The sequence below is a fragment of the Streptococcus sp. X13SY08 genome, from assembly GCF_001182825.2.
Lineage (GTDB): Bacteria > Bacillota > Bacilli > Lactobacillales > Streptococcaceae > Streptococcus.
Genome location: NZ_LFYO02000002.1, coordinates 288358 through 346028, shown reverse-complemented (window position 1 = coordinate 346028; position 57671 = coordinate 288358). Strand labels below are relative to the sequence as shown.

At 40.9% G+C, this 57671-nt stretch carries 48 protein-coding genes, 1 tRNA gene, 1 other RNA gene and 15 pseudogenes (1 of these 65 running past the window's edge); 14 read left to right on the top strand and 51 right to left on the bottom strand.

Translation table 11 applies throughout. The features are described 5' to 3' along the window. The 6 genes and pseudogenes from rexB to AEX56_RS02295 all read right to left on the bottom strand — a co-directional run. Nucleotides 1–1391, bottom strand: a pseudogene (gene rexB, locus AEX56_RS02325) (ATP-dependent nuclease subunit B); it reaches 1780 nt to the left of the window's first position. A 25-nt stretch (nt 1392–1416) separates the two neighbouring features. Further along, nucleotides 1417–1809: a DUF1722 domain-containing protein gene (locus AEX56_RS09340; RefSeq protein ID WP_049618232.1), complete on the bottom strand. Its 393-nt coding sequence runs from the start codon at nt 1807–1809 to the stop codon at nt 1417–1419. 394 nt (nt 1810–2203) lie between these two features. Then, nucleotides 2204–4428, bottom strand: a pseudogene (gene pcrA, locus AEX56_RS02310) (DNA helicase PcrA). A 131-nt stretch (nt 4429–4559) separates the two neighbouring features. Then, nucleotides 4560–6065 (bottom strand): pyruvate kinase, encoded by a 1506-nt coding sequence (pyk, locus tag AEX56_RS02305; RefSeq protein ID WP_049617743.1) that lies wholly within the window; start codon nt 6063–6065, stop codon nt 4560–4562. Between the two features lie 29 nt (nt 6066–6094). After that, complete coding sequence (pfkA, locus tag AEX56_RS02300; RefSeq protein ID WP_049617742.1) at nt 6095–7108, bottom strand: 6-phosphofructokinase; 1014 nt, start codon at nt 7106–7108, stop codon at nt 6095–6097. An 84-nt stretch (nt 7109–7192) separates the two neighbouring features. Continuing rightward, nucleotides 7193–10248, bottom strand: a pseudogene (locus AEX56_RS02295) (DNA polymerase III subunit alpha). A gap of 127 nt (nt 10249–10375) precedes the next feature. On the opposite strand from AEX56_RS02295, the gene AEX56_RS02290 reads away from it, so the two are divergent. The 4 genes and pseudogenes from AEX56_RS02290 to AEX56_RS02275 all read left to right on the top strand — a co-directional run bounded on the left by AEX56_RS02290 (nt 10376) and on the right by AEX56_RS02275 (nt 12266). After that, on the top strand, nt 10376–10741 hold the full coding sequence (locus tag AEX56_RS02290; RefSeq protein WP_049617741.1) for a GntR family transcriptional regulator: 366 nt from the start codon (nt 10376–10378) through the stop codon (nt 10739–10741). Nucleotide 10742: 1 nt separating this feature from the next. After that, a pseudogene (locus tag AEX56_RS02285) lies at nt 10743–11442 on the top strand (ABC transporter ATP-binding protein). A 14-nt stretch (nt 11443–11456) separates the two neighbouring features. Next, nucleotides 11457–11636: a hypothetical protein gene (locus AEX56_RS02280; protein WP_049617740.1), complete on the top strand. Its 180-nt coding sequence runs from the start codon at nt 11457–11459 to the stop codon at nt 11634–11636. Nucleotides 11637–11642: 6 nt separating this feature from the next. Then, nucleotides 11643–12266 carry a hypothetical protein gene (locus AEX56_RS02275; protein WP_049617739.1) on the top strand — a complete coding sequence of 208 codons (624 nt, stop codon included), beginning with the start codon at nt 11643–11645 and terminating at the stop codon, nt 12264–12266. A gap of 79 nt (nt 12267–12345) precedes the next feature. Here the strand turns inward: AEX56_RS02275 and AEX56_RS02270 are convergent. Beyond that, nucleotides 12346–12433: transfer RNA gene (locus tag AEX56_RS02270), tRNA-Ser, on the bottom strand. A gap of 1 nt (nt 12434) precedes the next feature. Continuing rightward, nucleotides 12435–12784, bottom strand: a transfer-messenger RNA (tmRNA) gene (ssrA, locus tag AEX56_RS08155). Nucleotides 12785–12893: 109 nt separating this feature from the next. Here ssrA and AEX56_RS02265 point away from each other — a divergent pair. The 5 genes and pseudogenes from AEX56_RS02265 to AEX56_RS08375 all read left to right on the top strand — a co-directional run bounded on the left by AEX56_RS02265 (nt 12894) and on the right by AEX56_RS08375 (nt 16269). Beyond that, nucleotides 12894–13490: a TVP38/TMEM64 family protein gene (locus tag AEX56_RS02265; RefSeq protein WP_049617738.1), complete on the top strand. Its 597-nt coding sequence runs from the start codon at nt 12894–12896 to the stop codon at nt 13488–13490. A 129-nt stretch (nt 13491–13619) separates the two neighbouring features. Further along, nucleotides 13620–13760 carry a hypothetical protein gene (locus AEX56_RS08535; RefSeq protein WP_160315163.1) on the top strand — a complete coding sequence of 47 codons (141 nt, stop codon included), beginning with the start codon at nt 13620–13622 and terminating at the stop codon, nt 13758–13760. Between the two features lie 38 nt (nt 13761–13798). Beyond that, nucleotides 13799–13964, top strand: a pseudogene (locus tag AEX56_RS09480) (pneumococcal-type histidine triad protein); the annotation flags it as partial. Between the two features lie 68 nt (nt 13965–14032). Further along, nucleotides 14033–14521: pseudogene (locus tag AEX56_RS09475) on the top strand (pneumococcal-type histidine triad protein); the annotation flags it as partial. A gap of 209 nt (nt 14522–14730) precedes the next feature. After that, nucleotides 14731–16269 (top strand): hypothetical protein, encoded by a 1539-nt coding sequence (locus AEX56_RS08375; protein WP_053093898.1) that lies wholly within the window; start codon nt 14731–14733, stop codon nt 16267–16269. 35 nt (nt 16270–16304) lie between these two features. Here AEX56_RS08375 and AEX56_RS02250 read toward each other — a convergent pair whose 3' ends face one another. The 3 genes and pseudogenes from AEX56_RS02250 to dnaG form a co-directional block, all read right to left on the bottom strand. Then, complete coding sequence (locus AEX56_RS02250) at nt 16305–16625, bottom strand: metal-sulfur cluster assembly factor (protein WP_049617736.1); 321 nt, start codon at nt 16623–16625, stop codon at nt 16305–16307. 117 nt (nt 16626–16742) lie between these two features. Further along, nucleotides 16743–17800 (bottom strand): annotated as a pseudogene (locus tag AEX56_RS02245) (sigma-70 family RNA polymerase sigma factor). Between the two features lie 2 nt (nt 17801–17802). Then, nucleotides 17803–19590, bottom strand: coding sequence for a DNA primase (gene dnaG / locus AEX56_RS02240; protein WP_049617735.1), 1788 nt, complete (start codon nt 19588–19590; stop codon nt 17803–17805). A gap of 102 nt (nt 19591–19692) precedes the next feature. On the opposite strand from dnaG, the gene mscL reads away from it, so the two are divergent. Continuing rightward, nucleotides 19693–20061 (top strand): large conductance mechanosensitive channel protein MscL, encoded by a 369-nt coding sequence (gene mscL / locus AEX56_RS02235; protein WP_049617734.1) that lies wholly within the window; start codon nt 19693–19695, stop codon nt 20059–20061. A 72-nt stretch (nt 20062–20133) separates the two neighbouring features. Here the strand turns inward: mscL and galE are convergent. The 7 genes and pseudogenes from galE to hemW all read right to left on the bottom strand — a co-directional run. Then, nucleotides 20134–21086, bottom strand: a pseudogene (gene galE / locus AEX56_RS02230) (UDP-glucose 4-epimerase GalE). A gap of 66 nt (nt 21087–21152) precedes the next feature. Continuing rightward, nucleotides 21153–21308, bottom strand: a complete 156-nt coding sequence (rpsU, locus tag AEX56_RS08145; protein ID WP_082326149.1) for a 30S ribosomal protein S21 — start codon at nt 21306–21308, stop codon at nt 21153–21155. Nucleotides 21309–21331: 23 nt separating this feature from the next. Beyond that, nucleotides 21332–21958 (bottom strand): TIGR01906 family membrane protein, encoded by a 627-nt coding sequence (locus AEX56_RS02225; protein WP_049617733.1) that lies wholly within the window; start codon nt 21956–21958, stop codon nt 21332–21334. Further along, nucleotides 21948–22721 (bottom strand): TIGR01457 family HAD-type hydrolase, encoded by a 774-nt coding sequence (locus AEX56_RS02220; protein WP_049617732.1) that lies wholly within the window; start codon nt 22719–22721, stop codon nt 21948–21950. Before AEX56_RS02220 ends, AEX56_RS02225 begins: the two co-directional genes overlap by 11 nt. A gap of 17 nt (nt 22722–22738) precedes the next feature. Continuing rightward, nucleotides 22739–23362, bottom strand: a complete 624-nt coding sequence (locus tag AEX56_RS02215; protein ID WP_049617731.1) for an NUDIX hydrolase N-terminal domain-containing protein — start codon at nt 23360–23362, stop codon at nt 22739–22741. Beyond that, nucleotides 23346–23600, bottom strand: coding sequence for a hypothetical protein (locus AEX56_RS09470; protein WP_443031013.1), 255 nt, complete (start codon nt 23598–23600; stop codon nt 23346–23348). The genes AEX56_RS02215 and AEX56_RS09470 overlap by 17 nt, the downstream gene beginning before the upstream one ends. A gap of 111 nt (nt 23601–23711) precedes the next feature. Beyond that, nucleotides 23712–25190, bottom strand: a pseudogene (gene hemW, locus AEX56_RS08840) (radical SAM family heme chaperone HemW); the annotation flags it as partial. 224 nt (nt 25191–25414) lie between these two features. Between hemW and AEX56_RS02205 the strand changes: the two are divergent. Next, nucleotides 25415–26854: pseudogene (locus AEX56_RS02205) on the top strand (FAD/NAD(P)-binding protein). 298 nt (nt 26855–27152) lie between these two features. Here the strand turns inward: AEX56_RS02205 and AEX56_RS02200 are convergent. The 7 genes from AEX56_RS02200 to rpiA form a co-directional block, all read right to left on the bottom strand. After that, nucleotides 27153–27920, bottom strand: a complete 768-nt coding sequence (locus AEX56_RS02200) for a hypothetical protein (RefSeq protein WP_049617730.1) — start codon at nt 27918–27920, stop codon at nt 27153–27155. After that, nucleotides 27920–28630 carry a purine-nucleoside phosphorylase gene (gene deoD / locus AEX56_RS02195; protein WP_049617729.1) on the bottom strand — a complete coding sequence of 237 codons (711 nt, stop codon included), beginning with the start codon at nt 28628–28630 and terminating at the stop codon, nt 27920–27922. Before deoD ends, AEX56_RS02200 begins: the two co-directional genes overlap by 1 nt. A gap of 371 nt (nt 28631–29001) precedes the next feature. Beyond that, nucleotides 29002–29160, bottom strand: coding sequence for a hypothetical protein (locus AEX56_RS08530; protein WP_160315162.1), 159 nt, complete (start codon nt 29158–29160; stop codon nt 29002–29004). Nucleotide 29161: 1 nt separating this feature from the next. Continuing rightward, nucleotides 29162–29971 carry a purine-nucleoside phosphorylase gene (locus AEX56_RS02190; RefSeq protein ID WP_049617728.1) on the bottom strand — a complete coding sequence of 270 codons (810 nt, stop codon included), beginning with the start codon at nt 29969–29971 and terminating at the stop codon, nt 29162–29164. Nucleotides 29972–30000: 29 nt separating this feature from the next. After that, nucleotides 30001–30354, bottom strand: a complete 354-nt coding sequence (locus AEX56_RS02185; protein WP_049618228.1) for an ArsC/Spx/MgsR family protein — start codon at nt 30352–30354, stop codon at nt 30001–30003. 14 nt (nt 30355–30368) lie between these two features. After that, entirely contained in the window at nt 30369–31580 is a 1212-nt protein-coding gene (locus AEX56_RS02180; RefSeq protein WP_049617727.1) for a phosphopentomutase, read from the bottom strand. Nucleotides 31581–31669: 89 nt separating this feature from the next. Beyond that, complete coding sequence (rpiA, locus tag AEX56_RS02175) at nt 31670–32344, bottom strand: ribose-5-phosphate isomerase RpiA (protein ID WP_049617726.1); 675 nt, start codon at nt 32342–32344, stop codon at nt 31670–31672. A gap of 175 nt (nt 32345–32519) precedes the next feature. On the opposite strand from rpiA, the gene mnmE reads away from it, so the two are divergent. Beyond that, nucleotides 32520–33893, top strand: a complete 1374-nt coding sequence (gene mnmE / locus AEX56_RS02170) for a tRNA uridine-5-carboxymethylaminomethyl(34) synthesis GTPase MnmE (protein WP_049617725.1) — start codon at nt 32520–32522, stop codon at nt 33891–33893. 69 nt (nt 33894–33962) lie between these two features. Here mnmE and AEX56_RS02165 read toward each other — a convergent pair. The 11 genes and pseudogenes from AEX56_RS02165 to cdaA all read right to left on the bottom strand — a co-directional run bounded on the left by AEX56_RS02165 (nt 33963) and on the right by cdaA (nt 45606). Then, nucleotides 33963–34724 (bottom strand): annotated as a pseudogene (locus tag AEX56_RS02165) (class I SAM-dependent methyltransferase). Between the two features lie 26 nt (nt 34725–34750). Further along, nucleotides 34751–35314, bottom strand: a complete 564-nt coding sequence (locus AEX56_RS02160) for a GNAT family N-acetyltransferase (RefSeq protein WP_049618227.1) — start codon at nt 35312–35314, stop codon at nt 34751–34753. A 142-nt stretch (nt 35315–35456) separates the two neighbouring features. Beyond that, the gene (locus AEX56_RS02155; protein WP_049617724.1) at nt 35457–36041 is read right to left on the bottom strand and encodes a LemA family protein; all 585 of its coding nucleotides are present in this window, start codon (nt 36039–36041) and stop codon (nt 35457–35459) included. Nucleotides 36042–36088: 47 nt separating this feature from the next. After that, on the bottom strand, nt 36089–36877 hold the full coding sequence (locus AEX56_RS02150) for a TPM domain-containing protein (RefSeq protein ID WP_053093897.1): 789 nt from the start codon (nt 36875–36877) through the stop codon (nt 36089–36091). Between the two features lie 527 nt (nt 36878–37404). After that, nucleotides 37405–37968: pseudogene (locus AEX56_RS02145) on the bottom strand (uracil-DNA glycosylase family protein). A gap of 48 nt (nt 37969–38016) precedes the next feature. After that, nucleotides 38017–39423: a dipeptidase PepV gene (gene pepV, locus AEX56_RS02140; RefSeq protein WP_049617723.1), complete on the bottom strand. Its 1407-nt coding sequence runs from the start codon at nt 39421–39423 to the stop codon at nt 38017–38019. Between the two features lie 145 nt (nt 39424–39568). After that, nucleotides 39569–40780 carry a serine/threonine transporter SstT gene (gene sstT / locus AEX56_RS02135; protein WP_082326147.1) on the bottom strand — a complete coding sequence of 404 codons (1212 nt, stop codon included), beginning with the start codon at nt 40778–40780 and terminating at the stop codon, nt 39569–39571. 420 nt (nt 40781–41200) lie between these two features. Next, nucleotides 41201–42745: an ABC-F family ATP-binding cassette domain-containing protein gene (locus AEX56_RS02125; protein ID WP_049617721.1), complete on the bottom strand. Its 1545-nt coding sequence runs from the start codon at nt 42743–42745 to the stop codon at nt 41201–41203. Nucleotides 42746–42801: 56 nt separating this feature from the next. Then, nucleotides 42802–44098: pseudogene (gene glmM, locus AEX56_RS02120) on the bottom strand (phosphoglucosamine mutase). 1 nt (nt 44099) lies between these two features. After that, entirely contained in the window at nt 44100–44762 is a 663-nt protein-coding gene (locus AEX56_RS02115; RefSeq protein ID WP_049617720.1) for a CdaR family protein, read from the bottom strand. Then, the gene (gene cdaA / locus AEX56_RS02110; RefSeq protein WP_082326146.1) at nt 44752–45606 is read right to left on the bottom strand and encodes a diadenylate cyclase CdaA; all 855 of its coding nucleotides are present in this window, start codon (nt 45604–45606) and stop codon (nt 44752–44754) included. Before cdaA ends, AEX56_RS02115 begins: the two co-directional genes overlap by 11 nt. 116 nt (nt 45607–45722) lie before the next feature. Here cdaA and murT point away from each other — a divergent pair, with 116 nt between their 5' ends. After that, nucleotides 45723–47066, top strand: a complete 1344-nt coding sequence (gene murT, locus AEX56_RS02105; RefSeq protein ID WP_049617719.1) for a lipid II isoglutaminyl synthase subunit MurT — start codon at nt 45723–45725, stop codon at nt 47064–47066. After that, nucleotides 47066–47848 carry a lipid II isoglutaminyl synthase subunit GatD gene (gatD, locus tag AEX56_RS02100; protein WP_049617718.1) on the top strand — a complete coding sequence of 261 codons (783 nt, stop codon included), beginning with the start codon at nt 47066–47068 and terminating at the stop codon, nt 47846–47848. Before murT ends, gatD begins: the two co-directional genes overlap by 1 nt. A gap of 40 nt (nt 47849–47888) precedes the next feature. On the opposite strand, the gene AEX56_RS02095 is transcribed toward gatD, so the two are convergent. The 15 genes and pseudogenes from AEX56_RS02095 to AEX56_RS02055 form a co-directional block, all read right to left on the bottom strand. Continuing rightward, nucleotides 47889–48176 (bottom strand): hypothetical protein, encoded by a 288-nt coding sequence (locus AEX56_RS02095; protein ID WP_049617717.1) that lies wholly within the window; start codon nt 48174–48176, stop codon nt 47889–47891. Continuing rightward, nucleotides 48177–48368 carry a hypothetical protein gene (locus tag AEX56_RS08370; protein WP_131542088.1) on the bottom strand — a complete coding sequence of 64 codons (192 nt, stop codon included), beginning with the start codon at nt 48366–48368 and terminating at the stop codon, nt 48177–48179. Between the two features lie 21 nt (nt 48369–48389). Next, nucleotides 48390–48644 carry a hypothetical protein gene (locus AEX56_RS02090; RefSeq protein WP_049617716.1) on the bottom strand — a complete coding sequence of 85 codons (255 nt, stop codon included), beginning with the start codon at nt 48642–48644 and terminating at the stop codon, nt 48390–48392. Nucleotides 48645–48902: 258 nt separating this feature from the next. After that, a complete protein-coding gene (locus tag AEX56_RS09465) occupies nt 48903–49226 on the bottom strand; it encodes a VOC family protein (RefSeq protein ID WP_240788827.1) in 324 nt (107 codons plus the stop codon). Continuing rightward, on the bottom strand, nt 49219–49494 hold the full coding sequence (locus tag AEX56_RS09460; RefSeq protein WP_443031006.1) for a hypothetical protein: 276 nt from the start codon (nt 49492–49494) through the stop codon (nt 49219–49221). The genes AEX56_RS09465 and AEX56_RS09460 overlap by 8 nt, the downstream gene beginning before the upstream one ends. 26 nt (nt 49495–49520) lie before the next feature. Beyond that, a complete protein-coding gene (locus tag AEX56_RS09455) occupies nt 49521–49679 on the bottom strand; it encodes a hypothetical protein (RefSeq protein ID WP_443031005.1) in 159 nt (52 codons plus the stop codon). 53 nt (nt 49680–49732) lie between these two features. After that, entirely contained in the window at nt 49733–50266 is a 534-nt protein-coding gene (locus AEX56_RS09335) for a hypothetical protein (RefSeq protein ID WP_330218245.1), read from the bottom strand. Nucleotides 50267–50346: 80 nt separating this feature from the next. After that, nucleotides 50347–50928: an MFS transporter gene (locus AEX56_RS09330; protein WP_330218244.1), complete on the bottom strand. Its 582-nt coding sequence runs from the start codon at nt 50926–50928 to the stop codon at nt 50347–50349. Between the two features lie 122 nt (nt 50929–51050). Then, a complete protein-coding gene (locus AEX56_RS08835; protein WP_053093896.1) occupies nt 51051–51770 on the bottom strand; it encodes a CPBP family intramembrane glutamic endopeptidase in 720 nt (239 codons plus the stop codon). A 39-nt stretch (nt 51771–51809) separates the two neighbouring features. Next, a complete protein-coding gene (locus AEX56_RS08525; RefSeq protein WP_160315161.1) occupies nt 51810–51980 on the bottom strand; it encodes a hypothetical protein in 171 nt (56 codons plus the stop codon). A gap of 219 nt (nt 51981–52199) precedes the next feature. After that, entirely contained in the window at nt 52200–52649 is a 450-nt protein-coding gene (locus AEX56_RS08830) for an Rgg family transcriptional regulator (protein ID WP_236682947.1), read from the bottom strand. 131 nt (nt 52650–52780) lie between these two features. Next, nucleotides 52781–53062: a helix-turn-helix domain-containing protein gene (locus AEX56_RS08825; RefSeq protein ID WP_236682946.1), complete on the bottom strand. Its 282-nt coding sequence runs from the start codon at nt 53060–53062 to the stop codon at nt 52781–52783. Nucleotides 53063–53108: 46 nt separating this feature from the next. Further along, nucleotides 53109–54958: pseudogene (locus AEX56_RS02065) on the bottom strand (ABC-F family ATP-binding cassette domain-containing protein). Nucleotides 54959–55036: 78 nt separating this feature from the next. Continuing rightward, nucleotides 55037–55819 (bottom strand): alpha/beta hydrolase, encoded by a 783-nt coding sequence (locus AEX56_RS02060; RefSeq protein ID WP_049617715.1) that lies wholly within the window; start codon nt 55817–55819, stop codon nt 55037–55039. 50 nt (nt 55820–55869) lie between these two features. Beyond that, a pseudogene (locus AEX56_RS02055) lies at nt 55870–57467 on the bottom strand (ribonuclease J). Nucleotides 57468–57671 lie beyond the last annotated feature (204 nt).

Here is a 57671-nt window from a genome sequence, read left to right as displayed (position 1 = left end):
TCTAAAAAGCGCATAAGCTTTTGCAACAAAGATCGACCTGATTGTGGTTGCGCCTTAAAAAGCTCTTGGATAGGCTCCATTATGTCGTGACGCATGCTGTTTAGAGCCGCTAAGTCATACTTAGCTCTGCTATTGACTTGAAAATCCTTGGCAAATTTAGCCTGTCCTTTGATGTCTGCAAAGAGGATATACTGCTCAAACTTATCCAGTTGCAACTGTGAAAAATGTCTGAAAAGGCCAGACTTGAGCAGATTGAGCATATCCTTAGTTCTGAAATGATAGCGCTTGAGTCGCTCCAAAGACTCCACAAAGTGTACCAAAGGATGGTGACTCATGGCTTCTGCCTTGCCCAAATAATAAGGAATCTCATACTTATCAAATATCTTGGATAGCTGCAATTGATAGCCTTCTACATCACCTAAAAGTACCAAAATATCCTTATAACGTTTGCCTTTGGCCAAATCATGCCGAATAGCACGTGCTAGGGCTTCCACTTCCTCTTTTTGATTGGTCGCTTGCCAAATGGAAATCGTTTGCAAATCCTCTTGCGTCAACTCTGTCTTTTCTTCTGAAAAATCATAATGACTTTCCAACCATTTGGTCATTTTTCCTGATGCCAAAGCTTTTTCTTCAGTCTCAATATAGAGAGGTTTAGTGGCAAATAGCTGCGCCAAATGGCGTAAAAATTCGACACCAGCCTGATAGAGATTACCAGCAATATAGTTGGCTGCATAGGCTTTTCGGCTAGCATAGGTTCCAATGACAATATCTGATACGCGACCATTGAGCGCTTGAAGAAGACCTTCTTCTTCCGCAGAAAATCGCGTATAACCATCTACAATAACGACAACCTGACTCAGCCCCGCATCGAGCTGTCCTGTTTCCATTAACCGCGTAAATTGAGCGATTTTAGTTTCTGAACTGTAGCCTTCTAACTGGATTAATTGGGCAAATTGTGAAAATATCAATCGTAAATCTGCAGCTTTTTCCTCTGAATGAAGTGCATCTAAGTCATCTAAACTAATTCGCGCTACTTGCATTTCTTTATAGAGGGCAACGAGTTGCTCGATGAAATTCATGTCTTGCTTAAGTTTGCCATAGACTTGTAAGTCTTGATCCTCCATTTGTGACAGGACTCGGAAAAAGAGCATGGATATCCCCCTATCATCCATGGCTTGCATTTGCAATGGCTCATTGAGAATAAAATAGCGCGCCAGCTGACCAAAACGCGTCACCATCACATCAAACGAGGCCTGCCCTTCCAGACGCTCTAAAACGCTCCGCTCTTTTTCAAAAGAAAGGGAGTTAGGAGCAATGTAAAAAACTCGGTGACCAAGCTTGGCGTACTCAGCTGCTAAATCAGCTAGGTGTGCCGGCAAATTCTCTTCAATATCTGTATCGCCTAGGCAAGCAGTTTTATAATAACCTTTTAAGCTCCATCAAGTGACAACCAAGCAAATAAGACGGCTGATACTTGGCGGTCATATCCCGTAGAAAATCGTGCATTTCTTGGCCTTTTGCCTCTAATGAGGCTTCCAAATCTTTGTATGTCTCTAATTCCTCAGTTGTCGCCACCTTCTTGAAATAGCCCCAGACATGCTGATAAGCAGTCCGAATCGTCTTTGTCGTCGGAGAAATAGCTAGCGCTTTTTGAACAAGTCTGTGAAATTCGCTTTCTTTCTCAGGAATCCAGATATTCCCTTTGAAGAGTTGACGAAGAGCATTGTAGTGCTGTTGAGAATGAGCCATGACCAAGTATTTTTCATAGGCCCACTTCTTCTGGTAGGCTTTTAAGCGCTCATTTACCATGGAGTGGAGCGTCCCAAAGGTCATATCATAGGTCAAATCTGTCCGTAACATTTTTTTGAGACGGCATTGTTGATTCACATAATCTAGCACTGCAACCTTTTCCTCTGCGGATAATCCTTCTTCCAAATCAATTCCCACAGCGAAACAATTTTCAGTTTGATTGTAAGTGGAATGGACTTCAATGGGCATCTGCAAAATACCATACTGTCGCTTGAAATAACCTTGTACGCACATGGTCACGCAGCCTGCTAAAGCTATATTGAGCAGGCTCATAGGAGTCTCCCCGTTTTCCATCGCACCAAAAAGCTCAACGGATGCCCCATAACCCTCTGATTGTGCATGGTAGAGCTTATCGCCCATCACTTTACTTTCATAGTTTGCCATAGCCTCTCCTCTAGTCTTTCTTGGTAATCGGCGCCACACTAGCTAGCAATTTCTTAAGTCCCATCCTAGGAAAATTAATTTTGAGCTCCAGATTTGCCCCTGATCCAGACACTTCCAGAACAGTGCCCTCTCCCCATTTTTTATGAAGGGCGGTATCTCCGACGGACCAACTTGTGGTACTCGTACTACTTGTACTTTTGCCAAATGGCAGAGCTCCGCCAATAGTTGTCTGTCTAGGTTGGGCAGCAGCCTTACGTGTTTGAAGGGCTTGAGACAAACTCATTCTCTGGCCAAATTGACTCGTTTTCCCATTGACATAAGAAGCCTTATAGCTTGTATTTGCTGGACGAGCTAATCCTTGGTAATCCAAGAGATCGCTGGAAATCTCACGAATAAATCGACAAAGAGTGTTTTTTCAGCACGTGTAATCCCTACATAGGCTAAGCGACGTTCTTCTTCTAATTCTGACTCGTCCTCTGCCGCACGACCGAGGGGGAAGACATTTTCTTCCATCCCGATGAGGAAAACAACGGGGAATTCCAATCCCTTGGCCGCGTGCAGCGTCATCAAGGTTACTTCTGCTGTTTCCAAATCCCCATCATCAGTATCCGCAATCAGCGCCAAATCATTGAGGAAACGGCTGAGAGTATCTAGACCAGATTCTTCCACCTCAATGTCCTTCTCATCAAAGTTTTTGGTGACAGATAGAAATTCCTGAATATTTTCAATCCGAGCGTTGGCTTCCAGTGTCCCTTGCACCACTAAACTGTTCATATATCCAGTCTGATCTAATACTCGCTCGACCAATTCTGTAATTGTTAACTCATCTAGCTGATCGCGGAGTTGGTAAAGTGTATTGGACAAATCCCAAACAGCCTGCGCTGCTTTCGCTTTAATTTCAGAAAGCATAATCTGCTGGCAAGCCTCCAAGAGCGACAAATGATGCAAATTGGCGAAATCGCGAATTTTATCAACCGTACCTGGACCAACGCCTCTCTTTGGCTCATTGACAATCCGCTCAAAAGAAATATTATCCGCAGGGTTTGCAATGACATTTAAATAGGAAATGACATCCCGAATTTCCTTACGGCTATAGAACTTTGTCCCACCCACCATAGTGTAAGGAATATTAGATTTGAGAAGCGCCTCTTCAATTGTACGTGATTGAGCATTGGTGCGGTAGAGAACCGCAAAGTCTTTATAATTTTTCCCTTCACGATTGAGCTGTGCAATGCGCTGAGCGATAAAGACTGATTCTTCTTGCTCATCCGTTGCACGATAATAAATGATGTTTTCCCCGTCAACATTTTGTGTCCACAATTTCTTAGGACGACGATTTTTATTTCGTTCGATGACATCATTAGCCGCCTGCAAGATAGCCTTGGTAGAGCGGTAATTTTCCTCTAACAGAACGACCTTAGCAGTTGGATAATCCTTTTCAAAGTCTAGGATATTCTGCATGTCCGCACCACGCCAACCATAAATAGACTGGTCCGCATCCCCAACAACACAGATATTTTTAAAGCGTAAAGCCAAGAGTTTAATCAATTGGTATTGGGCATGGTTGGTATCTTGGTACTCATCTACATGGATATATTGATAGTATTGCTGATAATAAGTCAAAACATCAGGTTTTTTATCAAAAAGACGCAAAGTCAACATGATCAAATCATCAAAATCTACCGCTTCTGACTGGCGCAACTCTTTTTGATAAGCCGTGTAGCATTTAGCAACAATTTGCGTATATAGATCCCCTGCCTGACCTTCATAAGCCACCTCATCAATCAGATCATTTTTTGCATTTGAAATGGCCCCTAAGATAGAGCGCTCACTCCATTTTTTAGGATCTAAATTGAGATTTTTCAAAATCCGTTTCATGAGTGTCCGCTGTTCACCAGGATCTACAATGGTAAAATTGCGATTGTAGCCAATATGATCCGCATCCCGACGCAAAATCCGCACACACATAGAGTGAAAAGTTGCAATCAAACTATCCTGAGTGGCAGGATTAAGAGCAAAAGCACGCTCTTTCATTTCCCGCGCTGCTTTATTGGTAAAAGTGATAGCCAAGATATTCCATGGATTGACCATCTTTTCATCAATTAAATAAGCAATACGATGGGTCAAGACGCGCGTTTTTCCCGAACCAGCTCCTGCCATAATTAGCAGTGGTCCTTCCGTCGTCTGTACGGCCTCCGCCTGTCTTTCATTCATACCATTCAATAAAGGATTCATTTTTAATTTCTCTTTCTATGATGTCAACTCATTGTACATACTGTAAATCCCTACTATTATATCAAAAATTCAGCTTAAATTCGACTAGAAGAGCAAGCAAAAAGCCTCTCCAGAGAGAGACTCCGAGTCTATTACAATACTGTACGAACACGCATTGTGTTTGTTGAACCTGATACGCCAACCGGTACGCCAGCAACAATAACAATGTTATCACCTGATTCTACAAGACCTTGTTCAAGGGCAACTTTTTCAGCCAATTCAAACATATCATCCGTAGATTCTGGTTTGTCAGTGACAACTGGAATGACTCCCCAGTTCAACATAAGTGATTTTTGTACGTTTTCTGTAAATGTGATAGCCAAGATATCAGCATTTGGACGGTATTTAGAAACGGAACGTGCAGAGTAACCAGTTTCAGTTACAGTAACCACTAATTTGATATCCATTGAGCTACATGCGTCTTTAACTGCAGATGCAATAACTTCTGTCTTAGAAGCACGATCAAATTTATCAGATGACAAACGACCGTACTCACCAAGAAGAGTTTGTGCATTCATAGCAATTGTTGCCATTGTACGAACTGACTCAAGTGGGTATTTACCGTTTGCAGATTCACCTGAAAGCATTGTAGCGTCTGTCCCATCGATAACTGCATTGAAGACGTCAGACACTTCTGAACGAGTTGCACGAGGTTTGTCAGTCATTGTTTCAAGCATGTTTGTTGCAGTAATCACTGCTTTACCAGCTGCGTTGACTTTAGTGATGATCATTTTTTGGTAGACTGGAACCATTTCAAATGGTACTTCAATCCCCATGTCACCACGCGCAATCATGATACCATCTGACGCTTCGATGATTTCATCCAAGTTATCAATACCTTGTTGATTTTCAATCTTAGAGAAGAGACGAACATGACTGTTACCAGTTTCTTCACAGATAGCACGAACTGCTTCCACATCTTTTGCTGAACGTACGAATGAAATAGCAATGTAGTTCAAGCCATTTTCAAGACCAAAACGGATATCCGCATCATCACGTTCTGCAAGTGATGGGAAAGGAATTTTAGTGTAAGGAATATTTACACCTTTTTGTTTAGCGATTACGCCATCGTTTTCAACAGCAACGATGAATTCACGTGCTTCATCATCTTTAGAAATCACACGGAGACCCAATTTACCATCATCAACAAGAACTTGTTTACCAACTTCAACATCATCGTAGACGTCAAGGCTACCAGCAACGTTCAAAGCAATCACATCGCGTGTTGATTTGATACCTTGTTTAGTAGCAACGCGGATTGTTTCACCAGTTACATAGCTATATTCTTTAGCGTCACCTTCAAACAATTCTGTACGAATTTCAGGACCTTTTGTATCCAAAAGGAATCCAACTTTTTGTCCAGCCAATTCCTCAGCTAAACGAACAGTCGCCATACGCGCACCTTGCTCTTCGTGATCACCATGTGAAAAGTTGAAACGAAAAACATTGGCACCAGCTTTAATCAATTCAGCAATGGTAGCTGCTGATGTTTCTACATCAAGAGGCTCACCCCAGTAACCATCTTCACCGAATTTTTTTCCACCGCGTGTTTCCACAGCAGGTCCAAGGGTTGCAACGATTTTAACACGTTTGTTCATTTGATATTGTCTCCTATTTTTGATTATGATTAACGACGTAATTCACGAGCAAGTTCTGCCAAGTCAAGACGAGATTTGTGAGGATTATTCACTTTGATATTGCCTTCATTATCAAGGCTAAATAAAGCATTTTCTTCGGCAGTACCAAGAATTGGATGTTCTACCAAGTGCTCATCTTGAATACCAACCGCAAGTCCACCTTTACCTTCTTTCAGAAGATCCACAGCACGCGCTCCCATCCATGAAGCTAGGACGCGGTCACGTGGAGTTGGACTACCACCACGAAGGATGTGACCAAGGTTTGTCGCGCGGATATCACTTGTGTCCCCATTTTCTTTCATCAGGGCAACAAATTTATCTGCACTCATGACACCTTCAGCCAAAACAATGATGGCGTGGCTTTTACCGTATTTTTCATAACCATCCATATTGCGTCTGACAACTTCCTTGATATCATACTCCTCTTCAGGAATGATAATTTGGTCTGCACCTGTAGCAACACCAGTCCAAACAGCGATGTCACCTGCGTTACGGCCCATTACTTCCACAACGAAAGTACGCTTGTGACTGTATGATGTATCTGAAATCTTGTCAATCGCTTCAACAGCTGTGTGAACAGCTGTATCAAAACCGATAGTGTAATCTGTCCCAACAATATCATTATCGATCGTTCCTGGTACACCGATAGCTGGGAATCCATGCTCTGTCAAACGCATGGCACCGTGGTAAGAACCGTCACCACCGATAACAACCACACCTTCAATGCCACGTTCTTTTAGTTGTTCAATCCCTTTTAACTGACCTTTCAATTTGGCGAACTCTGGATAACGCGCTGAACGTAAGAATGTACCACCATGTGAGAGGATATTGGTCACACTTTTTGTATCAAATTGTACAATATCTCCTTCCACCATTCCGGCGTAGCCACGGTTAATTCCATAGACTTCCATTCCTTCATAAAGTGCTTTACGCACAACCGCACGAACGGCTGCGTTCATACCAGGGGCATCACCACCACTAGTCAAAACGGCAATACGTTTCATTCTTTGTACTCCTTATAAATATCATTTCAACTTTACTATTATATCACATTTGCTATTGGCTTGCCCAGCCTTTCTCGGTCTTTTTTAATGAAAAACCGTTTTCAAAGCGTATTCCTTTAAAGCTTCTTCCAATTCGACTGATTTTTCAACCAAAAACTGCTCAACCTGAATGGTTCGATTACTATCTTGATAATGTAAGACCACAGGAATCGTTCCTTGATAGGCTTCTAAAATATGTGCGATTTCTTGGTCATGTTGATGATTTTCCAGCAAAATCCAGCATTTTTCAGCATTGGGCAATTCAAGCTTTTCCAGTACCATTTGCAGATTGCCATCACGCTCCTGTATCTTTCCTGTCAGGTAGAACATACTACCTTCTGTAAGCAAGGATTGATAGCGTTTATAGACTTCTGGAAACAAATGGTGCGAATGACGCGAATGTGTTGGACTTGAACAAGAATAAGAGCCTTTTGTCCGACTGTCAAATCCACCAATGCCTGAAAGGGTTGATGTGCAGCTTTTTGCAATGCAACTAAGGGATGCGGACTAATACCAACCCCTAAAACACTCTGTTCTAAATCGTATTTTTCGCTGTCACTATAGTCCTCAGAATCTGTCCAAGCATAGGATTCCTCAGCAAAAAAAGTTCCAAAGGCATCCACAAAGACAAATAGATTATCAAGGTTGACAATGGTTTTTTGTCGATTGGACTCAAATTCATCAAAGAGACCTAGCTGAATAAGAGGTGTTAGGATGTCTTTTTTCTTGAATTTTTCTGGTAATTTGAGAACGAAATCTTCCACACTCTTGAAGGGACGATTCTCTATCATCCAAAAAGCTAAATCCCGAGGCAATCCCTTGATATTCTTGAGTCCCATATAAATCTTTTGATCTAAAAATTTATCATGATAGGGAATATTGTTGACGGACAACTTTGCTACTTGAAAGCCAAATTGCAGTGCGTCCGTGATGTAGTCAGCGCTTGAATAATTAAGCATAACATCAAAGAAGACATCTGGATAATGAGTCTTGAAATAAGCCAACTGGAAAGCGAGTGCCGAATAGGCATAAGCGTGACTACGGTTAAATCCGTAACCTGCAAATTTCGCCATGATGGCGAAAATACTCTTAGCCGCTGCTTCCTCATGACCATTTGCAATAGCACCAGCCAAAAAATCAGCTTCCATCAACTGCATTTCTGCCGCATTTTTTTTGGACATAGCGCGACGCAGCAGATCAGCTTTCCCAAGAGTAAAGCCCGCGTAGCGCTGGGCAATTTGCATGACCTGCTCTTGATAGAGCATAATCCCGTAAGTCGGCTGCAGTATCTCTGCGATGGACGGATCCAACAAATTGATTTCTTCATGTCCATATTTACGCTTGATAAAATTTTCTAGGTAATCGCTGGCTCCTGGGCGATTAAGACTGGTAGTGGCTACAATATCTTCAAAGCGACTCGGTTTCACACGCTTTAGTAAGTTGATAGCTCCTGGTTGTTCAAATTGAAAAATCCCTTTTGTCTGACCGGCCGCAAATAATTTCAGGGTTTCTACATCTTCTAAATCAATTTGTGCTGCATCAATCACTGTATTGTATTTTTCAGCAACAATTTCTTGCATTTTTTGAACGAAAGTCAAATTGCGCAAACCCAGAAAGTCCATTTTTAAAAGGCCATTTGCCTCAACAGCATGAGCATCGTACTGAGTAATCAGCATATCATCCCCCTGCTTGAGTGGAATAGTATCCGTCAACTCCTCATCACTCACAACCACACCCGCCGCATGGATAGAGGTCTGACGTGGTTGTCCTTCGATTTGTTTGGCAATCTCAAATGCGCGCTGATATTCTATTTTACTATTGATAACCTGACGAAAAGCTGCATTGCGCTCATAGGCACTTGCCAAACTATCTCTAAAGGAAATCTTCTTGGTGACATTGTTGAGCTCATATTCAGGAACGCCAAAACGTTTTAGGACATCTCGAATAACTTGCTTGGCGCCAAAGGTTGAATAGGTCACAATTTGCGCTGTACGCATACTACCATAACGGTCCCGCACATAACGGATGAATTCACCCCGATAAATATCTGGAATATCAATATCAATATCGGGCATACTGTACCGTTCCCTATTAAGGAAACGTTCAAAAAGGAGATTATGCTTCACAGGGTCGATGCCTGTGATTTCTAGTGCATATGCTACCAAACTACCGACCACCGAACCACGTCCCATTCCCATATAGTAGCCCTGACTCCGACCAAAACGCAATAAATCCCAGACAATTAAGAAATAATCATCAAAGCCCATTTCGTGGATAATAGCTAATTCCTTAGCCAATCGCTCTTGGTAATCTGAGCCAGTCAGCCCTTTCGCTAGAAGACCAGCTTGTGCCCTTTCAGCTAATTCTTCCACTGCCACCCGCTCGCGATTGAAGCGAGGCAATTTCAACTCTTGGTCTAAATGATAAGAAATCTGTGTGACTAATTTTTCCAGATTTTCAAGCGCTTCTGGAGCATGCAAAAATAGTTGAGCCAATTGCTCCGGACTCAGCAATGCCTGATGACTAGGCACATCTTGCACCTGTTGTAAGGTGGTATTGTCACGAATGGCGTGTAAGGTTTGTAAAGTCTCGATGCTGGTCGAATTTTCCTCAAAATATCGGACTGTATGAAGGGCAATAATCTGACGATCAGTTTCAGGTAGCGGACTATCCGGATAAAGCCCCAACCAATAATCAACTGGTAAATCTACATCCTCTATTCCTTCTTGAATTGGCAAGATAACTTGCACATCTGGAAGATATTGTACTATATCAGATAGGTGGTGTTTGCCCATCATTTTCGCAGTGGAAATTTTGAGAAGATGACGATAGCCTTCTGTCGATAAGGCAATCAGTTGAAATGTTAGCTCTCGACCACTTCCTTCTTCTCCAACTTCCAGATCCATTTGACAACCAATAATGGGCTGAATCTCAACCTTATAACAAGCCTCCATAAAACTATATGCGGCATACAGATTGTCCACATCCATCACGCCTAAAGCTTGATACCCCAAGTCTTTCGCACGCGCCACATATTGTTCTAGCGTCACCATGCTATCCATGAAAATATAAACGGTTTTGGTATCTATTTGTGCTAGCATGGCTACTCCTTTTCTTGAAAATCTTTCTTATTACATTATTATACAAAAAAATAGAAGATAATACTTGCATTTTAATAGGAAAAATTGTATTATAGATTTAACACAAAAATACAGAAAGGAGATTCTTATGGCTTGGAAATTCGATAACAAACTTCCGATTTATATGCAAATCAGCAACATCATTAAACTGCAAATTGTGACTAACCAGCTCAAGTCTGGCGATAAACTGCCAACAGTCAGGGATTTGGCCGAAACGGCCGGCGTCAACCCCAATACCGTTCAACGTGCACTTTCTGACTTAGAGACAGAAGGTTTTGTCTACTCGATGCGCACAACAGGACGCTTCGTCACCGACAACCACGAACTGATTCGTCAAACACGTGTGCAATTAGCGCAAGATGAATTGAAAAACTTCGTAGATAACATGTTAAAACTAGGTTTTGAAAAAGAAGAATTAGCAAAACAAGTAGATCGCTACTTGAAAGGAGAATAATATGGACAGACAATTGACCCTCGTAGAATTGCAACAAGTTTCCAAATCCTACGGCAGTATGTTCGCCCTCAACAATGTCAATTTGAAATTATCAGCAGGTAAAATCATTGGACTTTTAGGGCCAAACGGTTCTGGTAAAACAACGCTCATCAAGCTCTTGAATGGCTTGCTCCAACCAAATTATGGACAAATCCTCATCAACGGACATCGACCTTCGCCTGAAACTAAGAAAATTGTTTCTTATCTACCAGATACGACTTATTTGGATGAAAGTCATGGAAGCTGTTGAATTCTTTCAAGATTTTTATAGCGATTTTGATATGGAACGCGCCCTCCACCTTCTGCAGGACCTTAACATCGGTGTGCAAAGTCGAATGAAACACCTTTCAAAAGGAAACAAGGAAAAAATTCAATTGATTTTAGTGATGAGCCGCCAAGCTCAACTCTACATTCTCGATGAACCAATCGGAGGCGTGGACCCTGCTGCTCGCGACTACATCCTTCGCACCATCATCAACAATTACTCTCCTACTTCTTCTGTCATCATTTCAACTCACTTGATTTCAGATGTGGAACAAATCCTTGACGAAGTGATTTTCCTTCAATAAGGAAGTGTCGTTCGTCATGGCAATGTAGATGACTTACGAATCGAAAGCGGAGAATCCATCGATGAACTCTTCCGCCGTGATTTCAAGGCTTAAGAAAGGAGAGCAAGATGTTTGGAAAATTGTTAAAATACGAATTTAAATCAGCTGGCAAATGGTATCTGGGACTGTACGGTATCATCGCCATTCTATCCGTCGTCCTAGGATTATGGATACAAACTTTGGTTCTTCGCAGTCGTGAAGACATCAGCAACTCTATCAATAGTGCAACTATGGATACCGAAGGTTAGCTCTTTATGCTGACAATCATCATTTTTACCTTGATTATTGGCGGTTTGATGATTTCAACTTGGCTTTTAATCCTTCGACGTTTTTACAAAAATATTTATAGCCGTCAAGGTTACCTCACGATAACACTTCCTGTCACCAGCCATCAAATCCTTCTTAGTAAGTTAGTTGCTGCTATTATCTGGCAAGTACTCGCTCTCCTTATGGGCTTTGTAAGTTTTGCCATTATCATTGGACTCGCTACTATCTCTGGATGGCATGAAATGGATTGGTCTGCTGCTTTCTCTGAACTTGGACGAGTCGCTGATTTTGGCACCATTTTACGTGTATTGGGCTACGCTAGCGTGAGCACAGTCAGCAGCATTCTTCTTATGTACTTCGCCATCTCTCTCGGTCAACTCTTTAGAGATCATCGTATCCTACTTGCAGTGGTCTTCTACTTTGGCATGACAACCGCTTTGGGAATTATTGAATCTATTATCAACGTTTCTCTTTTAAGCAATATGGAAGATTTATCTAACCCACTTGATTTCTTTACCGTTTATCCAATTATGACAGTCATTGATATTCTGCTTGCTATCGGCTTCTACTTTGGAACGCATTACATCATGACTAAAAAAATCAATCTTTAATACTGAAAGTGGTCACTTGACCACTTTCTTTTCATAAAAAATACAAATAAAAAAGCACTGCTACTGCAATGCTTTGGGACGGAAGACATGGGATTCGAACCCACGCACGCTTTAACACGCCTACCGCGTTTCCAACACGGCCTCTTAAGCCTCTTGAGTAATCTTCCATCATGGAGCCGGTGGGAGTCGAACCCACGTCCAAACACCTGCTAACTTATTCGTCTACAACTATAGGTTATGCATTTCCTTTAACTGAACTGACGAGACATAACTCAACTCTTCAGTCAGCGAGTCTATGAATCTCTTTTGATTTAGCTAGACAATAAACCAACGTAGCTTGTTATTTTAAGACCTAACGACAAACACAAGCAATCTATGTCAGGTCACGCACGCAGGTGTTTAGGCTGCTAATGCGTAAGAGTTTGTATTTTTTGCAGTTATATTTAACTGGCAATTTTACATCTGCCGATGAGTTGCATAACAAGCCTCATAATGCCTGTCGAATCCGTAACGACCCCGTTACGACGATACGCTTAATAGTATAACAAATTTAAAATGAAATTGCAAAACAATTTCATTCCTCAGATATTCCACTACACTTTAACTTCTTTATGGTACAATATGACTATGTATAAATTCTGGCAAAAAACGATAAAAGTCCTCAGCGTCCTAGTACTGATTGCGACTTTCTTCCTCCTCATCTGGCTTTATAAAATCGGTATTTTGAACGACCAAAATGTTCTCAAACATACTATTGAAAGCCAAGGTGCTTGGGGAAGTTTAACCTATATTCTCATTCAAATTATTCAAGTTGTCTTCCCAGTGATTCCAGGAGGAGTCACTACTGTTGTTGGCTTCTTAGTCTTTGGACACTGGTGGGGATTTGTGGTCAACTATATTGGCATTTGCATTGGTTCTCTTATCCTCTTTTGGTTAGCGCGCCGATATGGTAAGAAATTTTGCCTTCTCTTTATGAGTGATGAGACCTTTTACAAATATGAAAGTAAGATTGATGATAAACGTGGCTATGAACTATTTTTCATCTTCTGTATGGTAGCTCCTTTCACACCAGCCGATATCGTTGTGATGATCACAGGACTTACTAGTATGAGCTATCGTAAATTTATCACTATTACTCTGCTCTGCCGTCCCATTTCCATTCTAACTTACAGTTTCTTCTGGATTTACGGTGTTGATATCTTGAAAAATTTCCTACATAAATAAGCTTAAATATCCTATAACTGTCAATGGTAATAGGATTTTTTATATTTTCCTAACTCATCTTGCTTCTCATCCGATCTCGTGTTATAATTAATCGGTAAATAATTAACTGGATAAGGATAATTTAAAAAAATGAAAAAACGTACACGTATACTCTATCTAACGGGTATCCTTTTAACTTGCCAACTTAGTTTAGCAGCCTGTCAAACCAATGCAAAAAACTCCTCTTCTCAAGAGCCTAAAAAAGAGCAAAAACAGGCCAAAAAAATATAAAAGAAACGAAAGAAAAAGGCGAAAAACAAAGAAGTTCTGTTCCGGGAATTGATAAACCGACTGATGATGGCTTTTTATTAACCAACGAAAGTCAAATTCAAAGTAAAATTGAAGACGGTATTGTAGTAGAACATGACGGTCATAGCCACTTCTTCTTTTATAATGACTTAAAAGGTACTAAATGGGAATACTTAATCCCTGCCGATAAAAAAACTCAGGCAAATACTGCTGCTAAATCTACAGAGCCAGGACACAACTCTGCTAATCATGGTGGAGATGGCTACGTATTTAATCCGGATGATATCGTTTCCGAAGATGCAAACGGTTATATGGTTCGCCACGGTGATCATTATCATTATATTTGGAAAAAAGATTTAGTAACGAACGGAGCTTCAGTTGTCGCTCCTCAAAATCATCAACATGGAGCTTCAACTTCTTCTCCAAATACAAATCATCACCCCAATAAACCACATAAAGTTCAAAAACCTACAGGAACCAACCCTACTAACACTAATAAAGCAAGTGATGCTACGAAACGTGATAAGGATGGGAAACAACAATTTCCTGGCGTGCATTATAAGACAGATGATGGTTTCCTATTCGATGGAAAACATGTTATCAAAACATCTGATTTGGGATTAATGGTAGCTCACAATGGAAATCAAGATGATATCCATGTGATTCCGTATTCACAATTAGTGAATACAAAGTGGGAACATTTTATTCCATCAAAATATCTTGAGGAAGCAAAAAAGACTTATCAAGCAAACGAATTCGAGCAACCAAAGACAAAAAATGTTATTAGTGGTACAGATTTTGTAAAAACCCAAATCAATTTCCTCCAGCTATTGGAAAACTAATAGCCGAAAAAATCGACCGCGCCATTCGAACAAATCCCTCACACTCCGAAGAAGAAATTCTTGATGTTGAGCACAATGTCTTTACCTATCCTCATGACGACCATCATCATATGGAGCCGATTGATGCTACTAAGCCATTTGGAGATGGAAACGCCATTTATGATTTTGTTGAGTATGATCTTCCAGGTAAGCCCGAATTAGAAACAGTTGATATGTTTGGCCCATATATTACAGAGACCGTTGATCGTTCTAAACTATCAAAAAAACAAGTCCTTATGAATCACCCAGAAATCATGAATCATATTCACGATATTAACAGCTATTATCTTTTAAGCTTTGTGGCTCAAGATGGGGATGCAGATTTAGGCTACGCCAAAGATGCTGGTCTATTGAAAGTGGGACAGCAAACTGGAAAAACAGTTACTTATCTTGTGAAGAAGGGGACCAATCTTCATCAATTAGGCATCAAAGCACCAGAATTAGTTGCAAGCCCATCTTATTTCTTTAAGAAATGGTTAACCAACTTACCAGAAGACGGTGTACTAAAGCAAAACTTAACAGTAACTGCTGCTTTCCGTCATGAAAAACATCGTGATACACCTGCTGTTCTTACTGGAGATTTGAGCACACAAAACGTGCATTCTGGCGACTACGCACTCATAAAATTTACTACCTTTAACTTTGGTAAATTAGAATATAACAATATGAAACAGGCTGGTTTCCACGTTCATGTCCGAAATGACTTGGCTTGGAAGGAAGCTCTTGCAAAAGGATTCAGCTTCCCAACATCATTTCCAGATAATGATCAAATTGAATTCATTCATTGGACTGGATCTCTTGACTATCCAACTGGCCAAGTATTGAATCAAAAAGTATCCACAGGTATTTTCTTAGCAAAATTTGGTTTAAAACGTCCCATCATAGGTGCCTATGTGCCAAGTAATAGCGAGAAACCATTGGATAGCAGCGATACAAATCGACCACATACAAACAGCGTGACTGCACCCTATGATAAAAATAAATATATCACTATTGTGATTGATGCAGGTCCGCATGCACACCTTCGTTATAATGGACAAAATAACCGTCAATTTGCCTTTGTTGTTCGTAAGAGAACCAAGCGGGATACGTTTGCTGGTATTATGGCTGGAGTACAAATCTTACCAGAGGAGGGCTATGTCGCACGTGGCCACCACATCGCACTGTCAAACATGTCTGAAGAAATCAAAGAAGGTATCTACCAAGAAAATGTCGTTGCTGCTGATGCGGCAAATCCAAATCCAGATTCTTCAAAACAAGCTACTGACCAAGATGGCTGGATTAACGATGATGAATTATTGGGAACTTCGACTGGAGAGAGTCAAAAACCTCAGACTGATAAAGATTCAACTGAACCAAATTGGATTAGTGATGACGAATTATTAGCTCCTGATGATAATCTTCCCACAGAAGGAACACTCCTTCCTACTCAACCTTCATCAACTGAAGAAGAAACGTCAAAACCTAAAAAAGAAATACCATCAGAAAAAGTTTATTTAGGTGATGAAGCGCAAGATGAAGCAACTATTCCTGCCAAAGATACGAATGACTCATCCGATCCAACAACCTCTCCTTTATATGTTGAAGAAAGTGATGATCTCTTACCATAATAAAAAAATAAGCATCTATCCAAGATGCTTATTTTTTATCGAATTCCAAGAGCAATACGAGCGTAGCGACTCATTTTATTGACTGTCCAAGCAGGTGACCAAACTAGACGCACGTCTACTTCTGTCACTTCTGGAACGCTCTTTAGGACGTCATGAATCTGGTCCGTAATCAAATCTGCCAAAGGACATCCCATCGTTGTCAAAGTCATGTCAATCTCAGTTTTTCCCTCTTTAAAACGAATTTCATAGATAAGACCTAAATTGATAATATCAATCCCTAATTCAGGGTCAATCACTTCTTCTAGCGCTAGAAAAATGCGCTCTTGAATCTCTTTTACTTGTTCTTCTGTATACATGATCACACTTTCTTTCTTAGCAGGTAAGCAGTGGATTAATTGAGATTACTCCATTTTTTACAGATTATGCTCTATTTTTCTTTTTTGCGAGCGGTTAAAAAAGTTCGGGGAACCTCTTTAATCCTCCATAAAGTCGCGGAGTGGTTTGCTGCGGGATGGATGGCGGAGTTTACGAAGGGCTTTAGCTTCGATTTGGCGGATACGCTCACGCGTAACATTGAAGACTTTACCAACATCTTCCAAAGTGCGCATTTTACCATCGTCAAGACCAAAACGAAGACGCAAAACATTTTCTTCACGGTCCGTCAATGTATCTAATACTTCATCTAATTGTTCTCGAAGAACAACACGCGTTGTATAATCTACTGGATTCTCAATCACTTCGTCTTTGATGAAATCACCCAGATGGCTATCGTCTTCCTCACCGATTGGTGTTTCAAGAGAAACTGGCTCTTGAGCAATTTTGAGGATTTCACGGACTTTATCAGGTGTCATATCCATACGCTCAGCGATTTGCTCTGGTGTTGGATCTTGTCCCAATTCTTGCAAGAGATTGCGCCGCTCGCGAACCAATTTATTGATGGTTTCCACCATGTGCACAGGAATACGGATAGTACGAGCTTGATCCGCGATAGCACGAGTGATAGCCTGACGAATCCAAGACCCATGTTGCCTTCTTGAATCAAGTCCAAGAACTGCATGCCACGTCCCACATAACGTTTTGCGATAGAGACCACCAAACGCAAGTTGGCTTCTGCCAAACGTTGTTTAGCTTCCACATCACCTGCTTCAACCGCCAAGGCTAACTCTTGCTCTTCTTCATTGGTCAAGAGCGGCACTACACCGATTTCTTTTAAGTACATACGAACAGGGTCATTGACTTTAGCAGAGTTGCTTCCCAGCAATTCTTCATCTGACAATTCAGGCTCTTCTTCTGTCTGCATGACACGTGAACTTGGATTTCCACCCTTATCCACGATTGAAATTCCTGCATCTTGGATTCGTTGGAGCAAATCATCCATACCGTCTGCAGCAAGAGTGAAAGGAATGACCAGCGTGTCATTGATTTCATCGTCTACGGCTGTTCCTTGTTTTTTGTGGTTGCGGATAAACTCTGCAACTTGCACATCAAAAGTCGTTACTTCTGTTTTCTTTTCTGGTTTTTTAGTCGCCATATTTACTCCATTTTTCTTTTTTGTAAAATAAGCTGTGCTAGCTCATCGAGAGCAGCATCATTGTTTCCAACATGTGATTGTTCGCGAATGCTACGCGACTTCAATCGATTGTCTCTCTTTATCAATTCGCGATTACGTGCCAATTCCAGTTCTTCTAACTCATTTGAACCAACTTCTTGAGGTAATTTTTCTTCTAAAACCCGATACCAAGCATGCTGAACTGTATCTTCCTGCTGTGCCAAGTCATAAGACGTAATTTCTCCATTTTCAGAAAGTAATTCAAACAAAACTTGCAACTCTGGAGTTGCAAAGTGAAAATCTTCCCTCAGTCGATAATCATTGAGAATATAGGGATGTTCTAGCATCCGATAAAAGAGATGGTTTTCCGTCCTCAGGAGACTGGAGATCTTGGTCTGCATAGGCATCTGCGCCACAGGCTGCGTTGCTTGTCTCTGTTGCGATTGCTGACTAATCTGACTGCGCTGTGCTAGTCGAAGATTATTGACAGCCATCTCCACTTGCTGATAGTCAAAATCAGGTAAGAGATCTGCTACCTTATAAATATAAGAATTCTGAGCCGTGATGGACTTGGTCCTAGCAATAATCGGTGCCATCTTATCTACAAACTCAATCTGCATCTGCAAATTATCAGGATTTTCAGGTTTAAGATAAGAAATCAAAAATTCTACATCACTGATACGGGATTTCGTTAACACCTGATGAAGCGCTTCTTCCGAATGTTTTTGAACAAATTCATCTGGATCCATTCCATCCGGCAAGGAAACAATCTCCACTTCAAAGTTCTGTAACTCTTCCAAAACCTTTGCCGTTGCTGACTGTCCTGCCTTATCTCCATCATAGGTTAAGACGATTCTCTTACAATGCTTGCCCAAATGATTCACGTGCTCAGGCGTCAGAGCCGTTCCCATGGAAGCTACCGCATTCTCAATCCCACTGCGATAGGTTGCAATGACATCCATGAAGCCCTCCATCAAGTAGACTTCCCGTTGCTTTTTGATAGCAGCCTTAGCCTTGTCCAGATGATAGAGTTCATAGCTTTTATTGAAAATAGCAGTACTACGACTGTTTTTGTACTTAGCCAACTGCTTATTTGCCAAATCAGCCTGTGTCCAAATCCGTCCTGAAAATGCCACCACCCGACCATATTCATCTGTCAGAGGAAACATAATTCTTCCCTGAAAAGCATCGTAAATCAAATTATGATCAGCCGCATTGAAGAGACCTGAATGAAGCAAATCTTTTTCCGAAAACTTATGGGATAAACTACGAAAGAGTAGATTCTGCTCACTCGGCGCTAGACCAATCCGAAAATAGGAAATCACTTCATCCGACAAACCACGATCATGCAAATAGAGACGCGCTTCCTCTCCCATTTTAGTGGTCATTAACAATGCATGATAAAACTTGGTCGCTTCCTTATGAATATCATAGAGAACTTGATTCGGATGGCGTTCCTGATGCGTGTGTGGCTGACGCGCAGCAATATCCATCTGGAAACCAGCCTTTTCAGCTACTAACTGCACACTGTCCGCAAAGGAAATCCCTTGTGTCTCCTCAATAAATTTAAAAACGTCTCCTGATTTACCACATCCAAAACAATGGTAAAACTGCTTGTCTTCAACCACATTGAAAGAGGGTGTTTTCTCGCCGTGAAATGGACAAAGTCCTAAATAATTGCGTCCAGCCTTTGTCAGAGCTACCGTTTCGCCAATCACATCGACAATGTTGACGGCTGCCTTAATTTCATTAATCGTATCTTTTGAAATCATAGCTCCTCCTTTTCCAAATCACAAGCGATTCCATGCTTGTAAAATAAATTAAATTATCTATAATAGTAGTTAAAATATATTATGAAAGGACATATTTAGGATATGTTAAAAGATTTAAAAGCATTTTTATTCCGCGGCAACGTTCTTGACCTTGCTGTAGCGGTTATCATCGGGGCTGCATTCAAGGCAATCATCGATTCTTTGGTAGCAGATGTCATTACACCACTTCTCTTGAATCCAGCTTTGAAAGCTGTTGATGCTGAAAATATTTCACAACTTAAATGGAATGGTGTTGCTTACGGCAACTTCCTCAGCGCAATCATCAACTTCTTGATTATTGGTACCGTTCTTTTCTTCATCGTTAAAGCTGCTGAAAAAGCAATGCCTAAGAAGGTTGAAGAAGAGGTTGTGGCTGGTCCAACTCAAGAAGAATTACTTATCCAAATTCGTGATTTGTTGGCTAATAAATAATTTTAGAAAAACGGGCTTCGGTCTGTTTTTTATCTTAAAATGCAAAAGAAGCTCGAAAGCTTCTTTTTTGTATTAACCTTGGTATCCGTTTGGATTTTTAGATTGCCAGTTCCATGTATCACGGCACATGTCTTCAATCGATTTTTCAGTTGTCCAATTGAGTTCAGCTAGTGCTTTATCCGCATTGGCATAAAATACTGGTAGGTCTCCCGCACGACGTGGTGCAATTTTGTAGGGGACTTCTACACCTGTAACTTGGACAAATGTGTTAACTCTAATTTTCCCAAGGCTTTGACATGCCCTCTTGCCAAATCCACCACGTGTATGTAATCACGAACACAAGTCCCGTCTTCCGTATCGTAGTCGTCCCCAAAGATATTGAGAAACTCACGCTTTCCAACAGCGACTTGAGCGATAAATGGCATGAGGTTATTTGGAATGCCAGATGGATCTTCCCCAATCAATCCTGACTCATGCGCTCCGATTGGATTGAAATAGCGCAAGAGCGAAATAGACCAGTTGTTGTCAGCTACATAGATATCACGCAAGATTTGCTCACACATAACCTTTGTTTGTCCATATGGACTTGTTGGCACACCAACTGGCATATCTTCCTTATACGGAGATGGGTTGAAAGAACCATAAACTGTCGCGCTGGATGAGAAGACGATTTTCTTCACATCAAACTCTAACATAACTTCCACTAAGGCCAAAATACCCATGAGATTATTCTCATAATATAGTCCTGGTTTTTGAACAGATTCTCCGACAGCTTTGAAGGCGGCAAAATGAATGGCTGACTCAATATCCTCTTTTTCAAAGACTGTACGCAGGGCATTCTTGTCCTTGACATCCAACTGATAAAAAGCAGGTCGTTTGCCTGTAATATTTTCGATGCGGTCAATCACCTTGCTACTGGCATTAGACAAGTCATCTATAATAACGACCTCTTTACCAAGTTCTAATAATTCCACAACAGTGTGACTGCCGATATATCCAGCACCACCAGTAACGAGAATAGACATAGGGTCTCCTTTTTTAAATCAAACTAGTAAAATAAAAAACAGCAAGCAGCTGTTTTTCATCATTTATTAGAATTTTTTACGCTTACGAGCTGCTTCTGATTTGCGTTTACGTTTTACAGATGGTTTTTCGTAGAATTCACGTTTACGTGTTTCTTGAAGAGTACCAGCTTTGGTAACCGCACGTTTGCTCCCCTCAATTTCAAAGTCGTTAACATTATACACTGGAAAACGCTAGTTGTCAACACTTACACTACTTTTTTCTTACAGCAAAGGAAAATCATGGCGCACATAAGAAATTCATACAAGAAAAAGAATAAAATAAAGCAGTGCATGAAGAAATCTTGCGGCAAAATGTAGATAACTGGATCTTGATTGGGATCAAAAAGCCATGTCGAGTCACCCGGAAAAAGAAGTTTGTGAAAGAGGACAAAGAACGTATCAAATCCAATCAAAAATGCTAGAAAGCCAATCACAATGGGCAAGATAGCTGCTATCACAAATTTTCTTTGAAAGAGATGTCCATAACCTTTTAAGATCACATTTTTAATGAATAAAATCAGCGCAGGTAAGGTAAGAAGGAAAATGACCTGAGCAAGGTGAAAGAGAATTTTCACTTGATGGAAATGATGCAAACCAGCATCAGATGATGAAAAATTGGGCATGGACAAAACCTGTTGAAAAGGATTCGTCAAATAATGCATGAGAGTATTAAAATTGTAAGAAATATCGGCAGCCTTCATATAAACAATATTTTCCAAACCAAGCCACTTGATTTCTAGTGGGTAAAATACCCAAGCTAAATAAATGGTTGCTAAAATAGCAAAGGCAAGTACATTTAAAAGGCTAAAACTCGCTTGAAATTTATGTTTCATTGAAACTCCATTCATCTAAAGAATCTAGCACATAGGTCGGCGCGATGGGTAAATGAACTACTTCTTCTTTTTTTGTGAACCCCGTCAGTACCAACAAGGTAGGAAAACCATTATCAATCCCTGCACGAATATCTGTCAGGTAATTATCGCCTACCATGAGTGTCTTGTGACGCTCTGTCGCAAGGTGCTCCAAAGCCTTGTTCATGATGGTCGCTTCGGGTTTGCCCATAATCAAAGGTTTCACTCGAGTCGCTGCCTCTAAGAGTGCCAGTAAGGAACCTGCCCCTGGTAATAGACCTCTTTCTGTCGGAATATTGAGGTCTGGGTTAGTCCCAATAAAAGTCGCTCCGCGCTCAATCGCTAAGGTTGCGGTTGCTAATTTCTCATAAGTCACATTCCAGTCCAACCCAACCACTACGTAGGCTGGATTTTCTTCATCAATCTGGTAACCTGCGTCCGCAATAGCTGTTTTGAGCCCCTCTTCTCCGATAACATACACTGTGTTCCCCTTGTCCAAATCCTTCATGAAGTCAATGGTTGCCATAGTAGCTGTGTAAATAGTTGAAAGGGGGGTCACAACGCCAAATTGACTAGACAGCATGTGCTGAGTCTGCTCAGGTGTGCGTGTCGTATTGTTGGTCACAAATAAATGCGGTAACTTCCGTTCTTGTAATTGAGCGACAAATCTCTCTCCAGCGGGAATACGGTCCTTCCCCATATAAATCGTGCCATCTAAATCAATCAAATATCCCTGATAAGCCATAGTTCTCCTTCCTCACTTTAATTAAAAACCGTTTCCCAATGTTCTGCCTGATTAGCTTCAAAGCAAAGCGCAATCTGCTCTGGTGTCGTTTTTCCTAGAGACAATTCTGGTAAGCTGTCCAAAGTAAAATAGGCACTCGCAATGGTTTCAGAGTTGACCACAAATTCCCCACTCACGCGCTGACATAAGACAAAACACTTTGTCACATGGTGGACACTTCGGCTAGGCTGACTCTTATGCTTATCCAATACAGCAATTAAGCGCTCGGCAGTCACAGTCAGCCCCGCCTCTTCCTCCACTTCTTTGATAGTATTGTCCATAATGGACTGGTCTACATCACACCATCCTCCAGGAAGTGCCCATAAACCATCATTTTCTTGGACTAAGAGAATTTGATTCTCTTGGAAAATGGCTGCGCGGGTATCTAGTTTTGGTGTTTGATAACCCGTTTCGTTGCAAAATAATTCTTCTACCTTTTCAAGGTGCATTCCTGATGGAGTGACCAACATTTCCGCCGCAATTTGCCGAATTTCTTCAAATCGTTCCTTGTCAAAGGTATTTGTTGTGTACGCCAACCCATTTTGTGCCAAACTTTGCAAGCGCATCGCCCAATCTAGCCATTTTTCATCCGTTTCTACCATTTTCTTTTCTCCATTCCATACGAGCTTGAGCACGGACTTGTCCTTCGGCTACTATGGCATGATGACTAACCAGCTCCGCCATGTCCAAGAAATGCTGAGATTCAATCGTGCCACCTGGTGAAACTTCCTTGACGTACTTAAGCGCAATTTTAGTCGGAACATGATGGGTCAGAAATTCCACATCCAGTACATCATACATCCACTCGAAATACTTACCATTATTGACATGACCATTCATATCAATGTCAAAATAACGCACATGGTATTCTTGCACATTGGGCTCATTAAGCGTAGCTAGTTTTGGGGCCCGATGCACTTTTTTAATTTTTTCAGACTGATAGGGTGCCACCAAATCATCCGGCACTGGCACCAGCTGGCGTGTTTCAAAATCAATCAACACAAAATAGCACAAGATATCAAGAAGCAAATCGCCACTTTCGTCATAGATGAAAAATTTACGATAACAGAAAAATTTATTGTAGGAGAGTGCTTCCGTCTCAATAGTGACTCTCTCATTATAGAGCGGCAATCGGTTGATGTTCAATTCGTAATCTGTTACCACCCAAACTACACCATAAGCCTCAAAAATCTCTATATCACTGCGGCCAAGAGAAGCTGACTGACGTCCCGATACTACTAGGCAATACGAGATAAAATTAGATAACTTAATCTGGTGTGTCATATCCACCATATCAAAAGGAATAATCACTGTTTCCTTATAACGTAAGCCCAAAAAAGAGACCTTTTTTGTCATCCGAACAACATCGCCTTCTTCTTGTAATAAACCTTCAGTTTTCAAATCACTTACAATTTGTCCATAGCGCTCGTCAAAAGTCAGACCGAACTTTTCCTTAAATCGCGCTTTTGAAATTCCTGTTTTTTTACGCAGACCTAGGAACATTTCTTCCTCCATCTGCTCTTTTAGTGATAGCATTTCTTCATGCAAACGAGCATGACCTTTTTCTCTAACAGACTTGAGATAATGCTGAATGGGACCACGATTGCGATAGCGCATGCCAGTCAGATAGCCAGAAGCTCCCGCTCCGAGACCATAATACTCACTGTTATCCCAATACATGAGATTGTGGCGACTTTCAAATCCTGGCTTGGTAAAATTAGAAATCTCGTAGTGTTCAAAACCATTCTTCTCCAACTCCTGCAAGATGTAGTCAAACATATCGGACTCCACATCTTCATTTGGTAAATGGAGGTTGCCCCGACGCTGACGATTCATAAAAACAGTATGATTTTCCAAAATTAAGCTATAAAGACTCATATGAGGAATATCCAAGGCAAGTGCTCTGGCTACATTGCCTTCCACCTGCTCCATGGTCTGACCAGAAAGAGCATAGATCAAATCAATGGAAATATTATGAAAATCTGCCGCTTTGAGGGCTGCAATCGTTTCATAGATTTGTTCTTGATTATGGCTTCTACCAATTTTCTTGAGCATGCGGTCATCGAAGGTTTGAACCCCCGATGATACGCGGTTACATTTGGACTTTGCCAGTACAGCAATTTTATCAGGTGTCAAATCCCCAGGGTTGGCTTCAATCGTAAATTCTTCAATCTGAGACAAGTCCAGTAGCGTTTCTAAGTTGGTCAGGAGATAGTCCAGTTGTTCCGCTGACAAAGCCGATGGCGTTCCACCACCGATATAAAGCGTCCGCAAAGCAGGAAGGTCATAGTATTTTACTTCTTCCATGAGGGCTGCCAAATACTCATCAACAGGTTGATTTTTGATAAAAACCTTAGAAAAATCACAGTAGTAACAAATTTGCGGACAAAATGGAATGTGAATGTAGGCGGATGTTGGTCGTTTTTGCATGTTCTTATTATAACACAGCTCGGACAAGAGACCAAACGACGATTCCCAAACCTTCTATAGCTGCAGACAACAGAATTCTTTCCTGACCTACTATTCTTGCACTGACCGAATCCCCATCTTCCTTTCTCACATTACTATATTTTCCATTAAAATGAGTGAACAGTTCTACTATTTCACTCACAGGTTCTACATTTTATGCTATGATAAACATAGGAGAACAGTCTATGAAAAAAAGTATTGGTATTGTAGGTATGGGAGTTAGCGGTTTTGCAGTTCTACTCGCCCTCTCTCACTTAGGAAAAGAAAAGCTGGAGCAGTTTGACATCATCTATTTTGATGATCAGGAACATTTTGGTCGTGGAATTCCTTTTCAAGAAGATATGAATCTAGCTCTTATCAATTCACCTATCTATGATATTTCCTTTGATTACCACGATATGGGAGACTTTATGACCTGGCTGGAAGAACATGGCTACTCGACAGATCAAAACTAGGTGGGGCGCCCTCTTTATGGTCAATACATGTATGAAAAAGGTCAATCCCTACTTAAAACGTTACATGCAAAAGTGATAAAAAATCGAGTCGAGGACTTGATCTATTTACCTAAAACACAACAATGGAAAATTAGTCTCAAGATTGAAAAGTATGAAACAATCTTTGATGAACTTCATCTGTGCTGTGGAGATTTGCCGGTTATGGATCCTTATTCACTCGAAAGTAGCCCTCATTACATTGCGGCCCCTTATCCCATCAAAGAGCTCGGTCGTATGAACTGGACATCTGAACCAGCCGCCGTCGTTGGAACAGGACTCGCCGCTGTTGATGTAATCAAGTGGTTAGTTACTCAAACTAAAGTGTCTGTAAATGCTTTTTCCCGCTCCAATTACTTTCCTACTGTACGGGTTTTGGATGGTCCTGACATCAATTGGTCTATCATGTCAGATGCCATATTTGAAGACTTGCGCCAGCAAGAAAGCTTTTCATTTCAAACTTTTAATCATCTCTTTGAAAAGCAATTACAGGAACTTGGTTTTAGAGACTGGAATTCCACCCTCAATACCTATTTGGCACCAGATATCAAAGGCATTCAGCTAGCTAAGAAGTATCCAAGTCAGCTCTATCTCCTACAACAATTAGCATCTCGCGTGGCTGATTGGTTTACGGATCTTTGGCCACTCATGACTAATTCAGATAGAAAAAACTACCAAGATATGTATGGTAAAGCCATTATCAACCTCCGTAATCCCATGCCAGAAGACTCTGCAAAAAGTATTCTAGAAGCAGCTGAGCAAGGACGATTGAATATCTTAAATCAAGTATCAGATATTTCAGCATCAGAGAAAGGTTTTGTCATTTGTAGCCAAGAGAAAGCAAAGCTTGTTGTTAACCATGTCATTAATGCTATAGGCTATCACCTCCGACCAAGTAACTATGACAAAGCTAATTCTCTGCTAAGAAGTTTATTGAACCAACGCTTGGCTCAGGTTGATCATCAAGGTGGGCTCACCGTGCTGCCTCAAACAGCCCAAGTTATTTCACCACGCTACGGCCTTCTGCCTACGCTCCGCGCCCATGGCACTCTCATCAATGGGGTCATCTACCAAAATAATTCTATCATTAAAATCCAAAAAATAGCTGAACGTGCCATCGGCTCCCATTTGTAAATGCTTTGTTTAATGAGATAGATAGAAACAATAGACATGCTGTTTCTTCAAAAAATTTTACTAAATTGCCTCATCGTCAAAACAAAATAAAAAGGTCCACTGGACCTTTTTATTTATCCAAATATCAGATATTTCAATAGTATTGTTTTATCACATCTCCTAAATAGCCATTAAGTTCTTACCCACCGTTTTCACCAACTAACTCTTTATCCCAGCGCAAAGAATCCATTCATTTCTATTTTTTTAAAATAAATATTTAATCAAAAAACAGCTAGCATCAGCTAGCTGTTTTTACATATTAGGTCCATTCTTTTTTGATAATATCGTTGATTTGATTAAAGTAAAATGGCTGGCGCTGGTAATGAATACCCGCTTTTTGCGCCAATAAAATAATTTTTTCTAAGAAAATCTTCGATGAAAATTTGGTCGTCCGATGAAGCTCTGCTTCGTCGAATGGTTTTATGAGATGCGCCAAGGGATTGCGGACTGATTTTTCAAACTGGCGCAAATCCTGCATGAGCTGCACGGTATCCTTCGGCAAATTAGACAATTCCAGCAGCTCTAGGAGGCTGGATGTCGTCACATTTCGAGTACGACGTTCACTAATATATGCCTGAAAAACAGGATTCTTGAGCTGCGCCATTTCATGGAATTTCCAAGTATCATATTGATCATTCTTTGCATTCAGAATGACCGATTCCAACTCAGGTAAAGTCTGCTTAGCTAAGCGGAAGAATAGTCGATACAAAATCGGCGACACTGAACGTACAAAGTCAATGATTTCGGCATTTTTGACCTTGGCTTCCAAATCCATAATATAGTTGGCGATTTGCTCTTCCTGCTCCTCGTTATGATAGAGTTGCAAGCCATATTGCTCCTCGATAGCCTTATTTTTCTCCTCATGAGTGTAGAGAAAAGCAACGTTGAGTTCGCGGCGCTCCTTGACCATCTCAAGGAGATAAAGTGCTGTTGAAGACAACTTAGCTTCTCGCTCTGCTATTTTCAAAGCAGGACCGTAGGCGTAGATATCCAAGAGAATACCAATAGATTGACGCGAATCAGTCATTATTCTGCAATCAGGGTTTCAAGCCCCACTTTCATCATGTCTGTGAAAGTATTTTGACGTTCTTCAGCTGTTGTGTCTTCATCGAGGTTGACTAAACTATCAGAAATAGTCATAATTCCAAGCGCTTGAACATGGTGTTGCGCAGCAAGATAATAGAGGGCTGCAGCTTCCATTTCGATAGCTTTGACCCCAAGCTCACCCAATTTCATATTACGCTCTGGCATATTTGAATAGAAAACATCAGAGGATAGAACATTGCCGACATGAGTTGTCATACCTAAACCTTTAGCAATATGATAAGCCTTGTCAAGAAGATCAAAGTCTGCGATTTGTGGGAAATCAAATTCTGGGAAATCATTACGAATAATATTTGAATTAGTTGCTGCCGCTTGCGCCAAGACCAATTCACGAACGTGCACATTAGGATCAATAGAACCAGCAGTCCCAACACGGATAAGTTTTTTTACGCCGTAGTCAACAATGAGTTCACGCGCGTAGATGGAAATGGATGGCATTCCCATCCCTGTACCCATAACAGAAACACGATGTCCCTTGTAAGTACCAGTGTAACCAAACATATTGCGGACTTCATTGAAGCAAACCGCATCTTCTAAGAAATTCTCAGCGATGAACTTCGCACGAAGCGGGTCACCAGGAAGCAAAATTTTATCAGCGATATCGCCTTTAGCGGCGGAAATATGGATACTCATAAGATATTAAGGGCGAACAGAAAGCGACTGAAATTTAGGGAACTAACGCAGTATGCGAACACACAAGTTAGTTCATCTAATTTCCGAGCTTTCCGCCCGTATTCAATTTAAACTGAATATAAACCCTTTCCTTTCATTGTTTATATGAATAAGAAAAGCTAGAGATCGAGTTCAAATCAGAAAGAACCGACTCTCTTCCTTTCGTTTTATTACGTTATTGGTTAAAGATAGAACGGCTGTCCGAATTCAATTTCAAAATTCGGCGTCCATTCTTTTCGTAATGTTTAATTGAATATAGAAAGGGCAGAGGTCGAATTCCTATCGAGCAGAACTCGCTCTCTTTCCTTTTAGTTTTATTTCTAGTATAATATTTATTTTTTCTTATCTTCTTGAGCAGCTAAGGCGGTAAAGGTAACTCCCGAACCCATGAAGATAATACCTAAGGTTCTATTGTCGTTTTTGAATAGGAGGAAAAGTCCAACGAAAATCTGCACTAAACCACAAATAAGAAAAAGTTTTTTTGTATTCATCTTACAACTCCTTCAACACTTCCTTGATAAAGTTTTTGAAGTTGCCTTTGATTTGTTGGGTGACTTCGACCACTTCTTCATGGTTGAGTTCAGATTGGAAGCCAGCCGCAAAATTTGTAATAGCAGAAATTCCAAGTACTTTCATACCAGAATGAGCTGCAACGATAACTTCAGGAACTGTAGACATACCAACTGCGTCAGCACCCATAGTTTTAAAGGCACAAATTTCAGCAGGGGTTTCATAAGTAGGACCTGTCACACCGATATAGACACCTTCTTCCAATTGGATATCCAATTTCTCAGCAATGGCATGCGCTTTTTGACGGTAAGCTGCTGTATAGGCATCAGACATATCAGGGAAACGTGGACCAAATTCTTCCAAATTTTCGCCAATCAACGGATTTTGACCAGTCAAGTTGATGTGATCGTTAATCGCCATCAAGGTACCTGGACCATAGCCGATACCTCCAGCTGCATTGGTCACGATAACACCCTCACATCCGAGTGCTTTCATGACACGAACAGGGAAAGTCACCACCTCAAGTGGATTTCCTTCGTAAAAATGGAAACGCCCCTGAAGTGCCAAAACTTTACGTCCGGCTAAATCACCGTAAACCAGTTTTCCAGCATGGCCAACAACTGTTGACTGACCCCAGTTTGGAATGTCTGCATAGTCCAATACAATGGCATTTTCTACTTCTTCTGCCAATTCTCCCAAACCTGAACCTAAAATAAGACCAAATTCAGGCGCTGCTAAGCCTTTTTCTTTCAAAAAAGCACTTGTTTCTTTAATTTTATCAAATAACAACATAATTTCCTTTCTATTTTACCTTTATATCCTTAGGGTAAGAGATCCAAGACAAGCTCTGCTGGTCTGCATAGCTTTGCACCTTTAGAAGTAATCACTATAGGACGATTCATCAAAATAGGATGATCTACTATTTGTTTAAAAATGTATTCCTGAGATAAATCTGGATCCTCCAAATCTAGCTCCTTATAAAGAGGGATACTCGTCTTTAACAATTCTCGTGGAGTTAATCCAAGTAAATCTAATAAATCTTGCAATTTTTCTGCACCGATGGGATTCTGTACATAATCAATCAACTTTGGTTCAAATCCCTTTTGTCTAATTAGTTCTAAAACTTGATTGGATGTACCACAATCGATGTGGTAATACATGGTTATTTCTTCCATCGTTGCTGCCCCCATTATACTAATGTATTCAAGAAACTTTCACCAATCATGGCTGAATCAACTCCAAAGTTTTCAGCAATAGTCGCTGAGATATCAGCAAAGTGTCCTTGTGGAATCACACCATTTCCTTTGAAAGATGGGCTGTAAGCTAAAAGTGGGATATATTCACGTGTATGGTCTGTACCCACATAAGTCGGATCGTTTCCGTGGTCAGCTGTAATCAGAAGCAAATCATCTTCTTTCATGTGCTCAATGATTTCTGGTAAACGTTCATCGAATTCATGCAAGCAATCACGATAACCATGTGCATCACGACGGTGACCATACATGGCATCGAAATCTACCAAGTTAGTGAAGGAGAATCCTTTTGTAAACTCAGGTAGTTGCAGAGCCTTAATGAGAGTATCCACGCCGTGATTATTGGATTTGTTGTGTCCCATATCGTTTGTAATACCTGAACCATTAAAGATATCACTAATCTTACCCACTGAATAAGTAGGAATACCTGCATCAGCCAATTTGTTCAAAACAGTATCTTCAAAAGGTGATACAGCGTAATCGTGACGGTTAGCAGTACGTGTAAAGTTGCCAGGTTCCCCAACATATGGGCGGGCAATAATACGACCTAGAAGTGCTGGACGTTCTAACGTAATCGAACGAGCATATTCACAAATCTTGTACAATTCTTCAAGCGGAATAATGTCTTCATGAGCTGCGATTTGAAGAACTGGGTCAGCTGACGTATAAACAATCAATTCTCCAGTTCCCATTTGGCGTGGTCCAAAATCATCGATGACTGCTGTGCCAGAATATGGTTTGTTGGCTTCACGAATAATTTTACGACCTGAAAATTCTTCAATTTTTGTCAGAATTTCTTCAGGAAAACCATTCCAAAATGTATCAAATGGTTCTGTAATATTGAGACCCATGATTTCCCAGTGGCCAGTCATGGTATCTTTACCAAGGGATACTTCTTCCAATTTTGTCACATATCCCGTTGGATTTGATTCAACCGGAACAGTCTTAAGTGGCGTCTCGCGAGGAATATTTCCCAAACCAACTTTAGCCATATTTGGCACATTGAGACCTACCGTTTTTGAGATATGACCCAAGGTATCTGAAGCTCCATCCGGAACACTCGCATTAACAAAGTTGTTAGCGTCTGGTGCAGCACCAATTCCGACAGAATCTAGCACAACTAGATGAATACGATTGAATGTTGTCATCTTATTTCTCCTTTTCGTCCTAAGAGACGTTCTATAATATTATTATACCACAAAGAAAGCCCTCCCAGCTATACCAGAAAGGCTCAAAATTAATTTACCTCGAGGATTTTTGGTCCGTCAGGATAGCCCACAAGGACTTTAGAAATGAGGTGGATGAAAAGACCATGCTCTACCACTCCCACCGTACGATCAAGTTCATCTGCTAATGCTTTTGCATCCTCAATCGCTTGCAAATCCAAGTCAATGATATAGTTTTTCATATCGGTTATTTTCCGACTTTCCCCATCCATACGAAAAGATGGGCGATAACCTTTTTCCTCAAATTTTCTAAAAAGATTTTCGGAACCGTATTGGACAACCTCAACAGGTAATTTGAAGGCTCCCAATTGATCTACAACTTTTGATTGGTCGACAATCCAAATACAATCTCTGCTGTTGACCGCCACAATTTTTTCCATTAAAAGCGCTGCTCCACCACCTTTGATGCCATCAAAATTGCCATCCACTTCATCAGCTCCATCTACTGTCAAATCCACATAGTCCACTTGGTCAATCGATTTGAGAGGAATACCTAAGCTTTCAGCTTGAGCTGTTGTCGCATGAGAGGTTGTTACCCCCACAATCTGCAACCCTTCCTCTTTCACTCGTCGTCCAATTTCTTCTACAAAATAGTAAGCTGTTGATCCCGTTCCCAGACCAACGACCATACCGTCTGTCACAAACTCAGCAGCCTTGATACCAACCTGCTGTTTCAAATTTGACATAGATTGCACACTCCTTTTTACATAAAAACGATTACAAAAAATATTATACCATCTTCGCTCTGCTATTTCCACAAAAATTTAAACGGTTACAATCATTTCAGATAATCCAGCAAAGACAATTTTTAAAGAACATGATAGAATAGTAGCGTTAATAAGTAAAATTATAGGAAATATTATGATAACCAAAGAATTTGATACCATTGCTGCTATCTCGACTCCTCTGGGAGAAGGGGCTATTGGGATTGTCCGTTTATCGGGGAGTCAAGCTGTTGAGATTGCACAAAGCGTTTTTAAAGGAAAAAATCTGCAAAGGGTTGATAGCCATACCATCAATTATGGCCATATTATAGATCCACGATTGGATGAGATTTTGGACGAAGTGATGGTGACTGTCATGCGAGCACCAAAGACCTTCACTCGCGAAGACGTCATCGAAATCAATACGCATGGTGGCATTGCTGTGACCAATGAAATCCTTCAACTACTCCTGCGCCAAGGCGCACGAATGGCAGAGCCAGGAGAGTTTACTAAGCGTGCCTTTTTGAATAGTCGTGTGGACTTGACACAGGCTGAAGCCGTCATGGATGTTATCCGTGCTAAGACAGACAAAGCCATGCACAATGCAGTCAAGCAATTGGATGGCTCGCTCAAACGCCTCATTGATGATACGCGGCAAGAAATCCTCCATACGCTAGCCCAAGTCGAAGTCAATATTGACTACCCAGAATACGACGATGTTGAAGAAGCGACGACCGGATTGATTCGTGAAAAAACGCTAGAATTCCAAAAATTATTAGAAGACTTGCTTCGTACCGCTCGCCGAGGAAAAATTCTTCGCGAAGGAATTTCAACTGCTATCATCGGGCGTCCCAATGTCGGTAAATCCAGCCTTCTCAATAATCTTCTACGAGAAGACAAGGCCATTGTCACTGATATTGCTGGTACGACACGCGATGTCATCGAAGAATATGTCAATATCAAGGGCGTGCCCCTCAAATTGATTGACACTGCTGGTATTCGTGAGACAGATGATATTGTGGAAAAAATCGGTGTGGAACGGTCACGTCAAGCCTTGGCTGAGGCAGATTTAGTCTTACTCGTTCTCAACGCGGCGGAGCCATTGACCGATCAAGACCGCAATCTGCTTGCCATTTCTCAAATGACAAATCGCATTGTTTTGCTCAATAAGACGGATTTGGAAGAGAAAATCGAAGCCATTGAATTACCCGAGGATGTTATTCGTATTTCTGTTCTTGAAAATCAAAATATTAACCAGATTGAAGAAAAAATCAACCAGCTCTTCTTTGAAAATGCTGGGTTGGTGGAACATGATGCGACCTACCTTTCAAACTCACGCCATATTTCCCTCATCGAGCAAGCTGTCCAATCTTTGGAGGCTGTCAATAGTGGTCTTGAAATGGGCATGCCTGTTGACCTGCTTCAGGTGGATATGACCCGCTGCTGGGAAATCCTCGGCGAAATTACAGGTGACGCTGCACCAGATGAACTCATTACTCAGCTCTTCAGCCAGTTTTGTTTGGGTAAATAAGAAAAGGATTGGTTTTCCAATCCTTTTTTGCTTTTCGGGTGAAACCAAATGATTCCTTAAAAAATTATTTTATAACTTGAAAGATAGCGTAGCGATATAATCATTTCCAAACTCAGTCAGTCTATTTCTCTTATCACAAGACTCATAGAAACCAATCATAGCCAATCCATTTTTAAGTTGACTTCTAATTTATGATTCTAGTGTATGACTAAATTCATAACCGTACTCAGGATTAATTTTAATTTTTCCTTCTTCTAATTTACGAGAATTAAAAGGAAGAGAATATTTTAAAAGAAGTTCTTCAGCTGGCCTATCCCATACTACATCAGCATCGTACATATAAATCCACGGATTCATAAAACCAACCATCAAAAATCCGCCCTGTTTTAGAACTCTGGATGCCTCGCGATACATATTCTCTAAGTCTTCAATATAAACATTTGAAACAGGGTTAAATACAATATCAAAAGTTTCATCTTCAAATGGAAATGGTTTGGTCATATCACCTAAAATAGTTTTAATTTTAAGGTTATCCCTACTTGCAACCATTTCATCTTTTTCAAGTTGAGATTTAGAAAAATCCATAATTGTCACATCATAATCATGTAAAGCAAAAATTGGTCCTTGCTGACCTCCACCGCAGGCCAACCCAAGCACCCTTTTGCCCTCTGTCTTTTCAAACCATGATTCTGGAACAAGTTTACCAACAGTCAAACTTACACTTATTGGTTGATCTTTTAAATTCATCAATTCTTCATGCGTATATGGTTCAGTATAATCATTATGTACTCTATTCCATCTTTCTTGGTTTAATGTTACATAGTCATTCATTTTTAGAGATTCTCCTTTTCCTACCATTAGGATAACATTTTTATATACTCATCATAAAGAATGGAATAGCAAGCAATATCGTATATCCCTTGATTGTTTAAACCAGCTTGGCGTAATGTTCCTTCATAGCTCATACCGCATTTCTTCATAACTAATCCACTACTCGCATTATTTGTATCATGCATAGCAGCTATACGGTTTACTCCAACCTCCTCAAATAAGAATTCGATAACTCTAGAAAGTGCTTCACTTGCTATGCCTTTATTCCACCAAGCTTTCCCTAATCTATAGGCAACTTCGACGCTACTGCAACTTTCATCAACCTTAGCCACATTAATGCCTCCAATAGCCTCCTTTGATGATTTTAGGATAATAACCCATTTGTAATAGTCCAAACAATCATATTTGGAAATATCCAACAAATTTATTTCACGTGTTACCTCTATTGATCCGTGAGCTTTCCAAGTTAGATATTTCATCACCTCAGAATCGTTAACCCAATTATGAAACATGTCCTCTACATCTTTTGATTCATATTTCCTTAATATAAGTCTATTTGTTTCTAGTTTTTTAGTCCCTTTGTGATTCATGATCTTCCCTCGTAAATTCGAATTTATATTTTTAATATATTGTATCATTTTCTATCATATAACTATTTTTTTAGATAAATTCTCTTCGTTTTAGTACATCAAATATCAAAAAAGGTTCCTGCTCCAAGCAAGAACCTTTTTCTTATTCACTACCTTTATTTTCCAAATCGACACTTGGGACGGTTGTTGCAGCTGTTTCTGTTGCTTTGAAGAGCTCAGCTTTTTCAAAACCAAACATGCCTGCAAAGATAGAGGCAGGGAAGCGACGGATTTTACGGTTGTAAGTGGTTGCGACAGCGTTATAGTCCTTTCGGGCAACCAAAATACGATTTTCCGTTCCTTCCAACTCAGTAATCAATTCTGAAACTTGTTGGTTGGAATTAAGCTGTGGGTAATTTTCTGTCAACACCAATAGACGAGAAACTGCTGCATCTAACTGAGATTGACCCTCTTGATAAGCTTCTGATCTTTTAGCACTTGAGCCGATTTTAGCACGCGCATCCGCAATAGCCGTGAAGACTTCTTCTTCATGCGCCATTGCTTCACGAACGGCAGATACAACATTCGGAACCAAATCATATCGACGCTGCAATTGCGTATTCACATCTGCTTGTGCATTTTCAACTTGCGAGTGAGAATCAACTAAGCCATTGTACTGACCAATACCAATCATGGCTAATATAGCCACAATAACTACGGGAATTAAAATTGGGAGATATTTTTTCATTTTCTATCTTACGAATTCCTGAAGAATTCTTTCCTTTCATGTTACATTTACCAACCGGATGAGGCACCACCACCATCGCCGCCGCCACCAGACCAGCCACCGCCGCCACTTGAGCCGAATGAACTAGAACTGGAATTTCTACTAGAACCACTAGAGTAACCACTGAAACTATTTGCTAAAATCCAAAGAAGAGTACCTGAACCGCCGCCACGACCACCACCTTTACCTAATGTGACTATGATAAGCCATAGAACGAAGACAATCGCAAAAATAATCTCTCCAATATCAAACGAGCTACCTTGATTTTCTTCAAATTCGGCCAGACGCGTCTGTGCACGATTGGTACCATAAAACTCGTCGGCCATGGCATCAATGATATAAAGAACACCGTTATCGTAATCTTCAGCTCGAAAGAAATCTCGTGAACTATCTAAAATTCGTTTGACTGTCACATCGGTTAAAACCGTTGAGGCTCGGTCTGATGTCTCAATTCGAAATTGACGGTCCTTAATAGCAATAACTAAAAGTGTTCCGTTATTGGTTCCCGAATACCCAACCATCCATTTGCGAAAGAGCTCATTAGAGAAGGTCTCTAATGAGCTAGGTAAACGATCTGTGATATAGACTCCGACCTGCAATTGCTGATCCGTCTGTGACCAAGATTTATTTTCCTTATCAATAGTCGCAATCGTTTGGCTAGATAAGTAACTACCATCATCCACAACAGTCGTGTCAATCGGTTGATTCGGTAATTGCGCTTGGACTTGTGGTCCGCTGAGACCAATCCCTAAGCCCACTAAAACCAGCATAAGAATGCTGACTAAAAACTTTTTCATAGGATTTCCTCCTTGAGACTACATTATACTAAAAAAGAATTGGAAATCCAATTCTTTCATCTGATTTGTGTTGTTTTTGTAGCTAAATCCTTTTTAGATCCCACTTGTAAAAAAGTTCCTTTCAAATACTGATCTCAGGAAGATTTTCTCTCAAAATATCTTGTGTAGAGAAAAATTTAGCATTGCTACATTTAATAGGAAATCGAACACAGATACTTTTTTAGATTCGTTACCTTTAACATTTATAAATGAAAAAATCAATACAAAATTAGTCTTTTACGTCTCTATAAAAACAATGCAAAGCTATTCACTGAAAAATACTACATTAGGCTATACCCGCAATCCATTTAAGTGGCAATGGTAGCAACTTACCTCATTTGATTTGCGAAACAGATATTCAAGAACAAAAAATATCCATAATATGTGATCAATTGTAAACAGATGAACACGATAAGCCCGTGCCTCTCTATCTATCAGTAGTATGTTCTTGTTTTTAAATATAGTATGGCAATAAGTAGCAGATAAAATTATAAGATTTCCTTTACCAAACGACGTAATGCTGGCACCACTTCCTCCTTAAACCAAGGATTTCTAGTTTGCCAAATATTATTTCTAGGCGACGGATGGACCAAGGGAAAATAAGTCGGTAAAAATCGCTGGAAATGGCGGACATTGTCTGTAATCTTGACAGTTGCTGGCTGATTCAAATAGGCACCAATAAGAATTGTCAACTGAATATCAGGTATGGTCTCTAAAATCTGTGGATGCCATTTGTCCGCAAAGCCCCTTCTTGGTGGCAAATCACCCGATTTCCCTCTTCCCGGAAAATAAAAATCCATAGGAACGACGGCAAAATGACCTGATTCATAAAAAGTTTATTCATCCACACCCAACCAATCGCGTAGCTGATTCCCTGAAGGGTCTTTAAAATACATTCTTGCTTCTTGCGCACGAATGTCAGGTGCCTGACCGATAAGCAAAATCTTTGCTGTAGGGGGCGCTGCAAACAAGAGCTCAATTCCTTTTTCCGTAAAGAGTGCATTCTGAGAGTCTGTCATGATAGCTCTCTTAATTTCCTTAATGGTTGACATGGCTATACCTCCCTAGACAAAAAGACAGGTTCCCCTGCCTTTTTCATCCTATTTGATTAATTCATAGATGGCTTCTGCGTAAATAGCGGCTGCACGGTAGAGATCTTCTACATCAATGAATTCATTGGCTTGGTGCATAGTATCTATGTAGCCTGGGAACATAGCACCGTAAGCGACACCACGTTTCAAGAGACGACCAAAGGTACCGCCACCGATGACTTGTTCGTGACCACGAAGGCCTGTTTGACGCTCGTAAACATCTAAAAGTGTTTTCACAAGTGGATCTTCCATTGGTAAATAGTGAGGAGTATGCTCATGCTCTGAAAGACTTACAGAAAGAACACCTGACAACTCTTGCAAGGCAGCCTGAATGGTTGCAGCATCTGTTCCTTGTGGGTAACGGAAATTGAGTGCGATAGTATTATCTGGCAATGTTTCATCAAATCTAAAGACACCAGCATTCATGGAAAGGGCACCCATGCGCTCATCTGTGATAGCAACGCCTAATTTTTCACCAGCATGGTCTTCAAAAATGTAGCCAGATGTCACTGCAATATAATCTTTAGCCGCGCCAGCAAAATCAAACTGGTGAAGGAAACGTGCTAGGTAAGCTGCGCCATTGACACCAGCTTCAGGGTGAGCACCATGAGCTGACTTACCAACCACTGTCAAATGGAAACGTCCATCTTCTTCTTTGAGCTCTGCTGTAACACCGTATTCTGCTGCAAAAGTCGTCACACGTGCTTGCAATTCTTCCAAGCTAGCTTCCGCTGAGAAAATAGCTGTCGCTGATTCAGGTACCATGTTTTCACGTAAGCCACCTTGGAAACTATGCAGTGTGAAAGCACCGCCATTGGTATTGCCAAAATGAAGATATTCTGTAATATTTCCTTTTTCACCGTTGATGATAGGGAATTCTGCGTCTGGTGAGAAGCCAAAATCTGGTTCTGGGAGACCAACATTTGCAAAATAATAGTCCATATCGCCCCAGCCAGATTCTTCGTCTGTACCAACTACAAAACGGACACGTTTAGAAACAGGCAAGCCCAATTCTTTAATGATTTTGAGTCCGTAATAACAAGCCACGGTTGGTCCTTTATCATCTGATGAACCCCTAGCAAAGAGTTTTCCGTCGATGATTTCTGGTTTGTAAGGATCTGTATTCCAGCCACTGCCCGCAGGAACAACGTCCATGTGAGCAAAGATTCCCAACTCTTCTTCACCTTGTCCAAAAGTAAAATGACCCGCATAATTGTCGACATTTTTTGTCTCGTAACCATCGCGTTCTGCGATTTCCAAGAATTTTTCCAAAGCTTTAACAGGACCAGGACCAAATGGGTGCTCTGCATCCGCCTTACTATCGTCACGTTCGGAGTTAATTTCCAAAAGACTAAATAAATCAGCCATCAAATCATCGCGGCGTTTGTCCACTTCCGCTTTAAAATCAATTGTCATGCTTTCTCCTTTTCAGTATATGAAGTAAGTCTATTTTATCATAAAATCTGTAGCAGGTTAGAAAAAATATCACAATAGTGGAAGTAAAAAAGGCTGGGACAAAAGTCCTGCCTCGTTTCACTTTTTATTCCACGCTCTTAGAGGATTATGACAATTTACGCCAACCAGATTTTTCGGCTATTACTGTAAATAAGACATCCGTCGAAGAATTAAGTGCTGTTTCACAAGAATCTTGGATCACTCCCACTACAAATCCAACACCGACCACCTGCATTGCCAAATCATTGGAAATGCCAAAAAGGCTACAAGCAATTGGAATTAAAAGCAAAGAACCTCCAGCTACTCCAGATGCACCCGCTGCGGATAGAGAAGCAATAATGGACAAGAGAAGTGCAGAACTAAAATCAACGCTAATCCCAAGAGTATTGACAGCTGCCATAGTCAAAATATTAATGGTAATAGCAGCTCCAGCCATGTTAATGGTTGCACCCAGTGGGATAGATACTGAATAAGTATCTGGATCCACTCCTAGGCGTTCACAGAGTTGCATATTGACTGGAATATTGGCTGCGGAGCTTCTTGTAAAGAAGGCTGTCATTCCACTCACACGCATACATTCAAGGACTAGAGGATAAGGATTACTCTTGAGCATAATAAAAGCAATTAAGGGATTCATGACTAGAGCCACAAATACCATACTCCCCACCAATACTAAGAGCAACAGCCCGTAATCAGCTAGTGCACTCAATCCATTACTCGCTACGGTAGCAAAAATTAATCCCATAATTCCAAAGGGAGCAAGACCAATAATCCCTGCTACTACTTTGGAAGTAACTGTTGCAGCTGATTGCAACAAGTCTTTCATTTGTTCATTGGCTTGGCGAAAAGCAATACCAAAAACAGCCGCCCAAGTTAACACTCCAATATAATTAGCAGTCGCAAGAGCATTGATTGGGTTATCAACGACTCTCATTAGCAGATCTTGAAACACTTCTGCAATTCCCTGCGGTGGAGCAATATCTGTAGTAGTCGCATTAGAAAGAACTAATGTAACAGGAAACAAATAGCTAGCTACTATGGCAACAAAAGCAGCTGCAAAAGTTCCGAATAAATAAAGAAAAATAACTGTCCTCATATTGGACTTTTGCCCAGTAGGCGCTTGAGATAGGGCATGTGCAACCAAGGTTAAAACTAAAAGAGGAGCGATAGCCTTCAAAGCCCCTACAAATAAGGTACCAAACAAAGCAATGACTTGTAATTTGGGGAATACCAATCCCAATAATAAGCCCATGACAACTCCGATACCAATTTTCCGAATTAAACTCATTCTTTTCCAAACAGATACTACTTTATTCACTCGATTACCTCCAAATAAACATACTCATTATCCTATCAAAAAAAATATTAAAGGTCAACAATTTTCAGAAAAAATTGAAAATAAAGCAAAAACTTTCACTAAGTAATATTCTCATGAGCCATTTTAGTGAATATTCTTGGCACAATTGATAACTATTAGAAAAGAGAACAGGCCAAAAATAGCATTTCTGCGAAATGACTGATTTCTGTCCCGCACTCTAATTTTTAGAGGTTAAGCCTATCAAAACCTCTTTACTTCTAACCTCGTACAACTCAAAAGTAAGGTGTGAAAAATTTTGATTTCCATGCTTCCCACCTCCAACTTTTCTCAAAATGTTTGAGCACTCAGCCATTACTACTTTCAAAAAAACATCAAAAAGAAAAGTTTGGAACTACTTTTTATTCCAAACTCTTTCATATTCTATGTTAAATCATTAAAATCCCAAATGTCATCTACCCAACCTTGGTAAAAGTTCGGTTCGTGACAAACCATTAGGATGGATCCTTTATATGCTTGAAGCGCTCGTTTGAGCTCATCTTTGGCATCCACATCCAAGTGATTGGTCGGCTCATCTAGCACCAATACGTTATTTTCACGATTCATAAGAAGACAGAAACGAACTTTAGCTTGCTCACCGCCCGAAAGGACTTGAATTTGGCTTTCGATATGCTTTGAAGTCAGGCCACATCGTGCAAGAGCTGCACGAACCTCGGCTTGATTGAGTGCTGGGAAGGCATCCCAGACAGCTTCAAGAGGCGTTTGACGATTCCCCCCAGGAACTTCTTGCTCAAAATAGCCCAATTCCAAATACTCGCCACGCTCCACCTGACCAGCAAGCGGAGGAATGACTCCTAACAGACTCTTCAATAGAGTTGATTTCCCGATACCATTTGCACCGATAATAGCAATCTTCTGATTACGTTCAAAGGTTAAATTCAATGGCTGACGCGTCAAGACGCGGTCGTAACCAATTTCTAAATCAGTGGCTTGGAAGATAAATCGACTTGGTGTTCGTGCCATCTTGAAATCAAAGGATGGTTTTGGTTTCTCAGCCTGTAATTCGATGATATCCATCTTATCCAATTTTTTCTGGCGTGACATGGCCATATTTCGTGTTGCCACACGCGCCTTGTTTCGATTCACAAAATCTTGTAAATCTGCAATTTCTTTTTGCTGACGCTCATATGCCGCTTCTAACTGTGCACGTTTCATGGCATGAACTTCTTGGAATTGGTAATAATTCTCTGAATAACGAGTCAGTTCCTGATTTTCCACATGATAGACAATATTAATCACATCATTCAAGAATGGAATATCATGAGAAATGAGGACAAAAGCATTCTCATAGTTTTGCAAATAGCGTCTGAACCAGTCAATGTGCTCCGCATCCAAATAGTTGGTCGGCTCGTCCAATAGTAAGATATCTGGTTTCTCAAGCAAGAGTTTGGCTAGAAGAATCTTTGTTCGTTGACCACCAGAAAGTTCAGTGACATCAGAATCCATACCAAAATCCATGACCCCCAGAGCACGCGCTACTTCATCAATCTTGGCATCTAGTGTATAAAAATCACGAGACTCCAAGCGATCCTGAAGTTCTCCGACTTCTTCCATCAGCGCATCCATATCCGCAGTCTCATCCGCCATGGACATATAAATTTCATTGATTCGTTCTTCTGTTTTAAAAAGTTCGTCAAATGCTGTTTGCAAGACATCACGGACTGTCATCCCTTTTTCAAGCTTGGCATGCTGGTCCAAATATCCCGCCGTCACATAGCGAGACCATTCGACTTTTCCTTCGTCGGGGACTAATTTTCCTGTCACAATAGACATGAAGGTTGATTTTCCTTCACCGTTGGCTCCAACCAAGCCAATGTGCTCTCCTTTGAGCAATCGGAAGGATACATTTTCAAAAATAGCACGGTCACCAAAACCATGACTCAAATTTTTAACTTCTAAAATTGACACGTATTTCCTCTTTCTCAAGAAAAGACGGTTACCCGTCTCCTCAATCTTATCTCTATTTAATCAATTCCAATCTCGCTACGTACAACGTCTGCGATGGTATCAACATAATAATCCACTTCTTCATCTGTCGGTGCTTCAGCCATGACACGAAGGAGAGGCTCCGTTCCACTTGGGCGAACCAAGATACGACCATTTCCAGCCATTTCATTTTCCATTTTTTCAATGATAGCCGCAATAGCAGGAACTTCCATAGCCTTATCTTTCATGCTGTTCTCTACACGAATATTGACTAACTTTTGTGGATAAATCGTCACTTCTGCTGCCAATTCTGACAATGACTTCCCAGTTTCTTTCATGATCTTGGTTAATTTAACAGCTGTCAACTGACCGTCACCAGTGGTATTATAATTCATGAGGATCACATGACCAGATTGCTCCCCACCAACATTATAGCCAGATTTGCGCATTTCTTCCACAACATAACGGTCACCAACTGCCGTCACAGCTTTTCCGATGCCTTCACGGTCCAAAGCTTTATGGAAACCAAGGTTGGACATAACAGTCGTTACGATGGTGTCTTTTGCCAAGAGTCCACGATCAAAAAGATATTTTCCGATGATGTACATGATTTTATCACCGTCAACTAAATCACCATTTTCATCCACTGCAATCAAACGATCACTGTCACCATCGAAAGCTAAACCAATTTGGCTTTCTGTTTCTTTCACCAATTCTTGCAATTTTTCTGGGTGGGTTGATCCCACACCATCATTGATGTTGAGACCATCTGGCATATCTGCCATCACTGCCAATTCCGCACCCAAATCTGCAAAAATTTGACGCGCAGATGTTGAGGCAGCTCCATTAGCTGTGTCCAAGGCAACTTTCATGCCATCTAATTCCACACCGATTGAGACTAAAAATTGTTGATATTTGCGCAATCCCTCTGGGTAGTCTACAACATCGCCCAAACCATCAGCTGAAGGACGAGGGAGAGTATCTTCTGCTGCATCTAAAAGGGCTTCAATTTCCAATTCTTTGTCATCATCTAATTTAAAACCATCCGCACCAAAGAACTTAATGCCATTGTCTTGAGCAGGATTATGGCTAGCTGAAATCATCACACCAGCACTGGCTTTTTCAGTTTCCTGCTGATAAAAGTCCCGCTACCAAGGCAGCTTCAAGCATTTGACCAGAAATACGCGTATCTCGTGCTACGAACACTCGTGGTATTTCCGTCTCATGCTGGCTAAGTACATAGCCACCAAAACGACCTAATTTAAAGGCCAATTCCGGGGTTAATTCAACATTTGCTTCGCCACGAACACCATCTGTCCCAAAATATTTTCCCATTTTATAAGACGACTGGTAAAATACGACCATTGGCATCTACTGCTTGAAGAGTCGCAGTTCCAGTATAATTTTCTGAAAGCTTGCTTGCATCTGGAACGATAGCTTCCACGTGATCAATCATTGCCAATGTATCTTCATCAGAGGTAACACGAACCGTCTCAAGTCCCAGTGTAATCCTTGCAACACTGTATCCCTCAGCAATCTGAGAATTGGTAATTTTTCCAACGATGCCAAAATTCTTACGCACCCGTTTTCCTATTTTCACATCGAATACGGACGGGTTGAGAATCGCATTCACACCGGAGGGTAGACCCGAAATCTGCAAATCAACACTCTGCGTTCCTACAGATAAACCTGTTAAATCAACGGTTACCTGAAAACTGCGTGTTGCTTCATCTGTTTCCTTCTGTAAAATCACGCGATTAGAACCAATCAGGTCCACATTGATAGTTGGCGAAAAGCCAGAAATGAAATAGGTCTCACTATCGTACTCGATGGTCACAGGTACATTTGTAATGGTGTGCGTGTAAGTTTCTGTCGCTGTACTCTGCGTCTTGACAGCCAAACTATTTTTATAATTAGTAGTTGTTGCATAGAAAAAGAGAACAATTGCAACCAAAACAGATAAGAGAATATAGCTAATATTTTTCACTTTATTTCGCATTTTTTCCACCTCCTAATCCTTGCCACCAGCGCTTTTTAATCTCCTGTTCGACTACAAAAGTGTGGCGTAATTCTTCCTCAAACTCATCCAAGGTCAGATTATGCTTGAAAATACCGTGATAGGCGATGGAAATGCCACCTGTCTCCTCTGAAACGATAAAGACAAAGGAATCCGACGCTTCTGATAAACCGATAGCTGCCCTGTGCCGCGTCCCAAATTCTTTGGAAATTTCTGGCGTCTCTGACAGGGGAAGGTAGGCACATGCTACTGCTACCTTATTTTCCTTGATAATCACCGCGCCATCATGCAAAGGAGTGTTAGGGATGAAGATATTGATTAAGAGTTCACTGGAAATATCCGCATCCAAAGAAATCCCTGTTGAGCGATATTCTTGTAAAGTTTGAGCTTGCTCGATAGCCACCAGAACTCCAATTTTACGAGGCGACATATACTTGACCGACTTAACGCAGGCTTGGATCAGCGCTTCTTCATTACTGATTCCTTGTCCAGTAAACAATTGCGTTGTCCGACCTAATTTCTCAAGAACAGAGCGAAGTTCTGGAGCAAAAATCACCACTGAGGCGATGACTCCATAGGTAATGACCTGATTCATCAACCACGAAATAGTTTGCAGTCCCAGCAAGGAAGCTACAATCTGAGCGATGATAAAAATCAATACTCCACGGATGAGGACCATAATTTTGGTTCCAGCAATCGCTTTAGAAAATCGATAGACCAGATAGATGACTAGAAAAATATCCAGTAAGTTGATAATAGCAACCCCTGGGCTAAAAATTAAACTAGACCAGTAATGGGCATCCAACAATTGACTCAAATTCAACATAGATTCTCATACATTCCTATTCTACAAAAGTGACTTTTTATATTATACCACAGTTTCTCTACTTTTGCCCGACTTCAAGAATAGAAAATCCCTTCTCTTTATGATAAAATGGGGCTATGAATTTAAAAACACCTTTTGGCATTCTGGCTGGTAAAACGACCCAATTTATTCTTAACAAAATGGGACGTGGTACAACATTGCCAGGAAAAATTGCCCTTCGATTTGACAAAGATATTTTAGATACCTTAGCAAAGAATTACGAAATCGTTGTGATTACAGGAACCAATGGCAAAACTCTGACGACTGCTTTGACAGTAGGGATCTTAGAAGAAGCCTTTGGCAATGTGACCGCCAATACCAGCGGTGCCAATATGATTACTGGTATCACCGCTACTTTTTTATCTGCCAAGAAAAACAAAAATGGCAAACAGATTGCGGTCCTAGAAATTGACGAAGCCAGTCTGGCAAAGGTCACTGAATACATCAAGCCAAGTCTCATCGTCTTTACCAATGTTTTCCGTGATCAGATGGATCGCTATGGCGAGATTTATACGACTTATCAGATGATGTTGGATGGTGCAGCTAAGGCGCCAAATGCTACTATTTTGGCAAATGGCGATAGCCCACTTTTCAATTCAACGACAGTTATCAATCCTGTCCGCTACTATGGTTTTGCAACGGAAGAGCATGAACCAAAACTGGCTCATTACAACACCGAAGGAATTCTTTGCCCTAATTGTCATCATATCATCCAGTACAAGTTAAACACCTATGCTAACTTGGGAAGCTATGTCTGCCCTAATTGTGATTTCAAACGTCCGGAGCTAGATTATAAACTGATCGCTCTGACAAGTATCACAAATATCTCTTCTAGCTTCGTCATTGATGGACAGGGTTACACCATCAACATCGGTGGACTGTACAATATTTATAATGCCCTAGCAGCAGTCAGCATCGCAGAATTTTTAGGGGTGGAACCCGAGAAGATTAAGGCTGGTTTTGAGAAAAGTAAAGCGGTCTTCGGACGTCAAGAAACTTTCAAAATTGGTAACAAAGACTGTACTTTGGTCCTCATCAAAAATCCAGTGGGTGCTACCCAAGCCATCGAAATGATGAAATTAGCTCCCTACTCCTTCAGTTTAGCCGTATTACTCAATGCAAACTATGCTGATGGCATTGATACCAGCTGGATTTGGGATGCAGACTTTGAGCAGATCAATCACATGGACATTACACAAATCATCGCAGGCGGTGTTCGGGCTTCTGAAATTGCTCGTCGTCTCCGTGTCACAGGCTACGATGAAAATCGAATCAATGAAAAGTCTAGTCTGGAAGATGTGATTACTGCCATTGAAAACCAAGACAATCCGCATGTCTATATCCTGGCCACTTATACCGCTATGCTGGAATTCCGTGAGCTCATGGCCAATCGTAAAGCTATCAGAAAGGAGATGCGCTAATGGTTTATACTTCGCTGAAAAGTCCAGAAAAAGAAACTGCCTACCAGATCAACATCGCCCATCTCTATGGCGATTTAATGAATACATACGGCGACAATGGCAATATTCTTATGCTGAAATACGTAGCGGAAAAATTGGGGTGCCAAGTCCAAGTCGACATTGTTTCCATGGCAGACCCCTTCGATAAAGATTTCTATGATATGGCCTTTTTTGGTGGTGGACAGGATTTTGAACAATCCATTCTAGCCAAAGATCTTCCAAATAAGAAAGAAAACCTCGCTGACTTTATCGAAAATAATGGCGTCGTTCTTGCCATCTGTGGTGGTTTCCAGCTTTTAGGGCAATATTACATCGAAGCTGGTGGTCGCAAGATTGATGGTCTTGGGATATTGGGCCACTACACCCTCAATCAAACCAACAATCGCTTTATTGGCGACATCAAAATCCACAATGAAGAATTTGACGAAACCTATTATGGTTTTGAAAATCACCAAGGACGAACCTTCCTAGCAGCGGATCAAAAACCGCTAGGAAAGGTGATTTATGGAAATGGCAACAATAAGGAAGATGGCGGGGAAGGCATGCATTACAAGAATTTCTTTGCTAGCTATTTCCACGGTCCGATTCTTTCTCGTAATCCACGCTTGGCCTATCGCCTTGTCTCCACTGCTCTTCACAATAAGTATGGTTCGGATATCCTTTTACCAAGCTATGAGGACATCCTTAGTAAAGAAGTTGCTGAAGAATACGGCGACGTCAAATCAAAAGCAGAATTTCAATAAACAGTAAAATCCCATTCTAACGAATGGGATTTTTATGATCTTATTTACGTCTTGGAAGGATATCTTGTAAACTCTGGACATTTTCCTTAAATCGTGCATGATTTGCTTCTTTTTTGAGCTCTGCCATTTTTGGCAAACGATTGATAATCAATTTACGAATCGTTTCATTGACATAAAAGAGCTTGATGACCGCCCCTTTCTTAGGTGCAGGACCGATTAACTGATTGCTAGGATGAGTATAAAGTACCTCGTTGAGCTGAACAGTGGCATATTTTTTCTGCGGTTTGACCAATAGCGGAGCGGGATAGTAGCCTGCTTTTTCCAACATTTACTTGGCTTCATCCACTGACAATCCCACCACATCCGGCAAAACAAAATTCTCTCGGCTTTTTTCAATGAACATTTCATCCACATAGTAAAGTTTAACCAGACTACCAGATGGCACCTTACCTGACTTGGGCTGCATAGCTACCACTTCTCTTACCTCTGCATGAGCGTAACGCTTATTAGCTTTTGCCAAAAGAGGAATAACTAATAACTGTTAAGCCGATACTTTCAAGTGCTCCTTTGCCACATCCACGTCTACATCTAATAAATTAGGAATGGCAATCAAACTTTTTTTGTATTCATGACTGCGGTCTAAATTTTTCTCTACAATAGGCGCTGCTTTGTCAGTAATTTTGCCAATAATGGCGACTGTATCTGGAATAATTCCAAAAACAGTGTTAAAAAGCCCAGCGGCTTTACCGAGTTTTCCAGTTGCCGTTTTCGTTATTTTCTTTCGAATTTGATTCATATGCTTCCCCTCTTATTTTAACTATCTGATACTTAAAATATGCTAACAAAATACTATTTTTCCATTGTAATCATTATTTCATTAACATATTCCGTCAAGACTACGAGAGTTTTGAAAAAACTCCTCTCTCTATAAGGTTTCGTCAATCTAAAATCTGTTTGGTCTATAGACTGTGTCTGTCTTATTCCATGTTAGGTCTACTAATTGATTATATCGTTTTCAGGAGTGGGATGCAAAAAAGAGCTACGAGAGCTCTTTTTATAATAACATTAAGTGAATTTCCACTCCATCTGGATCCGTCACAATTGTGTAGCTGTCTAACACTTGGACCTCTACTCCCATTGTTTTTGCCTTGGAAATGGCGGAGCTGAGTGCAGCTTCCTTGTGGAATTGGACTTGGAAATAGGCTAGACCGTGCATACCAGAGCTGCGTTTGGATTGATGAGGACCAGACCATTCATTGACCGCGATATGGTGATGGTAATCTCCGGAAGCCAGCCAAGATGCGGTCGGAACTGCAAATTTTTCATCCACGCTAAAGACCGTCGCATAAAACTGACTGCTGGCTTTGCTATTAGCCACTGATAACCATACGGCTACCTTCTGGCATTTTATAAGGTGGTGTCAAACCACTTCCGGCATCAAAAACAGCCTGCGCATCCATGGGATCAGTAATCCCGATGATACGACCATCTTCACGAATGTCCCAATCTGACTCAGGCAAATCGCGATAAATTTCGATGCCGTTTCCTTCTGTATCCTCAAGGTAAATAGCTCCGCTGTAGCCATGGTCCGAAGCACCAACCAATGGCACCTGATTGGTCAAAAAATGCCGGAAAATATCTCCCAAAGCTTGACGACTGGGAAGGACGATGGCTAAAGGGTAGACACTCTTTCTCCCACGCCCAAGTCAACTTGACCCGCTTCTTCTTTTATAAGCGATAAGCCCAAAACCTGCTGATAAAAAAGCGACTGTAATTCCAAATTGGACACATTTAGAGCAACCAATCCCAATTCAAATTCTGATGAATACATAAAAACCTCACTAACGTTTGTTAGGCCACTATATCACTAATTAGTGTATAGGTCTAGAGATTTGACTTCTCAAAACCTTTCAGACAATTATAAAGCATGCCCAAAATTGCCAAGACCATTACTCCCAGACCTAACCCAGTAAAGGTCAAGAGATGAATAGCATTTGGAAAATGCGAGATAAACCATGTTCCTAGAGGCATGAGGGCGATGGCTATTGTAAAGACAACTGAAAACACACGTCCCATCAATTCATTGGGCACTCGCATCTGGATTTGACTGAGAAAATGGATATTAAAAATGGTCATGAAAAATTCGGTCCCCAAATTTCCTACGTAGAAAATCCAAGCAAAATTTGGCAGAAAGAATGCCCATCCGATGATAGCAACTCCAAGTCCACTTAAGAGTAAATTGAATAAGAGATGATAAATACTAGATTTAACACGGCTGGAAATAGCTGCTGCACTAATAGACCCGACCGCCCCCAGAGTGAGCATGGTAGCGTAGGCACTTTCATTTTCAAAAAGTTGATTGGAAAATGGTAGCAAATAAGCAAATGCAGCAAAGAGAAAATTGACCAGCGCAGCCATTACCAAAAGAAAGAGAACTGACTTCTACCGCCACACAAATTGCAAGCCTTCCAGCATGTCCAAGAGAAGAGATGGGACGGTCAGTCCTTCTTTTCCATTGGTCTGATAAGGGATCTCTGTGGGCTTAATGGCGTAAATAAGGAGAAAAATGTCAATCCATCAAGGACAAGCGTCACGCGCAGGCTAGTGAAATGCACTACGATGAAGGAGAAAATAGGTGAGGAAACACCGATGACTTGAAGCACCATCTCCAGATGAGAATTATAGGTGATGATGTCCTCTTTAGCCACCAATTTTGTCAGAAAAGATTTATTAGCGATGCGCGAAAAAGAGCTGGAAATGGCTAGAATCATATTGGCAATGACCAACATATAGAGCATCCAGCTGTCCTTACTGATAAGAGCTGCCAGAAAACAAACCAGCGCACAAATGGCATCTGTCCACGGCAAAACTTTACGACGCTTGAATCGATCTACCAAAGCTCCGCTGATAGGATTAAAAAGAATAGATGTCAGTGTATCCGCCATCTGGTAGTAAGCCAAAAACTGCTGTCCCACTGCTCCCATGGAAGCCAACCAGACGCTGTTACCATAGTCATAAAAAATATTGCCGATTTTATTGATAGCGCGGCTAGTTAAGAGTTTTACAAGTGATTTCTTCATCAAAATAACCTCCCAAGATGATAGACCTATTTTAGTCTATTTTCCTGAGAGGGTTTTATTTTTTGCATATCTGTAAATTAGTTGAGTTCAACTAGAAGGTCCAGAAATAAACGATTCACTATTTAAAAAAAGGTCATCACAATCCAAAATTTGACATACACATAAATACTTTTGAGTTCAGGAATAGAGGCTGCTATATTGACCACCATATGAAGCATGACACTATAATATATGTTTTTAGTTTTTCGAAAAATAAGTGCAAATACAAGTCCTATATTAAAGTAAATAAGGAAATCAAGTAAACTTAGATGACTGATTATTAAATGCGATAAAGAAAATATAATAGCTGACAAAAGCACATCTAAATAGAGAGGAGAATTTTTGAAAAATTGAGTCATGATAAGTCCACGATAGAGCAACTCTTCAAAAATTGGACCAAATATGCAAATCTCAGCCATGACTAAAGGAAACATCCAATTGCCATACTCATGGATGGAGTACAGATAATAAGCTAGGCTAGTCTCATTGTTCACTTTGACCACTTCTTCTGAAGTTTCCTGTGGAATCTGTTGTACAATAAATGGGAGAATGCAGTCTAAAAAATAAAAACTTACTATACATATTAAAATGTGACTAAGTTTTAGTTTGGGAAAATGAAGAATAGAATCTTCTTCCCAACGTCTCAACAGTTTAATGATGACAAGGCTGAGTACGCAATCCATCACAAACTGAAGCATCATCAGTTGTCCCATTGTAACATCGACTGGCAAGAGTTGAGGTATTTCTAAAAAATACCGTAAGCTATATATCATCAGCACCAACGTAATCCACTTTTTTTGCATTTCATCCCCTCTCCTCTATCTACAGTCAATAGTAGTCTATTACGGTCTAGCTCTTAAATCAACTTTGGGCACAAGAATTCCTCTAAATTTACCATCGCCATCAATATCAACTGGCTTTTCATCTGGTAAAAAAACTGCGTATCCACCATTTATTGATTCTAGGATCTTTTTTTCAATTGTAATCTGTTTCAGTAATGATTTATTATTCATAATAACTACCTTCAAAATAATATATAAATTTTGTCATGTTGCAATCTTGACGAATTCACTATACCATTTTTTCATAAAAATTTTTATCCAAATCCTGAACAGTCATTAAAACGTCCTAAATGGTAATTTTAGGCTGTTTATGATGGTACGTTGATGCCTAAAGATTGGGAAACATAAAAAGCACCGAAATCCCTTTGATCGTTCCAGTACTTTTGTTTTCTATCTGTTTCTAACATATTCCCCAAAATGCTTGCGATAGGTAGTCGCATGGTAAGAACTCCCCATCCACTCAAAGGCTTGGATGGCACGCTCCATGTCCGCTCTGCCATTTTCCTGACCGAGAGCATAGAGAAGGAATCCCTTGACATAGAGGTAAATCAAGCGATGGTAAGCCTTTCGTTCGTTGACAATCATGGGTTGCAGTTTTTGATCATACCGCCGGGCCTCGGACAATGCTCCGCGTTCTACCAAGGTCTGAATGACATTTAATAGGGTCACTTCGACTAAGTTTTTGTAGGTAGCGATTTCTTGGTAGAGAAAATCCCTGTCAAGCACCTCATCTATCAACCGGCACATGTAGTCCGTATCGTAGAAACGATAGAGATTGCCAATCAAAATGAGCTCGTCAATATGCCATTCTTCCGTGCAAAAAAGATGATCAGATACCACATCCAACTCTTCTGGTACATGTTTTCTTGAGGATTGAGCTCACAAATCATCCCACGAAAAAGAATACTGTTGAGAAGTGCAAGTTCATTCTTAGGATTGGCTTGATACTTTTCTAGATCCGCCTGGCGCAATTATTCCAAGCCTGCTACATCAGACTGATAATGTCGTTTTGCCATCTGTGACATGAGGGAAATCTGATCAATTCGCTTATAATCATGTACGCGATCCATGAATTCATCCGCTGTTAGATGCATCTTATCCAAAGCATGGAAAAATTTGCTGATGGACAAATCTGATTCCCCCCGCTCAAAGCGCGATAGCTGGGCTATTGAAACCTCCTCATCTGCCAACTGAGATAGGGTCAAATTTCGATTGATTCGTAATTCTTTGAAAACTTCACCGTAGTTGGGCATGGGAATCCTTTCTGCATGGTTATTATAATTTCCGAATATCAAGCACCTACTCATCAACCTGCATACTCAATTCTTCCCATTCTTCAATGAGGGCTTCTTGTTCTTCTTGAAAGGCGTCGATTTGGCGCTGATGGTCCATGAGGGTGGCTGCGTCGTTGGTTGACAGCATGGCTTCATTTAGCTGAGCTTCTTCGGCTTCTATGACTTCCAGACGTGCTTCGATTTCAGCGATGCGGCGAGTGATTTTGCGGATTTCTTTTTGGTTGGCTTTTTGGGCTTCATAATGGCTGGCGCTAGTTACTGGTACCTCTACTGCTACCTGACCATCTTGCTCTTGAGCGGCTGCCATGGCTTCCAGCTCTGCTTTTTTCTCCACATAATAAGCATAATCACCTAGGTAAAGTGTGGAGCCATTTTCTGAGATCTCCAGCACTTTTATGGCGACACGATTGATGAAATAACGGTCATGACTGACAAAGAGGAGCGTGCCATCAAATTCAATCAGGGCGTTTTCCAGCACTTCCTTGCTATCGATATCCAAGTGGTTGGTCGGCTCATCCAAAATCAGGAAATTATTATTTTCCATGGATAATTTTGCCAGAAGAGAAAAGCTCCGAGGCGATTACGAATTTCCACTTCCGGTGTCGTCGAAAAGTCATTCCAGAGCTCGTCTAAAACGGTATTATTAGGCATCAAAGCGGTCTGCGTCTGATCGTAATAGCCCACTTCTACATTGGCACCGTAGGTTGAAGTCCCCTTGATAAATGGCAGAGCACCAATGACGGACTTGATAAAGGTGGTTTTCCCGATTCCATTTGGTCCGACAATGGCGATGGCATCCATCTTTTTGACATCAAGGTCAATGGGCGCAGCTAAGACCTGACCGTCGTAACCGATAGCCGCATCCGTCACTGTCAGAACGACATTTCCTGATACTTTTTCAGCATGGAAGGTCATATGGGCAGATTTTTGACCGGCAGTTGACTTATCTAAGCGCTCCATTTTCTCCAGTTGTTTACGGCGTGATTGAGCTCGTTTGGTCGTGGAGGCACGGACGATATTTTTCTGAATGAAATCTTCTAGCTTAGCAATCTCCTTGGCTTGCTTTTCATAATTCTTGGCTTCTGTCACTAATTTCTCCGCTTTTAAGTCCATAAATTTGGAATAATTTCCGACGTAGCGATCCAGACTATGTGGATTGAGGTCCAGCGTGATGGTCGCTACTTTATCAAGGAAATAGCGGTCGTGGCTGACAATGATGAGAGCTCCTTGGTAGTTGACCAAGTAATTTTCCAGCCAGGCGATGGTGTCAATATCCAAATGATTGGTTGGCTCATCCAATACCAAGAGTTCTGGTTTTTCCAGAAGCATTTTTGCCAGTGCTAAACGCGTATTTTGACCGCCAGAAAGTTCGGAGATTTTCATCTCCCACATGGACTGATCAAATTTGAAACCATTCAAAATAGCTCGAATGTCTGACTCGTAGGTAAATCCGCCTCTCTGTCTAAATTCTTCTGACAAGCGGTCGTAGTCCTGCATCAGTTTATCCAAGTCACTACCTGTCAGCTCCGCCATTTTCAGCTCCATAGAACGAAGTTTCTGCTCATCCTGACGAAGATCATCAAAGACATGGAGCATCTCATCATAGATAGTGTTTTCCGACTCAAAACGACTGTCCTGCGCTAGGTAAGAGAAACTGAGATCACGCTTGGTGTTGATATCACCTGAAGTAGGTGCTTCTTCTCCCACCAAAATCTTCAGAAGAGTCGACTTTCCAGCACCATTTCGTCCAACCAGAGCAATGCGGTCACGCTCATCTACTTGAATGTTAATATTATCGAAAAGAACGTCGCCTGAAAAGGAACGCTCAATCTTATTTCCACTTAAAATAATCATAGGTCTATTATAGCAAAAACTGTCCCTACTTTCCCATTTTCATAAAAGAAAACACTTGAAAAACCAAGTGTCTTCTGCTTAAGATAATCTTTCTTCTTTTACATAATCAATTGGCAGCATTTCTAAGAAAAGTTCGATCTGTTTTTCCCAATAATACCAGTCGTGCGTGCCGTGGTTTGTTCTATAGTCAACCTCTATTCCAATTGTTTTAAAATCTGCGATAGCAGTTTCATTAGCTGGAAAAAGGAAATCTCCTTGACCACACCAAGCGTAAAATTTGGTCTTTCCATCCGCTTTTTTGGCGGCATTGAGCAAATGATTATCACTAGCTAAAAACTCCTCGTCTTCTCCAAAAACGCCCTTCCAATAAGCTTTTTCCTGCGGCGTATCGCCTCTAAGGTTCATGTCAAATTGCAGAGTTCCAGAAAAGGAACCTGCCATAGCATATTGATTGGTCAGAAAGGCTAATTTGAAGGCACCGTAACCACCCATAGACAAACCTGCAATAAAGGTCTTTTCACGCTTGTCCGTCATATTTGGAAAGAATCGACGCATCACTTGCGGCAATTCTGTTGCAATGGCATCGTAATAATTGACTCCATACTTGGTATTGGTATACCAACCATTTTCTGTGTTAGGCATCACAACAATAAGATTGGTATAGCGCACCAAACGCGTGAGATGGGTTCGACCTGTCCAAGAGTGCTGGTTCCCACTCATACCATGTAAAAGATAGAGCACGGGAATAGCGGTCGATGTTGCTTCATCTTTGGTCACTTCGCTGGCATCTGGATAGAGAACTTCTACCTGACGGAATTGTCCCAAACTTTCTGAATAATACTCAATTTGTATAAAAGCCATAGGTTTCTCCTTTCGAAAAAACAGCCCCGAAGGCTGTTTGATGTAACATCTTACCGAACTTCCATAATTACTGGCAAAATAGATGGACGACGCTTTGTCTGATCGTATAAGAACTTGGATAAATCATCGCGCACCGCTCCCTTCAATTCACCCCAATCAAAGGTATCTTTTGTGAAGTAATTTTCCACCGATGTATTGACCAAATCAGATGCCTCACGCAAAATATCCTTACTTTTCTTAACATAGACAAATCCACGCGTATGGACCTTGGCCTTGGAAATAATTTTCTTTTCTTTCCGGTTAACTGTGATTGCCACGATGAAAATCCCGTCTTCTGATAAAATCTTGCGGTCACGAAGAACGATATTCCCCACATCACCCATGGCATTTCCATCAATCATGACGTCACCAGCTGGAACAGCCCCATTATGGACAAAGTCACCTTCTTCATAGTGCATGACATCACCACGCTTAACGATGAAAATATTTTCTGGCAAGTGACCAATTTCTAGTGCAGCTGTTGCATGCGCATCCAACTGACGGTATTCACCTTGAACTGGGAAGAGAAATTTTGGACGAAGAATATTGAGCATAAGCTGCAAATCACGCGCATTCCCATGACCAGATACCCGCAAGTTTTTAGTGATAGATTTAACCACACCACCCGCTTGGTAGATCATATTCTCAACTTTAGCTACAACAGCTTCCTTGGAAATACTTGGCGTTGTAACGATGAAAACTAGGTCTCCATCCTTGATTTCCACATAACGATGGCGACCAACAGACATCTTACGAAGTCCCTCTAGTGGCTCACCCATGCGACCTGTCTCCAAAATAATGAGTTCGCTGTCGTCAAACTTATTCATTTCTTTTGGTTTAATCAATAATTTCTCGCTAACCAAGTGCAATTTTTTGAGAGAAATAGCTGTGCGGAAATCTGTTGAATACGGGCAATGTTACTTGCCACCGCAGCCACAATGACACGACCATCCCAATCTGCAATGGTATCAAAAATTTCTTCAGCTTCTTCATGCATGCTAGCTACTTGAACATTACTATCCGCATTGGATGAATCAGACAAGAGCGCCAAGACACCTTCACGGCCGATTTCTGCTAAACGAGCAAAATCAGTCCTGTAAAATAGATTGGCAGCCTGGTCAAACTTGAAATCACCTGTATAGACAATATTTCCTTCATCCGTTTTGACAACAATTCCTAGACTTTCTGGAATAGAGTGTGTTGTCTTGAAAAAAGAAATGACTGGTCCACCAAAATCAATTTCTGCCTTAGAATTGATAACATGGAAATCATTAAATTTCTTAGTGGCAGCGTAGTTTTTGACGACTAGCTTAGCCAATTCGATTGTCAAATGAGATCCAAAAACTGGCACTTTGACTTTTTCTAGCAAGTAAGGAAGAGCACCAATGGCATCCGCATGTCCGTGCGTCAAGAAGATACCCGCAACACGATCCTTGTTTTCTTCCAAATAGTCAAAGTTAGGAACAATAACGTCCACACCCAACTGTTCATTTTCAGGGTATTTAAGCCCTGCATCTAGCACAAAAATGTGCTCATCTACTTCGGCGATGTAGAGATTTTTACCGTTCTCCCGCACACCACCCAAAGCAATAATTTTAATATCGCTCATAGCAATCCTTCTAAATATATGATGTATGATTTTCTTACCAACGGTCCTTGCTCCAAGTTTTGATAAATCTGAACAGCCTGCGCTATGTCAATTTTACCCATGGTCAACAAGTCGAATGACGGCTGCGAGCTTTCTCGCTATCTCTCTCATTATACTATCTTTCCCGAAAATTTTCAAAAAACTCCACTGATTTCAGCAGAGTTT

What these genes read in the sequence shown, in the direction of transcription:
- AEX56_RS02225 (WP_049617733.1), bottom strand. Translation starts at nt 21,958, where the DNA reads ATGAAACATAAATTTCAAGCGAGTTTTAGCCTTTTAAATGTACTTGCC.
- AEX56_RS08530 (WP_160315162.1), bottom strand. Translation starts at nt 29,160, where the DNA reads ATGAATACAAAAAAACTTTTTCTTATTTGTGGTTTAGTGCAGATTTTC.
- AEX56_RS02060 (WP_049617715.1), bottom strand. Translation starts at nt 55,819, where the DNA reads ATGGCTTTTATACAAATTGAGTATTATTCAGAAAGTTTGGGACAATTC.
- AEX56_RS02150 (WP_053093897.1), bottom strand. Translation starts at nt 36,877, where the DNA reads ATGAAAAAGTTTTTAGTCAGCATTCTTATGCTGGTTTTAGTGGGCTTA.
- AEX56_RS02160 (WP_049618227.1), bottom strand. Translation starts at nt 35,314, where the DNA reads ATGAATCACAAAGGGACTAAAAAACTAGAAACAAATAGACTTATATTA.
- AEX56_RS08835 (WP_053093896.1), bottom strand. Translation starts at nt 51,770, where the DNA reads ATGCAAAAAAAGTGGATTACGTTGGTGCTGATGATATATAGCTTACGG.
- mscL (WP_049617734.1), top strand. Translation starts at nt 19,693, where the DNA reads ATGTTAAAAGATTTAAAAGCATTTTTATTCCGCGGCAACGTTCTTGAC.
- AEX56_RS02115 (WP_049617720.1), bottom strand. Translation starts at nt 44,762, where the DNA reads ATGCGAAATAAAGTGAAAAATATTAGCTATATTCTCTTATCTGTTTTG.
- AEX56_RS02180 (WP_049617727.1), bottom strand. Translation starts at nt 31,580, where the DNA reads ATGACAACATTCAATCGTATTCATCTAGTTGTGCTAGATTCTGTCGGA.
- AEX56_RS09455 (WP_443031005.1), bottom strand. Translation starts at nt 49,679, where the DNA reads ATGTATTCATCAGAATTTGAATTGGGATTGGTTGCTCTAAATGTGTCC.
- rpiA (WP_049617726.1), bottom strand. Translation starts at nt 32,344, where the DNA reads ATGTCAAATTTGAAACAGCAGGTTGGTATCAAGGCTGCTGAGTTTGTG.
- mnmE (WP_049617725.1), top strand. Translation starts at nt 32,520, where the DNA reads ATGATAACCAAAGAATTTGATACCATTGCTGCTATCTCGACTCCTCTG.
- AEX56_RS09335 (WP_330218245.1), bottom strand. Translation starts at nt 50,266, where the DNA reads ATGGCTGCGCTGGTCAATTTTCTCTTTGCTGCATTTGCTTATTTGCTA.
- AEX56_RS02200 (WP_049617730.1), bottom strand. Translation starts at nt 27,920, where the DNA reads ATGACTGATTCGCGTCAATCTATTGGTATTCTCTTGGATATCTACGCC.
- AEX56_RS02095 (WP_049617717.1), bottom strand. Translation starts at nt 48,176, where the DNA reads ATGTTGGAAAAAGCAGGCTACTATCCCGCTCCGCTATTGGTCAAACCG.
- deoD (WP_049617729.1), bottom strand. Translation starts at nt 28,630, where the DNA reads ATGAGTATCCATATTTCCGCCGCTAAAGGCGATATCGCTGATAAAATT.
- dnaG (WP_049617735.1), bottom strand. Translation starts at nt 19,590, where the DNA reads ATGATTTCAAAAGATACGATTAATGAAATTAAGGCAGCCGTCAACATT.
- AEX56_RS08825 (WP_236682946.1), bottom strand. Translation starts at nt 53,062, where the DNA reads ATGCCCAACTACGGTGAAGTTTTCAAAGAATTACGAATCAATCGAAAT.
- gatD (WP_049617718.1), top strand. Translation starts at nt 47,066, where the DNA reads ATGGTTTATACTTCGCTGAAAAGTCCAGAAAAAGAAACTGCCTACCAG.
- AEX56_RS02215 (WP_049617731.1), bottom strand. Translation starts at nt 23,362, where the DNA reads ATGGTAGAAACGGATGAAAAATGGCTAGATTGGGCGATGCGCTTGCAA.
- cdaA (WP_082326146.1), bottom strand. Translation starts at nt 45,606, where the DNA reads ATGTTGAATTTGAGTCAATTGTTGGATGCCCATTACTGGTCTAGTTTA.
- murT (WP_049617719.1), top strand. Translation starts at nt 45,723, where the DNA reads ATGAATTTAAAAACACCTTTTGGCATTCTGGCTGGTAAAACGACCCAA.
- AEX56_RS08535 (WP_160315163.1), top strand. Translation starts at nt 13,620, where the DNA reads ATGAAAAAACGTACACGTATACTCTATCTAACGGGTATCCTTTTAACT.
- AEX56_RS02275 (WP_049617739.1), top strand. Translation starts at nt 11,643, where the DNA reads ATGCTGACAATCATCATTTTTACCTTGATTATTGGCGGTTTGATGATT.
- AEX56_RS02265 (WP_049617738.1), top strand. Translation starts at nt 12,894, where the DNA reads ATGTATAAATTCTGGCAAAAAACGATAAAAGTCCTCAGCGTCCTAGTA.
- AEX56_RS02190 (WP_049617728.1), bottom strand. Translation starts at nt 29,971, where the DNA reads ATGTTGTTATTTGATAAAATTAAAGAAACAAGTGCTTTTTTGAAAGAA.
- AEX56_RS02185 (WP_049618228.1), bottom strand. Translation starts at nt 30,354, where the DNA reads ATGGAAGAAATAACCATGTATTACCACATCGATTGTGGTACATCCAAT.
- AEX56_RS02280 (WP_049617740.1), top strand. Translation starts at nt 11,457, where the DNA reads ATGTTTGGAAAATTGTTAAAATACGAATTTAAATCAGCTGGCAAATGG.
- AEX56_RS08375 (WP_053093898.1), top strand. Translation starts at nt 14,731, where the DNA reads ATGGAGCCGATTGATGCTACTAAGCCATTTGGAGATGGAAACGCCATT.
- pepV (WP_049617723.1), bottom strand. Translation starts at nt 39,423, where the DNA reads ATGACAATTGATTTTAAAGCGGAAGTGGACAAACGCCGCGATGATTTG.
- AEX56_RS02090 (WP_049617716.1), bottom strand. Translation starts at nt 48,644, where the DNA reads ATGAATCAAATTCGAAAGAAAATAACGAAAACGGCAACTGGAAAACTC.
- AEX56_RS08525 (WP_160315161.1), bottom strand. Translation starts at nt 51,980, where the DNA reads ATGAATAATAAATCATTACTGAAACAGATTACAATTGAAAAAAAGATC.
- pfkA (WP_049617742.1), bottom strand. Translation starts at nt 7,108, where the DNA reads ATGAAACGTATTGCCGTTTTGACTAGTGGTGGTGATGCCCCTGGTATG.
- AEX56_RS02250 (WP_049617736.1), bottom strand. Translation starts at nt 16,625, where the DNA reads ATGTATACAGAAGAACAAGTAAAAGAGATTCAAGAGCGCATTTTTCTA.
- AEX56_RS02290 (WP_049617741.1), top strand. Translation starts at nt 10,376, where the DNA reads ATGGCTTGGAAATTCGATAACAAACTTCCGATTTATATGCAAATCAGC.
- AEX56_RS02155 (WP_049617724.1), bottom strand. Translation starts at nt 36,041, where the DNA reads ATGAAAAAATATCTCCCAATTTTAATTCCCGTAGTTATTGTGGCTATA.
- AEX56_RS02220 (WP_049617732.1), bottom strand. Translation starts at nt 22,721, where the DNA reads ATGGCTTATCAGGGATATTTGATTGATTTAGATGGCACGATTTATATG.
- pyk (WP_049617743.1), bottom strand. Translation starts at nt 6,065, where the DNA reads ATGAACAAACGTGTTAAAATCGTTGCAACCCTTGGACCTGCTGTGGAA.
- AEX56_RS09330 (WP_330218244.1), bottom strand. Translation starts at nt 50,928, where the DNA reads ATGAAGAAATCACTTGTAAAACTCTTAACTAGCCGCGCTATCAATAAA.
- AEX56_RS09340 (WP_049618232.1), bottom strand. Translation starts at nt 1,809, where the DNA reads ATGGTAAATGAGCGCTTAAAAGCCTACCAGAAGAAGTGGGCCTATGAA.
- AEX56_RS09470 (WP_443031013.1), bottom strand. Translation starts at nt 23,600, where the DNA reads ATGAATGGTCATGTCAATAATGGTAAGTATTTCGAGTGGATGTATGAT.